Below are 55780 nucleotides of genomic sequence, written 5' to 3' on the forward strand. Positions count from 1 at the left end.
GCGAGCCAGTAGAGGCATTCCCCGTTGTCCGTGGTCGCCCACGGCACGACCCGGGTCCCTTCGACCTCCAGCTCCGCCGGCTTCTTCTCGAACTCCCACAAACCCTCAAGGGCTTCGGTCTGGTCTTCCGACCACTCGATGAGGTCATAGTTCTCGTTGGGGCAGTCGGGCTCCAGGACGTACAGGTAGTCATCCCAGTTGCTTCCACCGTAGATGTGGATGAGTTCCTTGTAGTCCGAGGGGAGTTGAACCCCGAGGCGATCCTCTGCCCCACTCCATTCTTTTCGGCGAGGCTCGCTCGGGGCTGGGGCGATTTCAAGAAGGCGCCTGAGGCCGTTGGTCATGCCGGGTCCTCTCCGGGGGATGGGTGGATCCGCGTCGGTCACACCGCGTGCGGGTGCCGCCTCGGCGGCGCCTCGCGGCCGGCGTCGGCGCAGCCCCCTCAGGACGGGCGCAGGGCCGGGTCGATGACCGTTTCGCCCATCGAGGCGCGGCGGATCGAGTCGGCCAGGTCCTCGATCGGTACGTCGCGCAGGACGAGCCCGGCCGCGCCCGCGGCCAGGGTCGCGTCCAGGAGGCCGGGGTGGGCCGAGCCCGTCACGACCAGGACCGCGCACTCCGGGTCGTCCTCGTGCACGGCGGCCACCGCCTCGGGCTCCTGCACCAGGGCCACCATCGGGCGGGCCGTCGTGGAGGGCACCACCTCGATGTCCGGCTGGAGGCCGAGCCGCAGGGCCAGGGCCGGGTCCGGCGGGAGCAGCAGGACCCGCAGGGACTTGGTGGGCCGGTGCTCCCGGGGCATTTCGTTCACGGGGTCAGGGTAGGTCGCCGGGTGCGCGCGCAGGCAGGGAACACACCCGGCCAAAGGGGAAACTGACGAGAGGTCAGGAGTCTTCCCAAGTGCTGGGACGTGCGTTATACATTCCTTCATCGGTCCTAGAACGCGTTCTAGAACGTCGTGAACGCGTCGGGGCCGACCCGCATACGACCTCGGTGCGGCCGACGGTGCGGACGGTCGCACCGAGGTCTTCCACGAACAAGGAGCAGCATCCTCAATGCCGATCGATGCCGCCAAGGCCCTCGCCGCCGACCCCCGTGTAGGGGAGATCGGCTGGGACCACAAGGACATCCAGCTCTACCACCTCGGCCTCGGCGCCGGCCTGCCGGCCACGGACCCCGACGAGCTGCGCTACACCCTGGAGTCCAAGCTCCACGTCCTGCCCAGCTTCGCCACGGTCGCGGGCGCGGGCATGGCCATGCTCGGGGGCCTCGCCGCCCCCGGGATCCAGGTCGACCTGACCGCCGTACTGCACGGTGGCCACTCCATCGAGCTGCACCGGCCGATCCCCGTGAAGGGGCTGGCCACCTCCACCTCCAAGGTCGCCGCCGTCTACGACAAGGGGAAGGCGGCCGTCATCGTGCTGCGCTCCGAGGTCGCCGACGCCGACGGTCCGCTGTGGACCAGCGACGCGCAGCTCTTCGTCCGCGGCGAGGGCGGCTTCGGCGGGGAGCGCGGCCCGTCCGTGCGCGGCGAGACGCCCGAGCGCGCGCCCGACCGCGTCGAGGAGCGGCGCATCCGCGAGGAGCAGGCGCTGCTGTACCGCCTGTCGGGCGACTGGAACCCGCTGCACGCCGACCCCGAGTTCGCCAAGCTGGCCGGCTTCGACCAGCCGATCCTGCACGGGCTGTGCTCGTACGGCATGACCCTCAAGGCCGTCGTCGACACGGTCCTGGGCGGGGACGTGAGCCGGGTGCGCGCCTACCGCACCCGCTTCGCCGGGATCGTCTTCCCCGGCGAGACGCTCCGCATCCGGATGTGGCAGGAGCCCGGCCGCGTGCAGGTGACGGTGAGCGCGGCCGAGCGGGACGACGCGCCGGTCCTCGCGGACACCGTGGTCGAGCACGCGTAACGACAGCACGCGTAACGACCGTACGAGCTACGAGCCACCAGCTACGAGCGACAGAACCAGTACCTCCAGCAGAGGAGCCGCACCGTGCGCGCAGCACTCCAGAGCCAGATAGGCCAGGACAAGCTCGAAGTCGTCGAGGACATGGAGGCCGTGGGCTTCGGCCCCGGCAAGGTGAAGATCCGGATCAAGGCCACCGGCCTGTGCCACTCCGACCTCTCCGCGATGAGCGGGGTGCTGCCGCAGCCCGCGCCCTTCATCCCCGGCCACGAGGGCTCGGGCGAGGTGGTGGACGTCGGCGACGGGGTCACCAGCCACAAGATCGGCGACCGGGTGCTGGTCTGCTGGCTGCCGCCCTGCGGCCACTGTCCGTCATGCAAGCGCGGCCAGGGCCACCTGTGCCTGGAGGCCTTCGGCAACGTCGCCACCCCCAACTTCCGCCGCGGGGACAGCGACATCTTCGGCTTCGCCGGCACGGGCACCTTCGCCGAGGAGATGGTGGTCCCGGCGGGCTGCGCCGTACCGATCCCCGACGACGTCCCCTTCGACATCGCCGCCCTGATCGGCTGCGGGGTGACCACGGGCCTCGGCGCGGCCATCAACACGGCCAAGGTGGAGGCCGGTTCCACGGTCGCGGTGATCGGCTGCGGCGGCGTCGGCATCTCCGTCATCCAGGGCGCCAAGGTGCAGGGCGCGGCGCAGATCATCGCCGTGGACCCGGTCGCGTCGCGGCGCGAGGCGGCCCTGCGGTTCGGGGCGACCGAGGCGGTCTCGCCGGAGGCGTTCGCCGACGCCAAGAACCGGATCACCGCCGGCGAGGGCTTCGACTACGTCTTCGAGGTGGTCGGCAAGTCCCAGACCACGCAGACGGCCTACGAGATGACCCGGCGCGGCGGTTCGGTCGTCGTGGTCGGCGCGGGCGCCCTCGACGACAACTACTCGATCAACATGTTCTCGCTGTTCTTCGACGAGAAGAAGATCCTGCCGTCGATGTACGGCGGCGGGGACGTCCTGCGGTCCTACGAGCGGACCATCAACCTCTGGCGGGCCGGCCGGGTGGACCTGGCGGGCCTGATCACGCACCGGGTGCGGCTGGCCGAGATCAACGACGCGCTCGACCAGATGCGCACGGGCGTGGCCCTGCGCACCTGCATCGAACTCTGACCCGATCCGAGCTGAGCGGATCCGACCCGATCCGAGCGGATCCGACCCGATCCGACCCGAGAGGAAAGAGCACCATGTCGCTCCCCCTAGAGGGACTTTCCGCGATCGTCACCGGCGCCGGGCGCGGGCTCGGGCGCGCCGAAGCGCTCGAACTCGCCCGCCTCGGCGCGAGCGTGGTCGTCAACGACTTCGGCCAGCCGGGCCGCGACGGCTCCGGCGAGGCCTCGGCCGCCCCGGCCGAGGAGGTCGCGGCCGAGATCCGCGCGGCGGGCGGGCAGGCGGTGGCGCACCTCGGTGACGTGGCCGACTTCGAGCAGGCCCGCGAGCTGGTCGAGCTGGCGGTGAGCAGCTTCGGCAAGCTCGACGTGCTGGTCAACAACGCGGGCATCCTGCGCGACCGGATGGTCTTCTCGATGTCGGAGGCCGAGTGGGACTCGGTGATCCGGGTCCACCTCAAGGGCCACTTCAACACCACGCACTTCGCGTCCGTGCACTGGCGGGAGCGTTCGAAGGCGGCGGGCGGACCGGTCTACGGCCGGATCGTCAACACCTCCTCGGAGGCGTTCCTCGGCGGCAGCGCCGGCCAGCCGAACTACGCGGCGGCCAAGGGCGGCATCGTCGGGCTGACCACCTCGACCGCGCTGGCGCTGGGCAAGTACGGGGTCACGGCCAATGCCATCTGCCCGCGGGCCCGTACCCGGATGACGGAGGACGTCTTCGCGGGCTTCCAGGTGCCGGAGGAGGGCAAGCTCGACGCGCTGGCGCCGGAGCACGTCTCACCGCTGGTGGGCTACCTGGCCTCGCCGGCCTCGGCGAAGGCGAACGGGCAGCTCTTCGTCGTGCACGGCGGGATCGTGGTGGTGATGGAGCGGCCGAAGGTGGCCGCGAAGTTCGACACGACGAAGGAGTCCTTCTCCTACGAGGAGCTGGACGAGCTCCTCACCCCGCACTACGAGGCCCGCCCCGCGAACGAGACCTTCGCCGCGACCGAGGTCCTCAGCCTCAAGCACGACTAGCGGGACCCGTACGCCCGTACGCCCGTACGCCCGCACGCCCCGGCCGCCGTCACCTCGATGACGGCGGCCGGGGCGCGCTCGTGTGCCGTCAGCTCGACAGGGCCGCGATCACCGTGCGGGCGGCGTCGTGGGTGTTGCGCGGGAAGGACAGCTTCAGGGCCTTGTCCGAGCCCTCGACCTGCACGTGCACGGTGAGGGCGAGCAGGAACTTCTTCGTGGAGGCGATGCTGAGCCACTCCCGCTGGAGGGTCATGACCGCTTCCTTCTTGGGCCGTCCGGAGAGCTCGTCGCAGCCGAAGAACAGCACGCGGTCCGTGGTCAACGCGACGTACATGGGCCGGGGCCGGGCGATCGCCGTGAACATGCCGGCCGTGGCGATGCCGACGACGACCGCGGTTCCGATCAGTCGCTTGGCGGAGACGCTGCCGACATTGGCGAAGGTCGCCACCTCCACGCTCTCGCCCGCTGCGAGCAACGGAGCGACGACTTCGAGCACTTGCTGGACACGCTTGGCCTTCACGGCTGATCTCCCCCGATGGTGGCGTCGCCCGCGCATGTGTGCAGGGCGGGCGGCAACGATGAGCGCAGCTTAGGAGCGTGGTGCGGGAGATCCGAGAGGGTTATCGGCCGACCCCGTAGCGCCCCGGCCGGACGGCGACGCACGCGTGCCGGGGGCGGACGCCGCCCCCGGCACTTCGTGCGGTCCGGCCGAGGATCAGCCGGGGTGGGATCAGCCGATGTGGTACGAGTCCCCGTAGACCTTCCAGTCCAGCGGGGTGTTCAGGGCGAGGTTGCCCTTCTTGAGCCAGACCCGCTGCGCGGTGTCGACGCGGCTCGTGTCGCTGTGGGCCTCCTCCTGCTTCATCGCCCAGACGCGGGCGTCGAGGAAGGCGTTCAGCCAGGTGGTCTCGTTGCCGCCCTGGGCCGGGGGCTTGGCCTTGGTCAGGGCGCGCTTGCGGATGTTGCGGAAGCTGGTGGAGTCGGTGCCGTCGCCGTGCATGACGATGGCGTCGTAGTAGGCGAACTGGCCGAGCGCGCCGACCCCGTCGGACTTGCCCTGGTTCACGGCCGGGTTGAAGTACACCCGGTCCCGCTCGTGGTCCTGGGCCTGCTTGAAGGTGGAGTCGGCCGCGGCCTTGGCCCAGTCCTTGGTGAAGTTCGGGTCGAGGCCCTTGTGCGAGGGGGTGCCGTCGACCTTGCGCAGGGCGGGGAGGTACTTGGCGAGGATGTTGTCCGGCTTGACGCTCGTGTAGTACTCGATGAGGTCGAGCATGTCGCCGGTGCCGGAACAGAAGCCGATGATCCCGGCGGTGTAGCCGCGGTCGTCGTCTATGTCCTCGATGTACTTGTACTGCGACTTCCAGTCCAGCGAGGAGTTCTCCGCGCTGGACACGATCTGCATGGCGACGTCCTTCTTCGCCGGGTCGTCCAGGCCGGTGGCCTTGGCGCCGAAGGCGGCCGCCGCGAGGGGGGCGGTGGCCGCGGGGGAGGTGGCGGGCGAGGCGTGGGCCGCGACCGGGACGGCGAGGACGGCCGCGCCGAGGAGGGCCCCTACGGCCAGCCTCGTGCGACGCGCGTTAATGGTGCGGAAATGAGGGGTGAACACGACGCCTCCAGGGGGGAGTTGGTGCGCTCCGCTTATGTTAGTAAACTTACCTATCATATAAATGGGCGCGCCGAACAGCCCTCCGGCACGGTGTGACGGTGGGTCAACGGGGCTTACTGGAACGACTCCTACCGCAGGAACTCCTACCGCAGCGGCGCCTGCTGGAGCGGTACGGGCCGCTGCGCGGCGGCGGGCGCCGGCTCGGGATCGAGCCGCAGCGGCGGCGGCGGGCCCTGCGGGAGCCCCAGGCTCACGACGCCGCACGGCACGGCCCCGGTCGCGTACGGCAGCCGCAGGCGGCCCTCGCGCGACCACAGCCCCGTGCCGACCCAGCCGGTGGGCGCCCCGAGCCGGAAGACGTACCGGTCCGCCGGGCGCCACAGCGCGATCCCGGCCGCACCCGCGGCGGCCCCCGGACCCGGCTCGTCGATCCGCAGCGCCACCGCGCAGCTCTCCGGCATCAGCATCTGCCCCGGCTGCACCGCGAACGGCACCGCCGTCGCCCCCTCGGCCCGCAGGCACTCCGGGAAGCGCACCGGCCGCGAACTGCCCAGCACCCCCCAGCCCAGCCGGGCCCCCTCGCCCGGCGACGGCGCGTCCGAGCGGATCAGCAGCAGCCCGCTGTCCGGGTCGGCCAGCAGCAGGTGGTCGTCACTGGCCTCGGTGATCTGGAGCAGCGGCGAGACCTCGCCGCCCCGCCCCAGGTCCACCACGACGGCCTTGGTGCGCCCGTCCCGCTCCCGGTCCAGGGCCAGCAGCCGCCCCTCCCGGTCCAGCCAGACGCCCCCCGAGCAGTGCCCGGGCACCTCGGCGACCCACTCGGGCCCGAAGCTGCCGCCGGCCACCTGCCACACCGTCGTGGAACGCTCGCCGACGGCCAGGGCGTAGGCGCTGCGCCCGTCCGGCGCGGGCGGCAGCAGGGTCAGGCGCCCGCACTCCAGGGCGCCCAGCGGCAACTGCCCGGTGCGCGGACCGCTGTGCGGCCCCGCGTGCGGCCCGCCGTGCGTGCCGGTGGGGTAGAGCAGGGAGAAGGCGTGGTGCCCGGCGACCCGGCGGTGGATCAGCACCCGCCCGTCGGCCAGCGGGAGGACCTCGCTGTCGGCCTCCTCGGGCTGCTCCAGCGGGAGCGGGACGGCGTACGGCTCGGGGCCGTCCAGGGTCCAGCGCTCCGGGTAGCGGGCCTGCCCCTCGCCGGCCAGCCGGGCGGCGTACGAACCGTCCGCGGCCACGACGAACCCCGGGCCCGCGGCCACGGGCGGCACGGGCGGCCCGGGCGGCATGGGCGGCGCGACCGGCGCGACCCGCGCGGTGTCCGCGTCCGCGTCCTCGGCCGCCGGCCCGTCGGGCCCCGCGGCGGCCCCGGCCGCGCCCTCGTCGGCGCCTCCGGCGGCCTCCGCCGCCGCTCGTGTCACCGGCTCCTCAACAGCACAGGCAGTCATCTGTGCGTCACCTCCGGTGAGGAAGCTAGTTTTCGTACTCCTTGCCGAGCGGCACGACCCAGCCCGCTTCACACGTACGGGTGGCCGCCCGGCGATTCTGCTGTGGTGGGGGAGACGATTGTGCTGTGCGATATCGGGGCGTTTAGGGTTAGGCATGCCTAACCGGGGCCCTCGCCCCGTCTCCGCCCCCACCCCCAGGAGTTGTGACATGTCCTTCCGACGCCGCGGCGCGGCCGCCGTCGCCCTCGCCACCGCAGCCACGCTCGTCCTCACCGCCTGCGGCGGTCAGGACGACAAGGCGGGCAAGGACGCCCCGGCCGGAGGCGGCGGCGACAAGAAGGCCGTCGCACAGGGGGGCAAGGACTTCTCCGACGCCGCGAAGAAGACCGCGGCCTTCGGGACCACCGCCGCGGCCGGGCAGTTCCCGCGCACCATCAACCACGCGATGGGCGCCACCGAGCTCAAGGCCGCGCCCCAGCGGGTGGTGGTCCTGGACGTCGGCGAGCTGGACAACGTCGTCTCCCTCGGCCTCCAGCCCGTCGGCTACGCGCCCACCGAGGGCGACGAGGGCATCCCCGGCTACCTCAAGAAGGACGCGGGCACCCCCAAGTCCGTGGGCACCATCAACAGCCTCAACCTGGAGGCGATCAACGCCCTCAAGCCCGACCTGATCCTCGGCAGCCAGCTGCGCTCCGCCGACAAGTACGCGGCCCTGTCGAAGATCGCCCCGACCGTCTTCTCCATCCGCCCGGGCTTCCCGTGGAAGGAGAACTACCTCCTGAACGCGGCCGCGCTGGACAGGACCGCCGAGGCCAAGACCAAGCTCGACGCCTACCAGGCCAAGGCGAAGAAGCTCGGCGACGACCTCGGCGAGCAGAAGCCCACCGTCACCATGCTGCGCTACATGCCGGGCAAGACCCGCCTGTACGCCGGGGCCTCCTTCATCGGCACGATCCTCAAGGACACCGGCATCCCGCGCCCCAAGAACCAGCAGGCCGAGGAACTGGCCGTGGAGGTCAGCCCCGAGCGCATGGACGAGGCCGCCGCCGACTGGATCTTCACCGGTGTCTACGGCGCCAAGGACAAGACCAAGCGGGACTCCGCCGAGGACAACCCGCTCTGGAAGGACCTGGACGCGGTCAAGAAGGGCCAGGCCAAGGACGTGCCGGACGAGACCTGGTACCTCGGTCTCGGCGTGACCGCCGCCGACAAGGTCCTCGACGACCTGCGGACCTTCCTCGGCAAGTAACACCCCGGGCCCCGGAGCACCCCCCGCTGGTCGGCGGGGGGTGCGCCACGGACGGTAGCCTTGGCCCGTGCCCCGTCTCTCTGAAGTCATCGCCGCGCTGGACGCTCTGTGGCCCCCCTCGCGGGCCGAGCAGTGGGACGCCGTCGGAACCGTCTGCGGCGACCCCGACGCCGAGGTATCCCGGGTCCTGTTCGCGGTCGACCCGGTGCAGGAGATCGCCGACGAGGCGCTGAAGCTGGGCGCCGACCTGATCGTCACCCACCACCCGCTCTACCTGCGCGGCACCACCACCGTCGAGGCGGGCACCTTCAAGGGCCGCGTCGTGCACACGCTGATCAAGAACGACATCGCGCTGCACGTCGCCCACACCAACGCCGACAGCGCCGACCCCGGGGTCTCCGACGCCCTCGCGGGCGCGCTGGACCTGCGCATCACCGGGCCGCTCGTGCCCGACCCCACCGACCCCGAGGGCCGCCGGGGCCTGGGCCGGATCTGCGCGCTCGACCACCCCGAGACCCTGCGCGAGTTCGCCGCGCGGGCCGCCGCCCGGCTCCCGCACACCGCGCAGGGCATCCGCGCGGCCGGCGACCCGGACGCACTGATCCGCACCGTCGCCGTCAGCGGCGGCTCCGGCGACAGCCTCTTCGACCAGGTACGGGCGGCCGGCGTGGACGCCTTCCTCACCGCCGACCTGCGCCACCACCCGGTGTCCGAGGCGCGCGAGCAGTCCCCGCTCGCCCTCGTCGACGCCGCCCACTGGGCCACCGAGTGGCCCTGGTGCGAGCAGGCCGCAGCGCAGCTCGACGCGATCTCCGAGCGCCACGGCTGGGGTCTGCGTACCCACGTCTCGCGCACGGTCACCGACCCCTGGACGGCGCACGCGCCGTCCGTTTCCGCCCCTTCTCTCCCTGGAGCCCCCAACTGAACGCCGAGCCCGCCGACCAGATCCGACTTCTCGACGTCCAGGCCCTGGACGTGCGGCTGTCCCAGCTCGACCACAAGCGCACCTCGCTGCCCGAGCACCTGGAGCTGGAGTCCCTGACCAGCGACCTGACACAGCAGCGCGACCTCCTCGTCGCCGCGCAGACGCAGGAGAGCGACGCCGGCCGCGAGCAGGTCAAGGCCGAGCAGGACGTGGACCAGGTCCGCACCCGCACGGTGCGCGACCAGGCCCGCCTGGACTCCGGCGTGGGCGTCTCCGCCCGCGACCTGGCGAACCTCCAGAGCGAGCTGGTCTCCCTCGCCAAGCGCCAGGGCGACCTGGAGGACGTCGTCCTCGACGTCATGGAGCGCCGCGAGGCCGCCGCCGAGCGCGTCGCCGCGCTGACCGGGCGCGTCACCGAACTCCAGGGCAACGCCGACGACGCCACCGTGCGCCGTGACGCCGCCCTCGCCGCCTTCGACGCGGACACCGCGAAGCTCGCCAAGGACCGCGAGCTGATCGTCGCCTCGATCCCGGCGCCGCTCATCGCCCTGTACGAGAGGATCCGGGCCAAGCAGAACGGCGTCGGCGCGGCCAAGCTGTACCAGCGCCGCTGCGAGGGCTGCCGCCTGGAGCTCGACCTGGCCGAGGTCAACGAGATCAAGAGCGCGGCCCGCGACGAGGTCGTCCGGCACGAGAACTGCGGCCGCATCCTGGTCCGTACGGCGGACTCGGGCATCTGATGCCGCGCGTGGTCGTCGAGGCGGACGGCGGCTCCCGGGGCAACCCGGGGCCCGCCGGCTACGGCGCGGTGGTCCTCGACCCGACGACGGGGGAGACCCTCGCCGAGCGGGCCGAGTTCATCGGCGTCGCCACCAACAACGTGGCCGAGTACAAGGGCCTGGTGGCGGGCCTCACGGCGGTCCGCGAGCTGTTCCCCGACGCCACGGTGCTGGTGCGGATGGACTCCAAGCTCGTCGTCGAGCAGATGTCCGGCCGCTGGAAGATCAAGCACCCGGACATGAAGCCGCTGGCGGCCGAGGCCGGGCGGATCCTGCCGCGCGCCCAGGTCACCTACGAGTGGATCCCGCGCGAGCGGAACAAGCACGCCGACCGGCTCGCCAACGAGGCGATGGACGCGGGCAAGCGGGGCCGCCAGTGGGAGCCGTCCGCTTCCACGGCCGCCCTCGACCGCGGCGCGGCCCGGGCGCTGGCGACCCCGCCGCCCGCGGGTCCGCCCGGTGACGCCGCGGCGGGCGCCGCGGCCGCGCGCGCCGCGCTCTCGGGGGCCCGTACGACCGCCACAGCCGCCGCGGTCGGCTCCGGCGGGGCGGACACGTTGTTCACGGAGACGATCGCCGACACGGGCGCGGCCACCGCGGCTTCCGCACCCGGCTGGGGGGCGCCCGACCTCGGGACGCCCGCCACCTTCGTGCTGCTGCGGCACGGCGAGACCGCCCTCACCCCGCAGAAGCGCTTCTCCGGGAGCGGCGGCAGCGACCCCGAGCTCTCCGCGGCCGGGCGCCGCCAGGCCGAGGCCGTCGCCGCCGCACTCGCCGCCCGCGGCACCGTGCAGGCGATCGTCAGCTCCCCGCTGCGCCGCTGCCGCGAGACCGCGCAGGCCGTCGCCGACCGGCTCGGTCTGCCCGTCACGGTCGAAGAAGGGCTGCGCGAGACGGACTTCGGCGCCTGGGAGGGCCTCACCTTCGGCGAGGTGCGGGAGCGCTACCCGGACGACCTCGACGCCTGGCTGAAGTCCGCGAAGGCGGCCCCCACCGGCGGCGGCGAGAGCTTCGCCACCGTCACCCGCCGGGTCGCCGCCACCCGTGACCGGCTGCTGGCCGCGCACGCGGGCCGCACCGCCCTGCTGGTCACGCACGTGACCCCGGTCAAGACCCTGGTCCGGCTCGCCCTGGGGGCCCCGCCGGAATCCCTGTTCCGGATGGAACTGTCCGCGGCCTCGCTCTCGGCGGTCGCCTACTACGCCGACGGCAACGCCTCGCTGCGCCTGCTGAACGACACCTCGCACCTGAGGTAGCCAGGACGGACCCGGGTGAGAACAGGCTGCGAAAACGCCTCCGGCCCGCACTTCTCGGTGCGGGCCGGAGGCGTTCTTCGGCAAAACGTTCTTCGTGAAGGCGCGCAGACCGACACAGGCTGTACGCCGGGTTCTGTCGCCCGGTGATCTCGCGATCGCCGGGGAGACGGCCATCCATCTAGGACCGGCGTTGCCGCCGGCCTCGTGCGGTCTACCCGCGGACTCGGGCGAGCAGCCCTCGAACGTCCGCGCAGAGCCGTCCGGAGACGACTCCTCTTGACCTTGCTCCGGGTGGGGTTTACCTAGCCGCCTGAGTCACCTCAGGCGCTGGTGGTCTCTTACACCACCGTTTCACCCTTACCCGGGACCGGAGTCCCGGGCGGTCTGTTTTCTGTGGCACTGTCCCGCGGGTCACCCCGGGTGGCCGTTAGCCACCACCCTGCCCTGTGGAGCCCGGACGTTCCTCGGCGGGATCCGAAGACCCCGACGCGGCCGCCCGCCTGTGTCGTTCTGCGCTGCGACCATGCTACCCGGCCCCCGGGCCCGGCCTAGGCCACGGTGAACAGCACGCCCGTCGCGCCCGCCGGGTCCGCCGAGGTCAGCGTGACCCGGATCCGGGAACCGAGGGGGAGCGGGGCCGCGGCGGACTCGACCCGGCCCACCACCGCCGGTTCCTCCAGGTGGACCGTGCCCACCCTCGGCTCGTGCTCCTTGACGTCGATCACCGTGGCCTCGAAGGTCTCGCCCACGTGGTCCTTGAGGAGCGCCGCCTCCACCAGGTCCACCGAGCCCCGCTCCACCGCGTTGGCCAGCCGGGTGCCGTCCGCCATCTCCTTCGGCAGGGTCGCCAGCGCCTCCACCGCCCACGCGGGCGGAGCCGTGCCCGCCACCGCGGCCAGGCACAGCTCGCCGCTGTAGCGGTCGACGAGCCGCCGCAGCGGGGCCGTGCAGTGCGCGTACGGCGCGGCGACCGCCGCGTGCAGCGCCGGGGAGGGGACCTCGCCGCCGGTGAAGGCGGTGTACCCGGCCCCGCGCAGCAGGGCCGTGCACTCCTGGAGGAACGCCGCGTGCGCCGGGCGGTGCGGGTCCAGGGAACGGACCAGCTGCGCGTACGGCACGTGGTGCGGCCAGTCGATGCGCAGCGCCCGCGCGGTGCGGCGCAGCCGGCCCACCGCGCCGTCGGGGGCCGAGGGCAGGGTGCGCAGGATGCCGGTGCCCGCCGCGAGCATCAGGTCCGCGGCCGCCATGCCCGTCATCAGGGAGATCTGGGCGTTCCAGCCGTCCGCGGGCAGCGGGGCCCGGTAGACCAGCGCGTAGCCGCCGTCGCGCTCGACGATCTCCTGCTCGGGCACGTTCAGCGAGATCCCGCCGCGCTCGGTCTCCAGCGCCTCGCGCAGCGTCCCGATGTCCCGGAGCAGGGCCAGGGGTTCTTCCGCGGTGCCGTCGTCGATGGCGCGCTGGACGCCCTCGTAGTCCAGCTTGGCCCGGCTCCGTACGAGCGCGCGGCGGACGTCGGTGGTCACCACCCGGCCGTCCGCGTCCAGGTCGAGCCGCCACAGCAGCGCCGGGCGGGTCCGGTCCGGCAGCAGACTGGCCGCGCCCTCCGAGAGCACCGGCGGGTGCAGCGGGACCTTCCCGTCGGGGAAGTACAGGGTCATCACGCGGCGGTGCGCCTCCGCGTCCAGGGCGCCGCCCGGGGTGACGAAGGCCGCCACGTCCGCGATGGCGTAGTGCACCCGGAAGCCGCCGCCCGGGCGCCGGGCCAGGTGCATCGCCTGGTCCAGGTCGACGGAGGTCGGCGGGTCGATGGTGAACAGCGGGACGTCGGTGGCGTCCAGCTCGGGCAGCCGGGGCGCTCCGGCGGCCTCCTCGGCCTCCGCCCGTACGGCCGGGGGGAAGTCCTGCGCCGCGCCCAGCCGCGTCCGCAGGTCGCGCAGCGCGGCCGACAGAGCGGCCCCGTCCGCGCCGGTCATGTGCAGGTGACGGCGTGGCATGGACCGAGCCTATGGCCGGTGCGGCGGGGCGGCGCGGCGAGCCGTCTACTCTGGCCGGGGGGCCGCACCCCCCGCAAGGCGCCGGACCGGTCGTACCGGCCGCATAGAAGGAGAACCACCGTGCTCGTGCTGCTGCCGCCGTCCGAAGGAAAGGCCGCCGGCGGCTCCGGCGCACCCCTGAAAGCGGAGGGGCTGTCCCTGCCGGGGCTGGCCGCCGCCCGCGCGGCGGTGCTGGAGGAACTGGTCGAGCTGTGCGCGGCCGACGAGGACAAGGCGCGCGAGGTGCTCGGGCTCAGCGAGGGCCTGCGCGGCGAGGTCGCGAAGAACGCGGGCCTGCGCGGCGCCGCCGCCCGGCCGGCCGGGGAGATCTACACCGGGGTGCTCTACGACGCCCTCGGGCTGGCCGATCTGACGCCGGGGGCGCGGGAGCTGGCGGACCGCTCGCTGCTGGTCTTCTCCGGCCTGTGGGGCGCGGTCCGGATGACGGACCGGATCCCCTCCTACCGCTGCTCGATGGGCGTCAAGCTGCCGGGGCTGGGGGCGCTGGGGGCGTACTGGCGCACCCCGATGGCGTCGGTGATGCCGGAGGCTGCCGGGGACGGGCTGGTCCTGGACCTGCGGTCGGCGGCGTACGGCGCGGCGTGGAAGCCGAAGGGGGAGGTGGCGGGGCGGACGGCGACGGTGCGGGTGTTGCACTCGCAGGTGGTGGACGGGGTGGAGAAGCGGTCGGTGGTGAGCCACTTCAACAAGGCCACCAAGGGGCGGCTGGTCCGTGACCTGCTGTCGGCGGGGGCGGTCCCCGCGGGCCCCGCGGAGCTCGTCACGGCCCTGCGGGACCTCGGCTTCACGGTGGAGGCGCAGCCGCCCGCGAAGCCGGGCCGGCCCTGGTCCCTCGACGTGATCGTCACCCAGATCCACTGACCCCCGCGCCTCAATCGCCGGCGGGGCTGGATTCGGTCCGGGCCGGACCTGCGGTGCGGGTCGGCTGCCGGGGCTCCGCCCGAACCCGCGCCTCAAACGCCGGCGGGGCTGGAGTGGGCCATTTCAGCCCGTCCGGCGTTTGAGGACCGGGTTCGGGCGGAGCCCGGGACGCGGCGGGGCGGGTGCCGGGCGGCGGGTGCGGGTCGTCGTCCTGGGCTCCGCCCAGACCCGCGCCTCAAACGCCGGCGGGGCTGGAGTGGGCGGGCCCGGGCCCCGCGCCTCAAACGCCGGCGGGGCTGAGATTGGCCCGGGCCGTTTGCAGCCCGTCCGGCGATTGAGGACCGGTTGGGCCGAGCCGATATCAGCCCGTCCGGCGATTGAGGACCGGCGGCGCGTCCCGGCGAGGGTCAGCGGCCGAGGGGCCAGGCTACGGCTTGGGGGGTGTGGGGGGTGGTGCCCGCGTACTGGGCGCAGGCGTCGGTCAGGGTCTCCAGGAGGGTGAGCGGGTCCGGGAGCCCGTACTCCATGCCCCGGATCCAGCTGACCGCCAGGTCACCCGGCAGGACGGCCGGCGGCACCAGCACGTAGCTGCCGCGGCAGTGCCACCGCAGCCCGGGGTGCTCGTCCATGGTCTCGGGGTGGCAGTCCAGCTCGCACGGCCACCACTCGTCCTCGTCCTCCGGCGTACCCCGCGTCGCGGTGAAGAAGAGCATCCGGGCGTGGTCGCCCGTACCGCCGGACTCGGCGACCGGCCCCACCTCGACACCGGCGGCCAGCAGCCGCTCCAGCGCGTTGTGCCCGGCTTCCAGCGGGACGTCCAGGACGTCGTGGACCATGCCGGTCGCGGTGATGAAGTTCGCCTCGGGCTGGTCGCGGGCCCAACGCTCGACCTGCGCGCGGTCGGTGGTCGACTGCGTCTGCCAGGCGAAGGAGATCGGGTGCCGCGCGGGGGTGGGACAGCCGATGCGGTCGCACGAACATCGGTAACCGGCGGGATGTGCGGCGGGGGACAGCGGCAGGCCCGCGGCGGCGACGGCCAGGAGCAGCGCTTCACGCTCGCGTCCCGAGTCCTCGGCAGCCGGTTTGGACCGGCGGCGCAGCCATTGGGAAATCCTGCTCTGCGGACCGCGCGTGACGCGGTCGGACCCTGACCCCATCTATCCCCTCACCTCACCGTTACCCCGGCAGATCCCACCATGGTCCCACCATCCTGCGCCCCGGGTGACCGCTCTCCCCAACCGGGGGTCTCCGGACGAGGGGCGCGGATCCGTCAAGTACCCCTACAGAACCGCATATTTCAGCCAAGGTTTCTCGGCCGTTCGGGCACAGGTCCCCGTCGGTGACTTTCGCCACCACGCCGTCCCGGCCGGAAACCACCCCATCGGTCCACTGCGCCGTCGCGCCGGAGGAGAGACGATTCTCTTCACACCCGGCCCACGTCCGTCGTGAGGAGCTTTCTTTGCGCAGAGACGCCACACCCCGGCGTTACCTGATGTGCCCACCCGCGCACTTCAAGGTCACGTATTCGATCAACCCGTGGATGGATCCCACGAAACCGGTCGACCTCCCCCTCGCCCTCGCCCAATGGGAAGACCTGAGGGACCGTTACCGCTCCCTCGGCCACACCGTCGAGACGCTCGCGCCGCAACCCGGCCTGCCCGACATGGTCTTCGCGGCGAACGGCGCGACCGTCATCGACGGTCGCGTCCTCGGGGCCCGCTTCGCCTACCCGGAGCGCGCCGCCGAGGCCGAGGCCCACTTGGACTGGTTCCGGGGGAACGGTTTCACGGAGGTGCACGAGCCCTCCCACATCAACGAGGGCGAGGGGGACTTCGCGGTCACCCGGTCCTACGTCCTGGCGGGCCGGGGCTTCCGCTCCAGTCCGCTCTCGCACGACGAGGCCCAGGAGTTCTTCGGTCGCCCGGTGATCGGCCTCGACCTGGTCGACCCGCGCTACTACCACCTGGACACCGCGCTCAGCGTCCTGGACGGCGACGAGGTCATGTACTACCCGGAGGCCTTCTCACCGGGCAGCCGCTCGGTCCTGCGCCGCCTCTTCCCGGACGCCCTGCTCGCGTCCGGGCAGGACGCCGCGGCCCTCGGGCTCAACGCGGTCTCCGACGGCCGCCACGTCCTGCTCCCGCAGGCGGCGGCGGGCCTCGTGGCCCCGCTGCGCGCGCGGGGCTTCGAACCGGTCCCGATGGACCTGACCGAACTGCTCAAGGGCGGTGGCAGCGTGAAGTGCTGCACCCAGGAGCTGCGCCCGGCGGCCGAGGAGGTGGCGGGCTAGCGCGGCGCTGGCCCGAGGTCAGTCCGTGGGGACCGGCGGCCATTCCTGGCCCCAGTCGGCGTCCCGCGCCGCCTTGTACAGGTCACCGTGGCGCTTGGTCACGGTGGCCCGGGACAGGCCCGGCGCGTCACCGGCCGCCGGTCCGCACAGGTCCAGCAGGACGAGCCCCTTGCGGATCTGCGGCCTGCGGGTGATCCGCGAGGTGGCGGGGGTGGCCGCCGCGCGCGTCGCGGCGACGTAACTGAACTTCTCGTCCTCGTAGGCGAGCGAGCCGCCCTTGACCTGTCGGTGCAGGGAGGAGCGGCTGACCCGGGCCGAGAAGTGGCACCAGTCCTCGCCGACCGCGATCGGGCAGGTGCCGTCGTGCGGGCAGGGCGCGGCGATCCGCAGCCCGGCCGCGATCAGCAGGTCGCGGGCCTCCCGCACGCGCAGGTAACCGTCGGGCGTGCCCGGCTCGATGATCACCACGGTCTGCGCCGCCCGGGCCGCCTCGGTGACGACGGCGCCGCGCGCCTCGGGGGTCAGCTCGCCCAGTACGTACGACACGGTCACCAGGTCCGCCGCGGGCAGCTCCAGCCCCGCGCCGATCACCGCGCGCCGCCACTCGGCGGTGCGCAGCACCTCGGAGGAGGAGGAGACGGCCAGCTCCCGGCCCAGGACCAGGGCGGGCTCGGCCCAGTCGAGGACGGTGGTCGGGCGCGGTCCGCCCCAGGTGGCGTCCACCGCCCAGGTCGCCGCCCCGGTGCCGCCGCCGACGTCCACGTGCGAGGCGGGCGCCCAGTCCGGGGCCGCGATCGCGAGGGCGTCCAGGGCGGCCCGTACCGCCTCGAAGGTCGCGGGCATCCGGTACGCCGCGTACGCCGCGACGTCGGATCGGTCGCGCAGGACCGGGGCGTTCGTCGGAGTCTCGCCGCGGTAATTGGCGATCAGCCGCTCGACCGCGGCCGCGGCCTGCTTCGGCGGGAGTCCGTCGAGCAGCCCGCCGAGCGCGGCGCGGAGGGTGTCGGCGGAGGTGGGTACAGAGGGGTTCACCCGCTGAGTTTACGGCGCTGCCGGAGCCAGCGGTTCCCGCTGCCGCCAGGGGCGGCACATGCCCAGGAAGCAGGCGACCGACAGCAGCGAGCACACCAGCTGGACGACGGCCATCGGCACCGCCGTGTGCTCGCCGGCGATCCCGACCAGCGGCGAGGCGATCCCGCCGACGAGGAAGGAGGAGGTGCCCAACAGGGCGGAGGCGGAGCCCGCGGCGTGCGGGGTGCGCATGAGGGCCTGTGCGTTGGTGTTGGGCAGCAGCAGGCCCATCGCGGACATGAGGACGAAGAGGGCGGCGGCGACCGGGAGGAGCCCTACCTTGCCGAAGACCCCGCTCGACATCACCAGCAGCGCCACCGAGGCGGCCGTGATGACGGCCAGGCCCACGGAGAGGGCCTTGTCCAGGCTGACCCGGCCCACGAGCAGCTTGCCGTTGATCTGGCCGACGATGATCAGGCCGACGGAGTTGAGGCCGAAGAGCAGGCTGAACTCCTGCGCGGAGGCGCCGTAGATCTCCTGGATCACGAAGGGCGAGGCGGAGATGTAGGAGAAGAGGACGGCGAAGGCGAAGCCGCCCGCCAGGGTGTAGCCCGCGAAGACCCGGTCGGCGAGCAGCCCGCGCATGGTCTGCAGGGCCGCGCCGACGCCGCCGGTCTGGCGGCGCTCCGGCGGCAGGGTCTCGCCGAGGCCGCGCCAGACCAGGGCGGTGAGCACGACGCCGACACCGGTCAGGACGAGGAAGACCCCGCGCCAGTCGGCGAAGCGCAGCACCTGGCCGCCGACGAGCGGAGCGACGATGGGGGCGGCGCCGGATATGAGCATCAGGGTGGAGAAGAACCTGGCCATCTCGACGCCGTCGTACAGGTCGCGCACGGCGGCCCGCGCGATCACGATCGCGGCCGCTCCGGCGAGGCCCTGGACGAGGCGGAAGCCGATGAGCAGCTCGACGGTGGGGGCGAAGGCGCAGACGGCGGTGGCCAGGACGTAGACGACCATGCCGGTCAGCAGCGGGGTGCGGCGCCCCCACTTGTCGCTCATCGGCCCGATGACCAGCTGGCCGAGGGCCATGCCGATGAGGCAGGCGGTCAGGGTGAGCTGGACGGTGGCGGCGGGGCTGTCGAGGGAGTTCGTGACGGCGGGCAGCGCCGGCAGGTACATGTCCATGGACAGCGGCGGGAGGGCGGTGAGCCCGCCGAGTATGAAGGTGACGAGCAGCCCGGTCCGGCGGGCGGCCGCGACGGTCGCGGTCGCGGGTTCCGCGGCGCCGCTGGTGGGCGTGGGGGCCGTCGCGGGACCTCTCTCCGTCATGCGAAACTCCGTCTTCTCGTCACTCTGCTCATCACTTCTTCATACGTTTGTCCGACCCATGCTCTCAGCTATCGGAACGGCCGGGGACCGGAGCGCGCGCTGACGTACATTGCGGCCTCATGAACGCAAGCACGAAGAAGATCGCCCTGGTGACCGGCGCCGGATCGGGCATCGGGCGTACGGTCGCCCTCGCCCTGGCGGGTGCGGGCTGGAGCCTGGCCCTGGCGGGCCGCCGGCCCGGTCCGCTGGCCGAGACGGCCGAGGCGGCGGGTTCCGGTGCGGGTGCGGGGGCGGAGGTCCTGTGCCTGCCCACCGACGTGAGCGATCCGGTCGCCGTGGACGCGCTGTACGCGGCCGTGGCCGAGCGGTACGGGCGCCTGGACCTGCTCTTCAACAACGCGGGCACCTTCGGGCCGGGCGGGGTCGCGCTGGAGGACATCAGCTACGAGGCGTGGAAGCAGGCCGTCGACGTCAACCTGACCGGGGCCTTCCTCTGCGCGCAGGGCGCCTTCCGGCTGATGAAGGCGCAGGACCCGCAGGGCGGCCGGATCATCAACAACGGCTCCATCTCCGCGCACGTCCCGCGCCCGAACTCCATCGCCTACACGGCGACCAAGCACGCGATGACGGGCCTGACGAAGTCGCTGTCGCTGGACGGGCGGCCGTACCGGATCGCCTGCGGGCAGATCGACATCGGCAACGCGGCGACGGAGATGACGGAGCGGATGCAGACCGGGATCCTGCAGGCCGACGGGCGGCTCGCGGTCGAGCCGGTGATGGATGCGGGGGATGTGGCGGCGACCGTGTTGCACATGGCTGAGCTGCCGCTCGGGGCCAACGTTCAGTTCGCGACGGTCATGGCGACGGCGATGCCGTACATCGGGCGGGGCTGACCTTTCGCCTCAATCGCCGGCGGGGCTCCCTCTCCGACCTGGGCAGGCCCCATTCAGCCTGCGCTGTCCCACCTGGGCCGGCCCACATCAGCCTGCCCGGCGTTTGAGGGCCCGCCGGAGGCATGCGGAGCCGCGTCCGGCCCGCACCTCTGTGCCTCCGGCGGGCCCTCAAACGCCGGGCGGCTGGATTTGGCGGGCGTCGGCCGCGAGGGTGCGGGCCGGACGTGGGGCCCTCAATCGCCGGGCGGGCTGGATTGGCGGGCGTCGGCCGTGCGGTGCGGATGCGCGGGCAGGGGGCCGGTGTGCGGGAATGAGGGCCGGGGTGCGGGGGTTGAGATGATCATGACGACTGAGATCCTCCGGTACACCGCCTTCTCCGCTGATCCCGACGGGGGGAATCCCGCCGGGGTCGTGCTCGACGCGAGCGGGCTCGACGACGCCCGGATGCTGGAGATCGCCGCGGAGTTGGGGTACAGCGAGACGGCCTTCCTCACCGCCCCGCCCGAGGACCTCGCCGCCCCGGCCGGCCGCGGCTTCACCGTGCGGTACTTCAGCCCCAAGGCCGAGGTGCCCTTCTGCGGCCACGCCACCGTCGCCACCGCCGTGGCCCTGGCCGAGCGCACCGGCCCCGGCGAGCTGGTCTTCGCGACCCGCGCCGGCACCGTCCCCGTGTCGGTGACCGAGGACGCCGACGGCGTCCTGCGCGCCACCCTGACCAGCGTCGAGCCGCACCTGGAGGAGATCGGCGCGGCCGACCTCGCCGAGGCGCTGGCCGCCCTGGACTGGCCCGCCGCCGACCTCGACCCGGCCTTCCCGCCGAAGATCGCCTACGCCGGGGCCCGGCACCTGGTGCTCGGCGCCGCCACCCGCGAGCGGCTCGCGGACCTCTCCTACGACTTCGCCCGCCTGGAGGCGCTGATGCGGCGCCTGGACCTCACCACGGTCCAGCTGGTGCACCGCGCCGCGCCCGACGTCTTCGACGTCCGCAACCCCTTCCCGGTCGGCGGGGTGGTCGAGGACCCGGCCACCGGGGCCGCCGCGGCCGCCTTCGGGGCGTACCTGCGCGAGCTGGGCCTGGTCCCCGCCGACGCCTCCCTGACCCTGCACCAGGGCACGGACATGGGCCGCCCCGGCGTGCTGAGCGTCGAGCTGCGCGCGGGCGACCCCCGGGTGCGGGTCGGCGGCGCGGGAGCGCGGATCAAGTGAGCGGGGCGCGGGCGCGGGTGCTCTCGTACGACGCGGCAGCCGTGCCCGCGGAACTGGCCGCGCAGGTCGAAGCCCTGGAGGCGCGGGCCTGGCCCGGCGCCGCGCCCGGCCACGACCCGGCCCTCGCACCCCGCGCGATGCTGCTCCTGGACGCGGCGGGCTCGGTGGCCGCGTCCCTGACCCTGCTGCACAAGGAGATCCGGCACGCGGGGCGCACGTACCGGGCCGCCGGCCTGAGCGCGGTGGTCACCCGGGCGGACGCGCGCGGGCGCGGCCACGGCGGCCGCCTGGTCGCGGCGGCGCGGGCCGCACTGGCGCGGCGACCGGGGCCGGACCTGGCCCTCTTCAGCTGCGACCGCGAGCTGGCCCCCTTCTACGGGGCGGCCGGCTTCCGGGCGCTGCCCGGCGCCGTGCTGGTCGGCGGCACCCCCGAGGAGCCGCTGGCCACGGACGCGCCGGGCTTCGACAAGGTGGTGATGGCCGCCTTCTTCACGGCTCAGGCCGACCCGGCCGCTTTCGCGGGGACCCGGATCGGCCTGTACTCGGGGACGATCGACCGGCTCTGGTAGTCGCCTACTTCTGGTTCTCGGCGCCGACCGCGGCCTTCTGCGGGGCGGCCGGTGCCTTCCCCGCGTAGAGGAACAGCGCCAGCACGGGGACCAGGTACAGCGCCCACACGGTGAGCTGGAGCACGGTCGGGTCCGGCTGGAAGTTGAAGGTGCCCTTGAGCAGGGTCCCGTACCAGCTGTCCGGCGGGATCGTCCCGGAGATGTCGAAGGCCCTGTTGTTCAGACCGGGCAGGAAGTCGGCCTCCTGGAGGTCGTGGACGCCGTACGCGAGCACGCCCGCGGCGACGACGACGAGCATGCCGCCGGTCCACTTGAAGAACTTCGCCAGGTTGATCGACAGCGCGCCCCGGTAGAACAGCCAGCCCAGCACGATCGCGGTGGCGATGCCGAGCAGCACGCCGATCAGCGGACCCGCGCCGTCACCGGCCGCGTGCACCGAACGCCACACGAAGAGCGAGGTCTCCAGGCCCTCCCGGCCGACGGCCAGGAACGCGGTCGTCACCAGCGCGCCGGTGCCCATCGCGAGGGCGGCGTCGAGCTTGCCCTGGAGCTCGCTCTTCAGGTGCCGCGCGGTGCGCTTCATCCAGAAGACCATCCAGGTCACCAGGCCGACCGAGATGATCGACAGGCTGCCGCCGATCGCCTCCTGGGCCTGGAAGGTCAGCTCCGAGGTGCCGAACTCCAGGCCCGCGCCGAAGGCCAGGGACAGCGCGGCGGCCAGGCCCACGCCGAGCCACAGCGGTCCCAGCTTGTCCTTGTTCCCGGTCTTCACCAGGTAGGCGATGAGGATGCAGACGACCAGGCTGGCTTCCAGCCCCTCGCGCAGCCCGATCAGGTAGTTGCTGAACACGTCGGTTCCTCCCCGCGCCTATGCGAACAGCGTCCGGCCCCACCAGTCGTCCTTGTCGCGGACGCCCGGCGGGACGGCGAAGACGGCCGAACCCACGTGCTGGATGTATTCGTTGAGCGCGTCGCTCTTGGACAGGCTGCGCTGCACCGGCACGAACCCCTTGCGGACGTCGCGCTGGTAGGCGAGGAAGAAGAGGCCCGCGTCGAGGCGGCCCAGTCCGTCCGTGCCGTCGGTGAAGGAGTAGCCGCGGCGCAGGAGGGTCGCGCCGCTGTTGCTGTCCGGGTGCGCGAGGCGCACGTGCGCCTCCGGCTTCATCGCCTTCAGGAACGGCTCGTCGCGCTCCTTGGACTTGCCGACCGGCGCGCCCTCGCCCTTGTCGCGGCCGAAGACGTCCTCCTGCTCCTGCAGGGAGGTGCGGTCCCAGGTCTCGATGTGCATCCGGATGCGGCGGGCCACCAGGTACGAGCCCCCGGCCATCCAGGCGCTGCCGTCGCCCGCGGTCGCCCACACGTGCTGGGCGAGGGCCTTCTCGTCGGTGCCCGAGACGTTCCGGGTGCCGTCCTTGAAGCCCATCATGTTGCGCGGGGTCTGCGCGTCGGGCGTCGTGGAGGAGGTCTTGCCGAAGCCGAGCTGCGACCAGCGCACCGCGATCTTGCCGAAGCCGATGCGGGCGAGGTTGCGGATGGCGTGCACCGCGACCTGCGGGTCGTCCGCGCAGGCCTGGACGCACAGGTCGCCGCCGGAGCGGGCCGGGTCCAGGTTGTCGCCGGGGAAGAGCTCCAGGTCCACCAGGGCGTCCGGACGCTTGCCCTCCAGTCCGAAGCGGTCCTTGGCGAAGAGGCCGGGGCCGAAACCGATGGTCAGGGTCAGCCGGGACGGCTTGAGGCCGACGGCCTCGCCCGTGTCGTCCGGCGGCGCCTGCGCGAGGCCGCCGAAGGCACCCTCGCCGACGGCCTGACCGGCGGTCATCAGGCGGGCCGCCTCGGTCCAGTCCTTGAGCAGCTTGATCAGCTCGGCGCGGTCCTTCGTCGTCACGTCGAAGGCGGCGAAGTGCAGCCGGTCCTGGACTGCGGTGGCGATGCCGGCCTGGTGCTCGCCGTGGAAGGGCACGGCCGCGCCCGCGGAGGCCGCGGGGACGGCGTCGGAGCCGCCGGTGAGGGCGGCGACCGTACCGCCCGCCGCGGCGGCGCCGAGCGCGAGCCCGGCCCCGCCCCAGCCGAGGACGGAGCGGCGGGAGGGCGTGGGGCCCCGGCCCACGACGGGTGCGGCGTCGGTGGCGTCGGCGGCAGCGTCGGAGCCGGGTGCCGGGTCGGGTGTCGTGTCGGACATCGGAGCCTCCCGCTTACTTCGTGACGGCGGCGGCGAGCTTGGAGAGCGGCTCGGCCAGGGCGTTGACGCCGTCCGAGAGCTCCTTGCGCTCGGGGGCGCCGACCTTGTCGTACGAGGTGAACTCGTAGCCGTTCTTGTCCGCGCGGTACTTGTCCAGCAGCGCGTTCAGCGCCACGAACTGGGTGTCCAGCTGCTTGGTGAGCGCCGGGTCGTTCTTGGCGGCCGACGGCTTCAGCAGCTCGTAGGCCTTCTGCGCGCCCTCGACGTTGGCCTTGAAGTCGACCAGGTCGGTGTGGCTGTAGGCCTCTTCCTCGCCCGTCACCTTGCCGGTGGCGACCTCGTCGAGGAGCTCCTTGGCGCCGTTGGCCATCGAGGTCGGGGTGATCTCCGCGGTGCCGACGCGCTTCTGCCAGTCGGTGAGGTCGGTGATCAGCTGGTCGGCGAGCTTCTTCTCCTCGTCACCGATCTTGTTGTCGGCCCACAGGGCCTTCTCCAGACGGTGCCAACCGGTCCACGCCTGCCCGGCCTCCAGGCCGTCCTGGCGGGTGTCGGTCTTCGGGTCGATGTCACCGAAGGACTCCGCGACCGGCTCGGTGCGCTCCCAGCCGATGCGCGAGGGCGCGTACGCCTTCTTCGCGGCCTCGACGTCGCCCGCCTTGACCGCGTCCACGAAGACCTGGGTCTTGGGCAGGGTCTCGTCGGCCTGCGCCTGCACGTACTTGCGGTACTCGGCGACGGCCGCGTCCAGCTCGGGGCTGCGCTTCTCGCCGCCCTCGCCGGTGACCTTGAGCTTCTGGCGGATGCCGTCGCCCTTCATGCCGGGCTTGCAGGCGACCTCGTACTCGCCCGGCTTGATCTCGGCGGTGATGGACGCCTTGGTGCCCGGGCCGATGTTCTCCTTCTCGGTCACGATGCGACCGTCCGGGAAGTAGACGTACAGCTCGGTGACCTTGGAGCCCTTGTTCTCCACCTCGAACTGCACCTTGCCCGCGGGGGTCTCCTTCTTGGAGACGTCGCAGGCGGTGTCCGAGGCCGCGACCTTGATCGCCCCGTCGCCCGCGTCGCTCTTCTGGGCGCAGCCCGTGACGGCGGTGAGCGCGGCCACGGCGGCGGCCGCGGTGAAGACGGTGAAGCGGGCTGCGGATCGCATGGGGGCTCCTGGCGAGGGCGAAGGCTGGGTGAGGCCGACCTAACTTAACCGAGGCTTACCTCACCGATACCCACTCGTCCAGTGATTCAGCTCTCACCTCCGCGCGCCGGACACGGAGCCGTCACGGCCCCGTCATGGCACTGCCAAAGCCGGGTCAAGCGCAGGTCAAGTCCGTCCGGAACGCACCGGCACCACCAGCGGCGCCCCGGTGCGCGGATGCGCCAGGACCTCCACCGGCTGCCGGTAGACGCGGCTCAGCAGGCCGTCCTCGAACACCTCGGCCGGCGGTCCGTCGACCGCGATGCGCCCTTCGTGGAGCACCGCCACCCGATCGGCGTACGCGGCCGCCAGCCCCAGGTCGTGCAGGACGACGACCACCGCGTCCCCCGCCGCCGCCCGCTCCCGGCAGATCCGCAGCACCAGCTCCTGGTGGCGCAGGTCCAGGGCGGCGGTCGGCTCGTCGAGCAGGAGCAAGGGCGCCGCCTGGGCCAGCACGCGGGCGAGGGCGACCCGGGCCCGCTCGCCGCCGGACAGGGCGGCGAAGGGCCGCGCGGCGAAGTCGGTGACCTCGGTGGCGGCCATGGCGTCGGCCACCAGCCGGTCGTCGGAGTCGGCGAAGGGGGTGCCGGCCCAGGGCGCGCGGCCCATCCGCACGACGTCCTCCACCGGGAAGGGGAAGGCCAGCGCGGCGGCCTGGGGCAGTACGGAGCGGCGCAGCGCCAGGTCGGGCGCGGGCCAGTCACCGACCGGGCGGCCGTCGATCCGTACCGACCCGGAGGCGGCGGGCAGATCGGCGGCGAGCGCGGCCAGCAGCGTGGACTTCCCGGCGCCATTGGGGCCGACCAGGGCCAGCACCTCGCCGGCCCGGACGGTCAGGTCGATGCCCCGCAGCACCTCGCGCGCGCCGTGGCGCACGCGGAGCCCCGTGGCCTCGGCGAAGGCGCTGCCGGCGGCGGGCCGCTGCGGCACGCCGCGCCTCCGACGCCCGAAGAGGCTGCCGAACCGGCCGGCGCGGGCGCCGGCCGCGGCCTCCTCGGGTGCGCCGGCGGTGGCGGGTGCGGTGCTGGTCACGCCCAGCCTCCTTGCTTGCGGCGGGTGCGACGCAGCAGCCAGAAGAAGAACGGGCTGCCGATCAGGGCGGTGAGCACGCCGAGCGGCAGCTCGGCGGGCTGGGCGACGGTCCGGGCGGCCAGGTCGCCCGCGACCAGGACCACGGCGCCGGCGAGCGCGCTGCCGGGGACGAGGAAGCGGTGGCCGGGGCCGTTGGCCATGCGCAGCAGGTGCGGGACGAGCAGGCCCACGAAGGTGATCACTCCGGCGACGGCGACGGCCGCGGCGGTGAGCAGCGCGACCACCAGCACCAGCGCGAGGCGCAGCCGTTCGACGTCGACGCCGAGGTGGCGGGCGGGGCGCTCGCCGAGCGAGAGGAGGTCGAGCTTGCGGGCGTAGAAGGGGGCGAGCAGCAGACCGGCCAGGGCGCACGGCAGGACGGCGAGCACCTTGGGCCAGGTGGCCTGGGCGAGCGAGCCGAGCTGCCAGAAGGTGATCTGGTTGACCTGGCCGCTGTCCGCGAAGAAGACGAACAGGCCGATCAGGGCGCCCGCGAAGGCGTTGACCGCGATGCCGGTCAGGATGAGGGTGACGACCTCCGTCTTGCCGCCGTTGCGGGAGAGCAGGTAGACGGCGGAGACGGTGACCAGGCCGGCGACGAAGGCGCAGACAGTGATCGTCCAGTTGCCGAGGAAGGTCAGCCCGAGGCCGATCGCGGCCACCGCGCCGACGGCGGCGCCCGCCGAGATGCCGATGACCCCCGGCTCGGCGAGGGGGTTGCCGAAGACGCCCTGCATCAGCGCGCCCGCGCAGCCCAGGCTGGCCCCGACGAGCAGGGCGAGCACGACGCGCGGCAGGCGTACGTTCCACAGCACGCTCTCGCCGACGCGGTCGAGGCGGGCGCCGCCGAGCCCGAGGTGGTGCTGGAGGGAGCCGAGCACGTCGCCGACCGGGATCCGGTAGGCCCCGGTCCCGGCGGAGACGAGCGCGAGCACGACCAGGGTGACGACCAGGGCGGTGGTCAGCAGCGCGGCGCGCCCGCGGCGCTTGGCCGGGGGCGGGGGCGGGGGCGGGGGCGGGGTCGAGGCCGCTGGTGCCGGATCCGCAGGCGCGGCCGCGGGGGCCGCGGCCGGGGCGCGGTCGGCGGGTTCGGCGGGTTCGGCGGGTTCGGCGGGTTCGACGGGTTCGTTGTGGGTCAGGGTCACGTCAGGCGGCCTTGCCGTAGAGCTGGGCGACGAGGGAGGTCAGGACCTGGTCCGTGCGCGGGCCGTAGTTCAGCAGGACGCCGTCGTCGACCGTGACCACGCGGCGGTCCATGCCCGCCGGGGTCTGGGCCACGCCCGGGATCTTGACCAGCCCGTCGACGCCGCCGACCGAGTCCAGGCCCTTGGTCATGACGAGGATCGCGTCGGGTGCGGCGGCGGCCAGCGCCTCGCTGGTGATCGGGGTGAAGTCCTTGGTCAGGCCGGACTCCTTGCCCGCGTCCACCGCTCCCGCGGCCTCCAGCAGCGAGCCCGCGCCGGAGTCGGCGCCGCCCAGCAGGTACACGGAGGCGGTGCCGCGCAGGTAGAGGAAGGCGACCCGCGGCTTCTTGCCCGAGCCGGTCGCGGCGGCCGGGATCGCCTTGCGGGCGGCGTCGATCCGCTCGCCGGTGCGCTGGTTCAGCCGCGCGCCCGCGTCCTTGACGCCCAGCGCGGCGGCCACCGCCTCGATCCGCTTCGGTACGTCCGTCAGTGCTTTGGCCGGTGCGACGACCAGCAGCGGGATGCCCGCGTCGCGGATCTGCTGGATCGCCTCGGCCGGGCCGGTCGTGGTCTCCGCGATCACCAGCGTCGGCCGCAGCGAGAGCACGCTCTCCGCGGACACGTCGTGGGCCCGCGTCACCACCGGCAGCTTCGCGGCCTGTTCGAAGGTGGCGGTGATGTCCCGGGCGACGACCCGGTCGCCCAGGCCCAGGGTCTGGACGATCTCGTTGAGGCTGCCGGTGAGCGGGATGATCCGGTCCGCCGAAGCCACGGTGACGCTCGCGCCGTCGGCCGAGGGCACGGTCACCGGCAGGGCCGGGGACGGCGCGGGGGAGAGCGGCTCCACCCGGTCCGGCGCGGCGGGCGCATGGGCGGGCGCGCCCGCGGTCGTTGCCGTACCGCCGCAGCCCGTCGCGGTCAGTCCGAGGGCCAGTACGGCGGCCAGGGCGACGGCGAGGCGGGGGAAGCGGGGTGACGCGGCGGGCGTAGGCACGAAGGCACCGTCCTGTCGTCCGACTGGAGTTCGAGTGGTTCTGGCTGACCGAGGGGTTCCGCACCCGGCCGGATGTAGCTTAGGTTAGCCTAACCTGACTCGCCAGACCCTGGAGGGGACATTCATGTCCGCACGACCCGTCCGTACGCCCGCCGTCGCCCTGTTGGCGACGCTGCTGGCGGCCCTGGTGGGGGCGCTGCTCCCGACCACCGCGCAGGCCGCGAGCCGCACGGTTCAGGGAGGGCGGCTCGACTGGGGCATCAAATCGTCCTTCCAGAGTTATGTCACCGGCCCGGTCGCGAAAGGCAGTTTCCGGCTGAAGAACGGCGCGGCCACCGTCGGCGGCAGCCTCTTCCGCTTCCACTCCGCGACCGGCTCCTACGACCCGGACAGCGGCGAGTTCCGCGCGGCCTTCGCCGGCGGGGTCACCTTCCAGGGCCACCAGAAGCCCGACGGCAGCTACGAACTCGACCTGAGCGTCAGCAACCCCACCGTGAAGATCGCGGGCGGCGCCGGCACCCTCTACGTCGACGTGACCAGCAAGGCCAAGGACACCGGCGCGGTCAGCACCCGGTCGCAGGTCCCCTTCGCCACCCTCGGCCTCGGCGGGATCAACATGAAGGGCGGCGGCAGCCCGCTCGCCCTGACCAACGTCCCCGCCACCTTGACCAGCCAGGGCGCGGAGTCCTTCGCCGGCTACTACGCGGCCGGCGCCGCGCTCGACCCGGTCTCGCTCTCGGCCGACGTGCTCGCCGCCGCGGGCGGCGCCCAGAGCCCGGCCCCGCAGCCCAGCGCTCCGGCCGCCACGACCGCCGCCCCGCAGGGCGCCTTCGCCGACGCCGCCGTGGACTGGGGCGTCCGGCGCACCTTCCGCGAGTACGTCACCGGCTCGATCGGCCAGGGCAAGTGGACCCTCGCCGACGGTGCGCAGGACGGCGGCGCGCTGTTCCGCTTCCCGCAGGGCAAGGGCGCGTACGACGGCGCGAAGGGCACCCTGGAGGCGGCCTTCGCGGGCAGCGTCCGGTTCACCGGAGCCCACCTCGACCTCACGCTCGGCAAGGTGGGCGTCAGGATCGAGAACGGCAAGGGCGTCCTGAGCGCCGACGTCACCACGGCGGGCAAGACGGAGAACGCCGTCGCCCTCGCCGACTTCGACGCCAAGGGACTCAAGGTCGACGAGAAGAACGCCAAGCTCGCCGTCCTCACCGAGGCCCCCGCGACCTTGACCGAGGGCGGGTCCAAGGCCTTCGGCTCGATGTACAAGGCCGGCACCGAGATGGACCCCGTCTCGCTCGCCATCGCGCTCGACGCCACGGCGCAGCTGCCGGCCCTGCCCGACCTGGGCTCGACGGCCTCGCCCACCCCGGCCGCCGGCGCCCCGCAGAGCGCCACCCCCGCCCCGGCGGTAGCCGCCGACCAGGCCGCGTCCGCCTCCTCGATCGGCACGGGGACGTACGTCGCCCTCGGCGCGGCCGTCCTGGTGCTCGCCGGCGGCGCCGCCTTCCTGGTCGTCCGCAAGCGCCGTACGGCCGCGGCCGGCCCGGGGGACACCCCCGCCGCTTCCCCGGCGGACGCCCCCGCCACCGACTGACGCGCACACCCCTTCCCGCGCTCCCTTCCCCCTTCCTTTCCTTCCCTGGAGTCCTCAGCCATGTCCTCCCTCCGTCGCCCGATCGCCGTCGCGGCCGCCGTCGTCACCGCAGCCGCACTCGGCACCACCGCCTTCGTCCTGCCCGCGACCGCGGTGGGCTCCGCCCCGGCCGCCGGGCCCGCCGCGGAGAAGGCCGCCCCCATCCCGATCCTGGGCGGCACGCTGACCTGGGGGGTGCTGGAGCGCTACCGCACCTACGTCCTCGGCATGGCCAAGGGCGAGATCACCGTGGCGGACGGGGCCGTGAAGAACGCCGACAACACCTTCACCTTCGGCTCGGCCACCGGGCAGTACGACAAGGACGGGGGCCACATCATCACCGCGGCCTTCAAGGGCAGCGTCACCTTCAAGTCCACGCTGCACGGCTTCGAGGTGACCGTGAGCAACCTGCGCTTCGACACCGGTACGGGCGTGCTGACCGGCGACGTCAAGAAGAACGGCGTGGCGAGCGCCGGAGTCCCGCTGGCCGCGGTGGGCTTCACCGGGCCGGTGATGGACAAGCTGACCACCAAGCTCACCAAGGAGTTCGCGGACCAGCTCGGTTCCGCGGACTACGCGGGCATCGCGGGTGACCCGCTGTCCTCCAAGCTGGAGCTCCCGAAGCCGTCCCCGTCCCCGTCGTCCTCCCCCTCGTCCTCTCCCTCGACCTCCGCGTCGGCCTCGACCTCCGCGTCCCCGTCGACCTCCGCTTCCGCCTCGGCTTCCACCTCGGCCTCTTCCTCGGCCTCCTCCTCGCCCTCCCCGTCGGCCGACGGCCCGCAGCAGATCCTGGGCGGCAAGCTGACCTGGGGCCTGAAGGAGTCCTTCCGCAGCTACGTCCTCAAGGGCAAGGGCACGGTCACCCCGGCGGACGGCGCGGTCAAGAACGGCGACACCTTCGACTTCACTGCGGGCAAGGGCACGCTGGACACCAAGACGCGCAAGCTCGACGCCTCTTTCGCGGGCAACCTGCGCTTCCAGTTCGCCGACCACCACATCGACATGACCTTCGCCAACCCGCGGATCACCGCCGAGGGCGAGACGGGCGTGCTGATCCTGGACGTGAAGACGCCCACGCTCGACAAGAAGGCCGTTCCCTTCGCGACCCTCAGCCTCCCGAAGGCCGACTACAAGACGGCGAACGGGGTGCTCGCCCTGAACGGCGTCCGCGCCGCCCTCACCCAGGAGGGCTCGGCCGCCTTCCTCAACGGCTCCGCGTCCATGTACCCGAAGGGCGAGCGCTTCGACGACATCAACCTCGCCGTCACCGTCGACAAGGACGCCACCCTGCCCGGCGGTACGGGCGGCACCACCGGCGGCTCCGCCACCACGGGCGGCTCCGGCACCACGGGCGGTACGGGCGGCACGGCGGGCGGCGGCGGCAGCGTCGGCGGCTCGGCGGGCGGCAACCTCGCCTCCACCGGCGCCGAAGTCCCCGCGGGCGCCCTGCTCGCCGCCTCCGGCGCGGTGATCGCGGCCGGCGCGGGCGCGGTGTTCGTGGCCCGCCGGCGCCGGACCCTGCGCGGCTGAGCACCCCCCGTGTTTGAATGCCCGCGTGAACGATCTCGACGTGCTCAAGGTGTTCTGCGCGGGCGACGGGCGGTTCGGCAACCTGCTGGGCGTCGTGCGTGACGGCAGCCGGTGTCCCGACGACGCGTCCCGACAGGCGCTGGCGGCCGAACTCGGCTACAGCGAGACGGTGTTCGTCGACGACCCCGAACGCGGGGTCGTCGACATCCGTACCCCCGGCACCCGGATGGCCTTCGCCGGACACCCCCTGGTGGGGGTGGCGTGGCTGCTGGACGTCGAGGAGCTGCAGCCGCCCGCGGGCGCCGTATGGGCCCGCGACGACGGGGAGTTCACCTGGATCACCGCCCGCGCCGAATGGGTCGAGGGCAAGCGGACCGAGCAGTACGCGAGCGCGGCCGAGGTCGAGGCGCTGCCCGCCCCGCCGCCGGGCGAGGGCTGGTTGTACGCGTGGGCCTGGGAGGACGAGCGGGCGGGCCGGATCCGGGCCCGCGGCTTCCCGCGCCGCCCCGACCGGGCGATCGTCGAGGACGAGGCGACGGGCTCGGCGGCGCTCCTGCTGACGGCGCAGCTGAACCGGGCCCTGAACATCACCCAGGGCGCGGGCTCCCAGATCCTCACCGCCCCGGGCCCGGACGGCACGATCGACATCGGCGGCCGCGTCCGCTTCGCGGACTGACCCCGGGCCCGGCCCCCTGGCGCACGCGACGCACCCCCCGGCCACGGGCCGAGGGGTGCGGGGGAGGGGCGGGGCTCAGGCGCTGAGCGGGAACTGGTCGCCCAGCTCGCGGAAGACCGCTCCGTTGAAGTCGAAGGCGCGCTTGCACTCGTCGATGATGCGCTGCTTCTCCAGGTCGTCCGCGGCGATCGAGTCCAGCAGCTCCCGGTAACCGCGCTTGAAGGCCGCCGGGTTGGCTATGGCCTCGAAGACGTAGAACCGCACGCCGTCGCCCTTGCGCTCGAAGCCCCAGGTGCGCTCGGCCTTGTCGCGGATGATCTGGCCGCCGGAGAGGTCGCCGAGGTAGCGGGTGTAGTGGTGGGCGACGTACCCGCCGGGCCACTCGGCGGCGCAGGCGGCGACCCGGTCGGCGTACGCGCGGGTCGCCGGCAGGGCCACCACGCTCTCGCGCCAGTCGGGGCCGAGCAGGTGGGCGAGGTCGCGCTCGATCTCGGCGACGCGCATCAGCTCGGGCTGGATGAAGGGGCCCGCGATCGGGTCGTCCTTGAGGGACTCGGCCGCGTCCTCCAGCGCCCGGTACACGAACCAGAGCTGCTCGGTGTAGCGGGTGTAGGCGTCGACGCCGAGCCTGCCGCCGAGCAGGTCGCTCATGAACGACGACGTCTCGGCCTCCGTGTGCTGCTCGTGCGACGCGACGCGGATGACCGTAGAGAAGGCGTCCAAGACGGACCTCCAGAGACCGGGGGCGGGGAAGGGGTACGACCGATCTTCCTACTTAGGCTTACCTAAGTCAATCGGATACCGACGTCCTGTCGGTAAAAAATGTACGCCTTGCCCGCCGCCCTGTCAGCGGTTCGTTCGACGTGGGTCGTGAGCCGTGGGTCTTGGGCCGTGGGTCTTGGGCCGTGGGTCTTGGGCCGACTACGGCAGGGTGAGGATGTCCGCCCCGGTGTCCGTCACCACCAGCGTGTGCTCGAACTGGGCCGTGCGCTTGCGGTCCTTCGTGACGACCGTCCAGCCGTCCTTCCACATGTCGTACTCGTGGGTGCCCAGCGTCAGCATCGGTTCGATGGTGAAGGTCATGCCGGGCTCGATGACGGTGGTGGCGTGCGGGCTGTCGTAGTGCGGGACGATCAGGCCGGAGTGGAAGGACGAATTGATGCCGTGCCCGGTGAAGTCGCGGACCACGCCGTAGCCGAAGCGCTTGGCGTACGACTCGATGACCCGGCCGATGATGTTGATCTGGCGGCCCGGCTTGACCGCCTTGATCGCGCGGTTCAGCGACTCGCGGGTGCGCTCGACCAGCAGGCGCGACTCCTCGTCGACGTCGCCGCACAGGTAGGTGGCGTTGTTGTCCCCGTGCACGCCACCGATGTAGGCCGTGACGTCGAGGTTCACGATGTCGCCGTCACGCAGCACCGTGGAGTCCGGGATGCCGTGACAGATGACCTCGTTGACGGAGGCGCAGAGGGACTTGGGGAAACCCCGGTAGCCCAGGGTCGACGGGTAGGCGCCGTGGTCGCACATGTATGCGTGCGCGACCCGGTCCAACGCGTCGGTGGTCACCCCGGGGGCGATCAGCTTGGCGGCCTCCTCCATCGCCTGCGCGGCGATGCGGCCGGCGATGCGCATCGCCTCGATGGTCTCGGCCGTCTGCACCTCCGGTCCGGTGTACGGAGTGGGCGCGGGCTTGCCCACGTACTCGGGCCGGCGGATGTTTCCGGGAACGGAAAGGGCGGGGGAGAGCTCGCCTGGAACGAGCAGCGACTGGCCAGACATGCGAACGAGTGTATCCAGCGGTGATCGGGCAAGCTGGCGACAGAGGAAGGAGCGTCGAATGGCTCTGTTCAAGAAGCGCCAGGTGGGCAAACCGGGCGAGTGGTACTACTGCCTCGTCCACAAGAAGGTCGAGGAGGGGCCGGAATGCCCGGCGAAGGACCGCTTCGGTCCCTACGCCACGCCCGAGGAGGCGAACCACGCGATGGAGACCGCCCAGGAGCGGAATCTGGAGTGGCAGAACGACCCCAAGTGGAACGACAAGACCCGGGAAGAGGGGGAGGGCGACAGCACGCCCTAGGGACCCTCCCGGACCGGGGACTACCAGCGGTTGGGCGGCGGGGCGGCCAGCTGGTCGGCCAGCCGCGCCAGCCGGTCCCGGAAGCGGTGCGGGGTGCGCTGGGTCGGGACGCCGTTCTCCCCGGCCGCCGCGCTGACCAGGTGCGACGCCGTGTCCAGGTCCAGCTCGGCGCCCTCCGGCACCGACAGGCCGTCGTGCGCCAGCGCGGCCAGCTCCCGGTCGCCGCCGTCGAGGGACAGGACGGTCGCCCCCGAGCGGCGCGCGTCGTGCACCCGCTCCAGCAGCCCCTCGCCGGGCCGCTCCGGCGCCACCACCAGCAGCGTGTGCCCGCGCCGGGCCGCGGCGAGGCGCCCCAGGCCCACCGACAGGTGCGGCGGCTCCCCGGGCAGCACCCGGTGGCGCACCAGCGTCGGCGCCAGCTCCGGCCGCCCCGACCAGGCCGCCTCGTCCACCAGGTGCGCGGCCAGGTGCCAGGGTTCGTAGCTCTCGGTGCCCACCAGCAGCAGGTTCCCGCCGGCCGGTACGACCGCCCGGCGCAGCGATCCCGCGAAGCGGCGGGCGGCCCCGGGCCACTGCGTACCGGCCAGCACCTCGCGCAACAGGGCGACCCTGACGGCATCCATGGGCGGCATCCTGCACCACGGACGGCGCAAACAGGAGCGTTTGGCACCCGCTCACCCATTCGGCCTTGCGCTACCCGGCAGTACCCTCGCCCCCATGACTTCCACAGACAACACCCAGAAGCCCCCGGCGAAGGACCCCCACGACCTCCCCGACGTCTCGGGCCTGATCGTCGGTGTCCTCGGCGGTACCGGGGACCAGGGCCGCGGCCTCGCCTACCGGCTCGCCCGCGCCGGCCAGAAGGTGATCATCGGCTCGCGCGCCGCCGACCGCGCCGAGGCCGCGGCGGCGGAGCTGGGCCTCGGCGTGGAGGGCGCGGACAACGCCGAGTGCGCCCGGCGCAGCGACGTCGTGATCATCGCCGTGCCGTGGGACGGCCACGCCAAGACCCTGGAGGCGCTGCGCGAGGAGCTGACGGGCAAGCTCGTCGTCGACTGCGTCAACCCGCTCGGCTTCGACAAGCAGGGCGCCTACGCCCTCAAGCCCGAGGAGGGCAGCGCCGCCCAGCAGGCCGCGCTGCTGCTGCCCGGCTCGCGCGTCACCGCCGCCTTCCACCACCTGTCGGCCGTCCTGCTCCAGGACGAGTCGGTGGAGGAGATCGACACGGACGTGATGGTCCTCGGCGAGGTCCGCGCCGACACCGACATCGTCCAGGCCCTCGCCGCCCGCATCCCGGGGATGCGCGGGATCTTCGCGGGCCGGCTGCGCAATGCCCACCAGGTCGAGTCGCTGGTCGCCAACCTGATCTCGGTCAACCGCCGTTACAAGGCCCACGCGGGCCTGCGCGTCACGGACGTCTGAGCCGTCCGGGCCACCCGTACGGGGCCGCCCCGCCCACCACCGGCGGGCGCGCCCCCGTACCCCGCGCCCGCCTCAGCCGCGGCGGCCCGTACGTCCTTCCGTCGCGCCCAGGTGCGCCACGACGGCCTGGTGGAAGCGGGCCACGGCGTCGTCGACGCTGCGGATGAAGCCCGACTCCGTATTGCCCCGGGTGCTGCCCATCCCCTTGATCAGCGACAGCCGGAAGCCGGTGACGGCCGCGCCGTCCCGGGGCAGCAGGTCCCCGGGCTCGGGGCGCAGCCGCTCCAGGGTGCCGCGCGGCCCCGGACCCTCACCGTCGGTCAGGGTCTCCACGTGCAGGTCCGCCGGGGCCTCGGCGAGCAGCTTCAGCAGCCGCTTCGCACCCACCAGCGGGTAGGCGGCCTCCGGCGCCGGCACCTCGACGGACGTGCGCACCTTGGCCGTGCGCAGGTCGGCGCTGACCGCGATGACCACGCTGGTCCCGTCGATCCGCAGCTCCGCCGACAGCCGGCCCTCCGCCGCGAGCCGCGCGGCCGCGGCGGCCCGCCGGGCCCCCGGATCGCTGCCCTTGCGGGCCCGCTGCACCGGCAGCGCCTTCTGACCCAGCTCCCCGCCGAGGCGCAGGCAGACCTGCCGGATCAGCCGCTCCCAGCTGCCGACCACCTCGACGGCCCGCGGGTCGTCCGCGCCGAGGGTCTCGTCCTCGATGCCCTTGCGCACGGGCACCCAGGCGGCCCCCATGTTCTGGAAGCCGTGGCAGCCGGAGTTGTCGTGCTGGAGGTACTCCAGCAGTTCCTGGAGCAGCCAGGCGTGCGCGGCGTTGCCCACGCCCTCGTGCCGGATCAGCATCTGCGCCTGGTGGGCGACCTCGGCCCAGGAGAGGTGCCAGAGGCCGACCTTGTGCTTGCGCCGCCCGTCGATCTTGACGTCCACCATGGCGGCGCCTTCGAGGGCCACGTCGTTGGAGAGCGTGATCACGGCCTCGTAGCCGCGCCGCGCGGCGATGTCCATGTACTGCTGCACCTGCTCGGCCTTGAGCGGGTTGCCGTTGGTCTTCGTCTCCAGGAGCGCCGTCCACAGCTTGCCCGCGCGCTCCACCCGGATCACCCCGTCCGGCCGCCGCGGGGTGTCCCCGTGCGGCAGCGACACCTCGGTGAAGGTCTCCATCCGCCCGGCGGGCGCGCCGAAGCCGGCCGTCAGCCTGCGGCCCAGCTCCGGTACCTGCGCCATGACGGACAGCAGCACCGAGGTGGCCCGCACCTCGCGCTCGCCGTCGCTCTTCAAGGAGGGGACGGGGAACAGCCGGGCCGGGCGCCAGGAGTCGTTCTCGGCGAGCGAGGTCCTGGGCACCCGCGGCAGCGTGATCTTCTTCTTGGTGGTGCGCGGAGCCCGGCCCCGGGTCTGCGCGGGCACGGTGTCGGTCGCCGCCGGGGCGAGGGCGTCGACCGCCGGGAGGGCCGCGGCGGGTGCGGCCGTGGTGTCCGGTGCCCGCACGGCCGCCGCGGGCGCGGCGGCCGGCGCCGCGGCGCCCGCCTCCGGGCCGCCCGCCTCCACGGCCTCCTCCGCGCTCGCCGGCTCGTCCGGATCCTCGGGGAGCGCGTGCCCGAAGTCGTTGGTCAGCCCGGTCAGCCCGGTCTCGTAGCCCTGACCCACCGCGCGGAACTTCCACTCCTCGCCCCGCCGGTAGAGCTCGCCGAAGATGAAGGCCGTCTCCACGCCCGCGTCCTCGATGGCGAACCGGACCAGCTGCTCGCCCGAGCGGTCCGCGACCGTCATCCGCAGGTCGTCCAGGTCCCCGAAGCACGTGCCGCCGTACTGGCTGGCCGCGATCACGATCCGTGCGACGTCCGCCCGCACCGCCGTCAGGTCGACGCTGATGCGGTCCTCGTCGCCGTTGTCGGTCGGCGTCTTGCCCAGCAGCTGCACGCTGCCGTCGGCTGCGGCGGTGTGGTTGTAGAAGTAGAAGTCGTTCTCGTCGCGGACCTTGCCGTTCTCGTCCACGAGCAGCACCGACACGTCGGCGTCCCCCGCCCCCGAGGCACTGCTCCAGCCGAGGCTCACCACGACCGCCCCGACGTCCTCGCTCAGGGCCGTCAGACTGACGTTGGCGCCCTTGGAAATCTCCTGCATGTCCGTCCCCCCACTGGCCCGGTGTCGTCCGTCACGGGCCGAGCGGCCGGGCTGTCGTTCTGTTCGCGCGCTCCGAGAGGCGCGCTGGCCGCACCGTAAACCCCCCGTCGCGCGAAACGCTCGGGTTCGGACGAAAAAGGGCCGGATATGACTGCCCGGCACGATGGGGGACACTGGAGGGGTTCGCCGCCGTTCAGTGTTCCCGAGGAGTCCGGCCCATGCCCCGCCTTGCCGTGTTCGCCATCGTCGTCTGCGTCCTGTCGGTGGCCGCGGCCGTCGTCGCCTTCGTCGAGGGCAGCTTCCTCGGCATCGTCTGGGTGCTGCTGGCGGGCGTGACCTCGAACATGGCGTGGTTCTACCTGCGCAAGGACCGGCTCAGCCGCCGAGCGGGCTGATCCCCTCGGCCGAGCAGACCGGATTGCCGCCCTGCCAGAAGGTGTACAGGTCGCGGCCGCAGTAGGTCTCCAGGTCGGACACGCCCAGCTTGCCGAGGACCGCGTTCACGAAGTCGAAGAAGAACGCGTTGACACCGGGGATCCACAGCAGGGCGAAGACCGCCAGCAACCCGAAGGGCGCCAGCGGTTCGACCTCGCGGCGCACCTTGTAGGAGAGCCACGGCTCGATCACCCCGTAGCCGTCCAGGCCCGGCACGGGCAGGAAGTTCAAGATCGCGGCCGAGACCTGGAGCAGCGCCAGGAAGCCGAGGGCGTAGCGGAAGGCCAGCGGCACCCCGTCCAAGGCGTCCAGCCAGAACGGCGCCGTGCACACGACGGCGAAGAGCACGTTGGTCAGCGGCCCGGCCGCCGAGATCAGGCTGTGCTTCCACCGCCCCTGGATCCGCCCGCGCTCGATGTACACGGCCCCGCCGGGCAGGCCGAGCCCGCCCAGGATCACGAAGATCACCGGCAGCACGATGCTCAGCATCGCGTGCGTGTACTTCAGCGGGTTCAGCGTCAGGTACCCCTTGGCCCCGACCGACAGGTCCCCGCTGTGCAGGGCGGTACGGGCGTGCGCGTACTCGTGCAGGCACAGCGAGACGATCCACGCGGACGTGACGAAGAGGAACACGGCGAGCCCGGTACTGGTCGCGTAGTCGGTCCACACGGCCCACCCGGTGACGCCCATCACCGCGGCGACCCCGAGGAAGACTGCACTGACCCGCCGCTCACCGTGACCGCTCTGATGCCCCATGGCCCGAAACCTATCCCAGGGGCCACGGGAGTTGCCCCGGCCACCGGCCGCGGGAGCGGCCCGCCGCGTAATCCCGGTGGGTTCGCCGCCCGGGCCCGTCACAATGGGCCGGTGCGTTACGCGATTCTCGGCAGTGCCCAGGCAATCCGCGGCGACGGAACCCCCGTCGCCCTCGGCGGAGCCCGCTTGCGCGCGCTCCTGACCGCGCTCGCGCTGCGCCCCGGCCGGGCGGTCCCGGTCGAGGTGCTGGTGGACGAGGTCTGGGGCGACGAACCGCCCCAGGACGCCTCCGGCGCGCTGCAAGCCCTGGTCGGGCGGCTGCGCCGGGCCGCCGGGCACGGGGCCGTCGCCTCCGCCGAGGGCGGCTACCGGCTCACCGCCGAGCGCGACGACATCGACCTCTACCGCTTCGAGCGGCTCGCCCGCACCGCCGCGCAGCGCCTGGAAGCGGGCGATCCGGGCCGGGCCGCCGAGCTGTACGAGGAGGCCCTGGGCCTGTGGCGCGGGCCCGCCCTCGCGGACCTGCCGGACCCGACCGCCGAGGCCGCGCGCTGGGAGACCGTACGACTGGACGCGCGCCGGGGCCGCCTCGGCGCGGCCCTCGCCCTGGGCGAGGCGGAGCGGGTCCTGCCCGAGCTGACCGCCCTGTGCGCCGACCTGCCCCTGGACGAACCCCTCCAGGTCCTGCGGATCCGGGCGCTGCGCGACGCGGGCCGGCCGGCCGAGGCCCTGGTCGCCTACGACGGCGTGCGCCGCGAGCTGGCCGACCGGCTCGGCGCGGACCCGGGACCCGCCCTGCGCGCCCTGCACACGGAACTGCTGGCCCCGCGGCCGACCGCCGACCGGCTCCCCGCGGCGGCCCCCGCCCCGGTGGCGCCGGCCGTTTTCGCCCCGGCGCCCGCGACCGGCCCCGACGGGAACCTGCGCGCCCGGCTCACCACCTTCGTCGGGCGCGAGGACGACATCCGCGTCATCGGCGAGGACCTCGCCCGCGCCCGGCTGGTCACCCTCCTCGGCCCCGGCGGAGCGGGCAAGACCCGGCTCTCCCAGGAGGCCGCCGAGGCGCACCCCGCCACCGAGTGGCCCGACGGGGTCTGGCTGGTCGAGCTGGCCCCGGTCGACGACCCCGAGGACGTGGCCGAAGCCGCCCTCGCGGCCCTCGGCGCCCGCGAGACCAAGCTGCGCGGCGCCGCCGCCGAGGAGATGCGCGTCCTCACCGGACAGACCGGCGAACACCCCTTGGCCCAGCTGATCGAACACTGCTCCCGGCGGAGCCTGCTCCTCCTCCTCGACAATTGCGAGCACGTCATCGGGGCCGCCGCCGAGTTGGCGGAGCGGCTGCTCACGCACTGCCCGGGCGTGCGGATCCTGGCCACCAGCCGCGAACCCCTCGGCGTGCCGGGGGAGTTGCTGCGCCCGGTGGAACCGCTGCCGGACCCGATGGCGGTGCGCCTCTTCGCGGAGCGCGGCGCCGCCGCCCGGCCGGGCTTCGCCGTGGCCGACGACCCGGCCGCCGCCGTCGAGATCTGCCGCCGGTTGGACGGGTTGCCGTTGGCGATCGAGTTGGCGGCGGCGCGGTTGCGGTTGCTCACCCCGCGGCAGATCGCGGACCGCTTGGACAACCGGTTCCGGTTGTTGACCAGCGGGAGCCGTACGGTGCTGCCGCGCCAGCAGACGCTGCGGGCGGTGGTCGACTGGTCCTGGGAGCTGCTGGACACCGACGAACGCACGGTCCTGCGCCGCCTGTCCGTCTTCGCGGGCGGCTGCGACCTGACCGCGGCCGAAGCCGTCTGCGCCCTGCGCGACCCCGACGCCCGGTACGGGACCGACATCGCGGACGTGGCCGACGTACTCGGCTCGCTCGTCGACAAGTCCCTGGTCGTCGCCGCCCCGGGACCCGAGGGCGACATGCGCTACCGACTGCTGGAGACCGTCGGCGAGTACGCCACCGAGCGGCTCGCCGAGGACCCCGCGGACCAGGACGCCACCTGCCGCCGCCACCTCGTCCACTACCGCGAACTCGCCCGCACCACCGACGCGCTGCTGCGCGGCCGCGGCCAGCGGGAGGCCGTACAGCGCTTCGCCACCGAGTACGAGAACCTGCGCACCGCCCTGCGCCGCGCCGTCGCCGCCCGCGACGCGGGCGAGGTGCTGTGCCTGATCCACTCCCTCGTCTGGTACTGGCAGATGCGCGACCTGCGCACCGAGATGCGCCACTGGGCGAACGCCGCGGCGCCCCTCGGCCCGAACCCCTTCCAGCAGCCGGTCACCCCCGCGCAGCCCGTGTACGAACAGATCGTGGACACGCCCCCGCCCTACACCGGGGAACTGCTCGTCGAGGCGTGGCGCGGCATCGGGCTGCTCCAGCTGGTCTCCCGCGACCAGTCCACGGGGAGCTGGACCTCGGAGGAAGTCCGCGAGGAGGTCGCCGGGATCGCCGCCGCCTACCGGCCCGGCCTGCCGCAGACCTGCCGGATGCCCGGAGCGATGTACGTCTTCGCCGCCATGATCAGCGGAAATCCCGGGCTGATCCGCCTGATCGCCGACGAGACGGTGGAGGCGTGCCGCGCACTCGGCTACCGCGGGGACCTGGGCTCCGCCCTCCAACTGCGCGCCAACGTCCTGGCCAACCGTGCGGACTGGGCCGACATCGCGGTCCGTGACGCCGAGGAGAGCCTCGCCATCTTCCAGGAGCTGGGCGACGACTGGGGCTGCGCGGAGGCCCTCTCGGCCCGCGCCGAGTCCCACGAGAAGCGCGGCGACTACGCCCTGGCCGGGGAGGACTACCAGGCGGCGATCGCACACGCGGAACGCCTCGACGCCAAGGGCCAGGTGGCGGTGCTGCGGATCCGGGTCGCGGGCGTCCTCATGGAGAGCGGCGGCGGCGAGCGGGCCGAGGAGATCCTCACCGAGGCCCTCGGCGTCCCGCGGCCCTTCAACCACGAGGCCCTGCCCGTCGCCCGGATGTTCCTCGCGACCCGCTACGGCGCGACCGGCCGGATCCCCGAGGCCCGCGCCCAGCTGGACGTGCTGCGCGGGGAGTTCGCCAACGGGGCCTTCGCCATCTTCGAGGGGTTCCTGCTCGGCATCGCGGCCTGGCTCGACAACCAGGAGGGGAAGTACGAGGAGGGCCTGGCGGGGCTGAGGGCCGCGCTGACCACGGCCCGCGAACCGCTCGCCGAAATGGTCGCGCCGCAGATGCCCGCCGTGTACCTGATCAGCGCGGCGGAGGCGCACGCCGGGCTCGGCGGCGCGGAGCACGCCCGCACCGCGGTCCGGCTGATGGGCGCCTACCGGGCGCTGGTCCCGGCGGAGCACGTGCCCGTCACCACCGAACGCGAGAGCGCCGCGCGGGTCACCGAACGGGCCGGGGCGGAGCTGGGCCGGGCCGCCTTCGACGCGGCGTACGCCGAAGGCGGCGGCCTCTCCCTGGAGGAGGCCACCGCCCTCGTCTGACCCGTGGCGGGCCCGGGACGCGATCCGGTCCCGCCCGGATCGGTCCGTCAGGTCTTGTTGCGGAACTTGCGCACCGCGATCGGCATGGTGATCACGGTGATGCCGACCGACCAGGCCAGCGTGATCCACACCGAGTTGCCGATCGGCGTGCCGTTGATCAGGGCGCGGGCCGCGTCGGCCAGGTTGGACAGCGGGTTGTAGTCGGTGAAGGACTGCAGCCAGCCGGGCATCGTGGTCGGCGGGGCGAAGATCGAGCTGCCGAACTGGAGCGGCATCAGGACCAGCATCGCCATGCCCTGGACGGCCTGGGCGGTCTTCATCGTGAGACCGAGCAGGATGAAGATCCACATGAGCGAGGCGCCGAAGACGGCCGCCAGGCCGATGGACGCCAGCAGGTCCAGGACCGAGGTCTTGATGGACAGGCCCAGCATGAAGCCGACGGCCAGCAGGATCGCGATGGCGACCATCATGCGGCCGACCTCGACCACGATCTTGGCGATGAGCACCGAGGACCGGGCGATGGGCATGGACCGGAAGCGGTCCATCACGCCCTTCTTGAAGTCGTCGTTGACGCCGGTGCCGACGCCCATCGCGATGTTCATGCCCATCATGGCCATCAGGCCCGGGACGACGTAGTTGACGTACTCCTGCTGGTTCCCCTTGCCGGAGATCGCACCGCCGAAGACGAAGACGAACAGCAGGGTGAAGATGATCGGCATCAGCAGGACGTCGAACATCGACTCGGGGTCCTGCTTGATCTGCAGGACGTTGCGGCGGGCCAGCGCGCCGATGTGGCGCAGGTGGGCGCGCGGGCCCAGGCGGCCCTCGTCGCTCACGGACGGCGGCCCGGAGACCGGGGCGGGGCGGGTGGGGGCGGGCTTCGTGGCGACGGTGCTCATGCCGCTACCTCCTCGGTCTGGTGGGCGTCTGCGGGGGCGGCCTTGTGGCCGGTGATGGAGAGGAAGACCTCGTCCAGGCTGGGCAGGTAGGTGCCCAGGTCGGCGATGGCGTAGCCGCGGGCGGCCAGCAGGCCCACCACCGCGGTCAGCTGCTCGTCGCTCAGGATCGGGACCAGCAGGACGCCCTCGTCCGGCACGGCCTGGCTGCCGGCGACGCCGTCCAGGCCGGTCTCGGCCAGCGAGCGGGCCATCCCGGGCAGGTCGGCCGGGTCCGCGGGGCGGATCTTCAGGGTGCGACCGCCGACCCGGGCCTTCAGCTCGTCGACCTTGCCGTTGGCGATGACCTTGCCGTGGTCGATGACCGTCAGCTCGCTGGCGAGCTGCTCGGCCTCCTCCATGTACTGGGTGGTGAGCAGGACCGTCGCGCCCTCGGCGACCATCCGCTGCACCTCGTCCCACACCTCGTTGCGGGTACGGGGGTCCAGACCGGTGGTCGGCTCGTCCAGGTAGAGCACCGCCGGGCTGCCGATCATGGAGGCGGCGAGGTCCAGGCGCCGCCGCATGCCGCCGGAGTAGTTCATGACGGCCTTCTTGGCCGCCTCGGTCAGCGAGAACCGCTCCAGCAGCTCGTCCGCGCGGCGGCGGGAGTCCTTGCGGGACAGGTCCAGCAGCCGCCCGATCATGTAGAGGTTCTCCCAGCCGGAGAGCTTCTCGTCGACCGAGGCGTACTGACCGGTGAGGCCGATGGTGCGGCGCAGCTGCCGCGGCTGGCGGACCACGTCGAAGCCCGCGACGACGGCGGTGCCGGCGTCCGGGGCGATCAGGGTGGAGAGGATGCGGACCAGGGTGGTCTTCCCGGCGCCGTTCGGGCCGAGGACCCCGAGGACCGTGCCCTCGCGGACGTCCAGGTCCACGCCGTCCAGTGCTTTGGTCTCGCCGTAGTGCTTGACCAGTCCCCGTACCTCTACCGCGTGGGTGCCGTGTGCCCCACGGCCGGGGGTGATGTCGTTTCGCGTCATGTCCTCATGGGACCAGAGGGCACTGACAAAGCGCCGACAGCCGGCCGACAGCACCTGTCGGCCGGCTGTCGGTGGGTCACCGACGAGCGTCGGTCAGTGGACGCTGTGCTCTTCCAGCGGGAACGTTCCGCCGACCACGTCCTCGGCGAAGGCCTTCGCCGCGTCCGTCATCGTCGCCCGCAGGTTCGCGTACTGCTTCACGAACTTCGGCATCTTTCCGCCGGTCAGGCCCATCATGTCGGTCCACACCAGGACCTGCGCGTCGCACTCCGAGCCCGCGCCGATGCCGACGGTCGGGATGTGCAGGGACCGGGTCACCTCGGCCGCCAGCTCGGCCGGCACCAGCTCCAGCACCACCGCGAAGGCACCCGCGTCCTGCGCCGCCTTCGCGTCCCGCAGCAGCTGGTGCGCGGCCTCGTCGCCGCGCCCCTGCACCCGGTACCCCATGGCGTTGACGGACTGCGGGGTCAGCCCCAGGTGGGACATGACCGGGATGCCGGACTGCACGATCAGCTCGGTCTGGGCCAGCGAGCGCTGGCCGCCCTCCAGCTTGACCGCGCCGACACCGGCCTCCTTGACCAGGCGCGTGGCGCTGCGCAGCGCCTGGACCGCGCCTTCCTGGTACGAGCCGAAGGGCAGGTCGCCGACGATCAGGGCCCGGCTGGTGCCCCGTACGACGGCCGCCGACAGCAGGGTCATCTCGTCCATGGTCACCGGGACGGTGGTCTCGTAGCCGAGGTGACAGTTGCCCATGGAGTCACCGACGAGCATGACCGGGATCCCGGCCTCGTCGAAGACGGACGCGGTCATCGCGTCGTAGGCGGTGAGCATGGGCCACTTCTCGCCGCGCTCCTTGGCGATGCCGAGGTCACGGACGGTGATGCGACGGCTCCCCTTGCCCCCGTACAGGGTGGGGCCGGCGGCTTCGCGGGCAGGCGAAACGGCATGCGTCATTGCAACTGCTCCTAGTGTCATCTCGAGGCACCCTCACGGCGTCCCCGGACTCACCCACCATGGTGGCACCACCGCGCCCCGGGGCGGTAGTGCTCCGCCGCCCGGTATGTCACACCCTCCCCGCGTCCCGGCGGCGTCCGAGCCGCCCGCGAGGCGCGCCCGAGCCAATGTGCGCGTTTCGTGACAAGCGGAACCTAGACCGCACGGTCGTTCGTCCTCCGGGTCGTACGGGCCGGTGAGGACGGCACGGATGGCTCCGGACATCGCCTAGGGTCAAGGGGCGGGGACGGAGCGCGAGCACGGCAGTGAGGGCATGGCATGGCACAGGCGTACGTGACGGATACGGGGAACGGCGGTCCGGAGCCCGAGCCCTCCGGATCCGGCCTCCGTGGCCGACTGGCCGCCCTGCGGAAGGATCCGGGGATCTGGCGGCGCGGCATCGTCACCGCCGCGGTCGCCGTGTTGATCGCGCTCGTGATGGTCTTCCACGCCACGCTGCCCAATGACGTGGGCAACCTCGGCAGTCTCATCGAGACCTTCCTGCCGTGGCTGGCGGTGCCCATCGCCGTGCTGCTGGTCATCGGCCTCGTCCGCAAGTCCGCGACGGCCCTGATCGCGCTGCTGCTCCCGTCCGTGATCTGGGTGCACCTCTTCGGCGGCCTGGTCACCGACAAGTCCGGCGCGGGCGGCAACCTGATGGTCGCCACCCACAACGTCGACGCCGACAACCTCGACCCGCGCGGCACCGCCGCCGCGATGGCGAAGTCGGGGGCCGACGTGCTGGCGCTGACCGAGCTGAAGGCGAGCGCCGTGCCGCTGTACGAGGCGGGGCTGGCGGGCACGTACAAGTACCACGCGGTCGAGGGCACCGTCGGCGTGTGGAGCAAGTACCCGCTCTCCTCCAGCAAGCCCGTCGACATCAAGCTCGGCTGGACCCGCGCCATGCGCACCACCGTGGACACCCCCTACGGCCAGGTCGCCACCTACATCGCGCACCTGCCCTCGGTCCGGGTGAAGCTGAACGCGGGCTTCACCGCCAACCAGCGCGACAACAGCGCCGGGGCCCTGGGCGCCGCGCTCGCCGGCGAACCGCTGAAGAAGGTCCTGCTGCTCGGAGACCTCAACGGCACGATGAACGACCGCGCCCTGTCCGAGGTCACCTCGCAGATGCGCTCCACGCAGGGCGCGGCGGGCGACGGCTTCGGCTTCAGCTGGCCGGCCCAGTTCCCGATGGCCCGGATCGACCAGATCATGGTCCGCGGCATCACGCCCGAGGCTTCCTGGACGCTGGGGCGCACCGGCAGCGACCACCTGCCGATCGCCGCGCGGCTCACCGTCCGGCCGTGACACCGGGCTCCCGGTGCGGGCGCCGTGCGCACCCGCACCGGGGGAGCCGGCTCAGCCCCGCTCGCGCCAGCCGTTGGTGATCGGCAGCCGGCGGTCCTTGCCGAAGCCCTTCGCGGAGATCTTGGTGCCCGGCGGGTACTGGCGGCGCTTGTACTCGGCCGTGTCCACCATCCGCAGGGTCTTGGCGACCAGCGCCCGGTCGTAGCCGGCCGCGACGATCTCCTCCAGGCCCTGGTCCCGGTCCACGTACAGCGCCAGGATCCCGTCGAGCACCGGGTAGTCCGGCAGCGAGTCCGTGTCCACCTGGCCCGGGCGCAGCTCGGCGCTCGGCGGCTTCTCGATCGAGGAGACCGGGATCGGCGGGACCTCGCCGCGCTCGACGGCCGCCCGGTTGCGGTGGCGGGCGAGCCGGAAGACGTCGCTCTTGTAGACGTCCTTGATCGGGCCGTAGGCGCCGACGGAGTCGCCGTAGAGGGTCGAGTAGCCGACGGCCAGCTCCGACTTGTTGCCCGGGGCCAGCACGATGTGGCCCTCCTGGTTGGACACCGCCATCAGCATCGTGCCGCGCAGCCGGGACTGGAGGTTCTCCTCGGCCAGGCCGGTCAGGCCCAGCGCACCCATGTAGGCGTCGAACATCGGCTCGATCGAAACGGTCCGCAGGTGCAGGCCGGTGCGCTCGGCCAGGTCGGTCGCGTCGCCCTTGGAGTGCTCCGAGGAGTACTTCGACGGCATCGAGATGCCGTGGACGTTCTGGGCGCCGATCGCGTCGCAGGCGATCGCGGCGACGAGCGCGGAGTCGATGCCGCCGGAGAGCCCGATCAGGACCGAGCGGAAGCCGTTCTTGAGGACGTAGGCGCGCAGGCCCACGACCAGGGCGTCGTAGACCTCCTCGTCGTCGTCGAGCCGCTCGGCGTACCCGCCGGTCACCACAGCGTCGTACGGCTCCACCGGCTCCTCGGACAGGACGACCCGGTCGATCCGCAGCCCGTCCTCCACCACGCCCTCGACGGGGGTCGGGGAGGCGGCCGGCAGGTCCAGGTCGACCAGCACGCAGCCCTCGGAGAACTGCGGGGCCCGCGCGATCACCTCGCCGTCCGCGTCGACGACGATGGAGTCGCCGTCGAAGACCAGCTCGTCCTGGCCGCCGATCATCGCCAGGTACGCGAGGGTGCAGCCGGCCTCCCGGGCGCGCTTCTGCACCAGTTCGAGGCGCAGGTCGTCCTTGTTGCGCTCGTAGGGCGAGGCGTTGACGGAGACGAGCAGCCCCGCCCCGGCGGCGCGGGTGGCCGGGACCCGGCCGCCCTCCTGCCAGAGGTCCTCGCAGATGGCCAGGGCCACGTCCACGCCGCGCACCCGGATCACCGGCTGGGTGTCGCCCGGCACGAAGTAGCGGAACTCGTCGAAGACCCCGTAGTTGGGCAGGTGGTGCTTGGCGAAGCGGAGGGCGACCTTCCCGCCGTGCAGGACGGCGGCCGCGTTCTCCGGGGAACCGGCGGGCCGGCCGAGCCGCGGCACGGCCCGCTCGGTCCGGTCGAGGTAGCCGACGATCACCGGCAGGTCGCCGAAGCCCTCGGCCGCGAGCCGCTCCGCGAGGGCGACGAGCGCGGTGCGCGAGGCCTCGACGAAGGAACCGCGCAGCGCGAGGTCCTCGACGGGGTAGCCGGTCAGCGCCATCTCGGGGAACGCCACCAGGTGGGCGCCCTGCTCGGCGGCGTGCCGGGTCCAATGGACGACGGAGTCGGCGTTGGCGACGATGTTGCCGACGTGCGCGTCGATCTGATTCAGAGCGAGACGAAGTTGGGGCACGGCCCCACTCTAATCTCTAATCGTCGTTCTGACGCGATGTCCCGGGCGTCGCGCCGGGTCCGGACCGGCGTACCGGTCCGGACCCGGCGTACCGGTCCGGACCGGGGGCGGCTCAGCCGAGGGTGCCGCTCCAGATGGCGCCGTCGTACTTGCCCATGCCGGGCGCGATCTCGAACTGGATGCCCTTGGTGCCCTCGGGCAGACCGAAGGCGAAGATGCCGGTGGCCGACTGGCCGGGCAGCAGCGAACCGGAGAACGGCCGCTCCACCTTGAAGTCGTACATCCGCTTCGACTCCAGCCCCTTGTCGTCGCGCGCGGAGGGCAGCGCGGCGCGCAGCTCGACCTTCTCCTTCGAGTTGTTGGTGATGGTGACGGTCACCTTCGCCGCGAACTTCGGGCGGTCCGGGTCGTACTTGTTGGGCTCCGGGGTGTAGCCGGCGGCCTCCTTGACCGCGACCTCGACCCCGTCGGGGTAGGTGAAGGCCTTGCCGAAGGGCAGCGCGGAGGTCTTGCCCGGGACGTCGACCTTGGGACTCGGGCTCGGGCTCTCGTCCGCGAACTCGTCCTCGTCGTCCCAGGGGTCGCTGTGCGTGGGCGGCAGCCCCTCGTTGACCTGCTTGTCGATGCTCTTGACGATCTGGCTGGTGAAGTACGTCCCGGCACCCGCCGCGGCCAGGCCGAGCACGCCGAGCACCGTGCCGGCTATCGCCATGGTCTTGCGCGGGGCGCCCTTGGACGCCTGGACCATGCCCGCGATGCCGAGGCCGATGGCGACCAGCGCCAGCAGCGCGCCGCCCCAGAAGAAGAAGGGGATGAAGCCGATCGGCACGCTCAGCACGCCGCAGACCAGGGCCGCCACGGCCATGCCGTTGTTCTGCGGGGGGCCGGAGACGCCCGGGTAGGGCATGTTGGCGTACGCGCCGCCGTGCGGGCCCCACGGGTTCGCGGGCGGCTGCGGCTGACCGTACGGCTGGCCGCCGCCGGGCGCGCCCGGCGCGCCGCCGGACGGCGGGCCGAAGGGCGAGGGCGACGGCGGTGCGAAGGCCGAGGGCGCGGGCGCGGGCGCGGTCGCGGTCGGCGGGGTGGCCGGCGCGGTGGCCGGTGCCGCGGGCGCGGCGGCCTGCGCGGGCACGGCCGGGGTCCCGATCATGGTCGCCGCGTGGTGCACCGACGGGGTCGCGGGGGCGGGCGTCGGGGTGCCCTCGGCCACCGTCGGCGGGCCGGACGGCGCGGCAGCGGGCGGCGTGTCGGCGGACGGCGCGCCGACGGGCGGCGTATCGGCGGACGGCTTCGAGGGCTTGCTCAGGTCCAACGAGAATCCTCATGTCGGGGTGCGGCGCGGTGATCTTCCACCCTGCCACGCCCCGCACCCCCGACCAACCGGATTGCCGGCTCCCGGATCAGCGCCCGGGAGCCGGCCCCCGGGCCGTCAGCGCTGGTACCCCAGCACCGTCATCATCCCGGCCTCCGCGTGGTAGACGTTGTGGCAATGCAGCATCCACAGCCCCGGGTTGTCGGCGTCGAAGTCGGCCGTCAAGGTGGCCCCCGGCAGGATGACCGCGGTGTCCTTGCGGGCCCCGCCCGGCTGCCCGCCGAGGGCGAAGGTGTGCCCGTGCAGGTGCAGCGGGTGCCACATCGTTGTGGAGTTGTTGAACTCCAGCCGGACCCGTTCGCCCGCCTTCACCGGGTGCCGCTGGTCCGCCGCGTACGGCTTCCCGTCGAAGGCCCAGTCGTACGCCGCCATCCCGCCCGTCAGCTTGATGCGCAGCGTCCGGTCGGGCCCCCGCGCGGCGAGGGCCGCGGCCCCGGCGGCCCGCAACCGGTCCGCGGTCAGGGGCGGAGCGGCCAGCTCGGCGGGCCGGGTCGCCGCGGTGGGCGCCGCCCCGCTCCCGGTGCGCAGCAGCGCGAGCGCCGAGGCGCCGTCCCCCTTGCCCTCGGCCAGCGCGGTCAGCGGGAAGACGCCGTCCCCGGCCGTGACGAGGACGTCGTACCGCTCGCCCATGCCGAGCAGCAGCGAGCCGGTCTTCGCGTGCTCCACGGGGAAGCCGTCGGTGTGCGTGACCGTCAGTTCGTGGCCGCCGAGGGCGAGCCGGAAGGCGGTGTCCCCGCCCGCGTTGATGATCCGCAGCCGGATCCGCTCGCCGGGGCGGGCCGTGAAGACGGAAGGGTCCCGCGCCGTGCGCCCGTTGACCAGGTAGTGCGGGTAGGCGACGTCGCCGGTGTCCTTGCCGAGCACGGCGCTGCCCCCGCCGCCCATCAGCATGCGCGAGGGCCCGGAGGGGGCGGAGCCGGAGGGGGCGGGGGAGCCGGGCGTCATGGCCCCCATGTCGTGGCCGCCGGCGCCGCCGTGGGCCGCTCCCGGGCCCATGCCCCCGCGGAGTTCGGCGAGGACCGCGTCCGGGGTGGAGCCGTCGATCCCGTCCAGCCAGTCGTCCAGGACCACGACCCACTCCTTGTCGTAGGAGAGGGGCTCCCGGGGGTCCTCGACGATCAGCGGGGCGTACAGCCCGCGGTCCTGCTGGACCCCGGAGTGCGGGTGGAACCAGTACGTCCCCGGGTGCGGCACGGCGAAGCGGTACGTGAACGACGCGCCCGGGGCGATGTCCCGCTGGGTGAGCCCCGGCACCCCGTCCATGTCGTTGCGCAGGGCCAGGCCGTGCCAGTGCAGGGAGGTCGCCTGGGGCAGGTGGTTGGCCAGGGTCAGGGCGAGGGTGCCGCCCGCGGTGACCCGCACCTCCTGGCCCGGCAGCCGGTCGCCGTAGGCCCAGGAGCGCGCGGTCAGCCCCGCCCCGAGGTCCAGCGGGCCCGCGGTGGCGGTCAGTTTCACCTCGCTGACCGGGCCGGTGGCCTTGCGGGCCGCCTCCGCGGCCCGGACCTCGGGGCCGGCGGGGTCGACGTAACCGCCGGGTGCGGGAGGGGTGGAGCCGCCGCTCATGGATCCGTGGTCCATGGACCCGTGGTCCATGCCGGAGCCCCCGGAGCCGCCCGAACAGGCGGCGAGGAGGGCGGATCCGGCCACGGCGGCGGAGGCGCCGAGCACGGCCCGCCGGGTGGGGAGGGTGGGGCGGGGTGTGCTGCTGGTGCTGCTGGTGGTCGCGGGAGAGCGCATGGAGGTGCACCTCGTGGGTGTGGTGACGCGTGGGTGGATGGGCGACGGCTGCCGTCGCTCCCGCGGGCGTGCGGGGGCCACGGCGCGGCCCGTCCTATACGCGCAGCACCACCAGTCGGGCGAGGAGTTCCCGGCCCGTGGGCGGATCGGGCCCGCCGTGCGCCCGCACCCCGCGGGCCTCCCGCCGAGCGGTGGCCGCGGCCCCGGTCCGCGCCAGCGCGAGCGCGCTCACCAGGCTGATCCCGGCGAGCAGCACGGCCAGGCACACCGACATGGGGTCCATCGCCATCCCGCCGTCCGGCCCGCGCAGCCGCGTCCCCGCCGCATCGGCGGGTGCGGGCACGGCCGGTGCGGGCATGGCGTGGGCGGCGGGTGCGGGCGCCCCGTGGGCAACGGCGTGGGCGGTCGCTGCGTCCTGTCCGACAGGGGAGTCGTCCGGGTGGCCCAGCGTGTGCATGGTGACGATGCCCAGCAGTAGCGCGGCGAGCAGCAGCACCCGGGACCACCGGGCGGCTCGCGGCGTGCGGCGGGCAGCGGACGTCATGCGCGGCAGCTTACCCCGGGTGGGTATCCGATGATCCGATTGGCCCCGACCCTGCTTAGGATTGGTCCCACTATGTCCACAAACGGTACGCGGCGCGTCGCCGCCCTCATCGGCCTGGGCGCCGCCGCCTACACCGCCTGGGTGCTCGAAGTCGTGTTGTCCACCGGCCTGAACCCCATCGATACCTACGTCAGCGAACTCGCCGCCCAGGACCAGCCGCTCGGCGGCCTCTTCCGGGCCACCGACTTCACCGCGGGCCTGCTGGCCTTCGCGGGCGGCCTGTTCGCCCTCCTGCGGCTGCGCACCCACGCCGGATCCCGGCGGCCCTGGGCGGTCATCGGCTGGGCGGGCGTCACCCTCTTCGGCGCCTCCACCGCCGCCGACGCCTGGCTGCCGCTCAGCTGCACCCCGACCGTCGATCCCGAATGCGCCGCCCGCGAGACCGCCGGCCTGGTCCCCGCGACCCACCAGGCCCACGCGATCAGCAGCAGCCTGGCCATGACCGGGGCCCTCGTCGGCATCGTCGCGCTGACCGTCGCCGCGCGCCGGTACGGCTGGTGGGCCCCGCTCGCCCGCTACGGCCCGGTGCTCGTGACGCTGGAACTCCTCGCCACCGCGTGGACCCTGAGCGCGATCGCCCTCTTCACCGCCGGGCGCGGGACCTGGGCGCTCGGCGCCGGCCAGCGGCTCCAGGTGCTGTTCGTCGCGCTCTGGCTCGGCCTGCTCGCGTACTCCGTCCACAAGGAGCGCCGCACGTGACGGGCGCCCGGGGGGAGGGTCGCGGGGCGTACGGGGTCCAGCCGCTCGGCGGGACCCGCGCGGCGTACGAGGGCTTCGTGCGGTCCGGCGACGGGGTGCCGCTGCACGTGGTGGTCGAGGGCAGCGGCCCGGTCTGCGTGCTCGCCGCCGGGCTCGGGCTCGGCTGGTTCGACTGGGACCCGGTGGCGGCGCTGCTGGCCCCGCACCGCACCGTCGTCCGCTTCGACCGCCCCGGCCACGGGCTCAGCGCCCCCGCCGCCGAGCCGCCGACCGCCGTGGGCGAGGCCCGCCGGATCGCGGCGCTGCTCGACGCGCTCGGCCCGGCCGGGCGGGCCCCCGCCACCGTCGTCGGCCACTCCATCGCCGGCTTCCACGCCGAAGCCTTCGCCCGCCTGTACCCGGCCCGCGCCGCCGCGGTGGTGCTGCTCGACAGCAGCGTCGAGGAGGGGGCCCCGCGGCCGCTGCTCCCGGCCGCCGTGCGCAGCGGCGCCGCGCGGGCGCTCGGGCGGGCCGTCACCGCCGCCGGACTGCCCGCCGCCGTCGGGCCGCTGCTGCGCCGGGCCGGCGTACGGGCCTCCCGGACCGGCGGCGCCGACCCGGCCGCGCGGGAGCTCGTACGCCGCTGCTACCGCACCGGCCGGGTCTGGCGCGGGACCCTGCTGGAGAACTCCCGCTACCCGGACGTGGCCGCCGAGGTGCTGGCCCTGCGCGCGGAGCACCCGCTGCACGCGTCGGTCACGGTGCTCGCCGGTTACGACGGCTCCGCCAGCCCGGGCGCGCTGCACTGGCTCGGCCGCCAGGCGGACCTCGCCGACCGGCTGGGCGCCCGCTTCGAGGTGGCCGACCCCTCGGGGCACATGGTCATGCTGGACCGTCCGGACCAGGTGGCCCGGACGATCCTGGACGCCGCGGCCTAGGTCGACGGCCTAACCCCGGGCGTATACCTTCTCGGCCCAGCCCGCTATCTGCTCGTCCGAGAGGTGGCGGGCCAGGTCGGCCTCGCTGATCATGCCGACCAGCCGCTTGTCCCGGATGACCGGCAGCCGCCGGATGCGGTGGTTCTGCATCTCGTCCAGCACGTCCGACACGTCCGCCTCCGCGTCGATCCATCGGGGGGTGCCCTGCGCCATGTCCCCGGCCGTGGTCTTCGCCGGGTCGTGCCCCTTGGCCACGCAGCCCACCACGATGTCCCGGTCGGTCAGGATCCCGCAGAGCCGTTCGTTCATGTCGCTGATCGGGAGCGCGCCCACGCCGAGGCGCGCCATCAGCTGGGCCGCCCGGTCCAGGGTCTCGGTGGCGGGGATCCATTGGGCCCCGGGGTGCATGATCTCTCCGGCGGTGGTCATCGCGAACCTCCTGAGCACGCCGTTTCGCCGGGCGCGGGGTGCGTCCGCGGCGGCCCCACCATCCTGGGTCACCCGTTCGGCCCACGCGAGCGCTGGCGGCCGTACGGGTGAAACGGGCAGGTGCGACGGCAGGGCGAGACGGGTGGGGTCCGGGCCCCGGCCCCGGGCTCACGGGCGCGGTGCGGCTCCCCGCTTGCCCAGCATGTCCGCCATCAGGGTCAGCTCCGACTGCTGCGCCTCGGCCATGCCCTGGGCCAGCTTCTGCTCGACCGGGGTCCGGCAGAGCTTCGCGCAGCCCAGCGCCATCGCCACCCCGCCCTTGTGGTGGTCGGTCATCAGCTGGAGGTAGAGGACCTCGGCGTCCCGCCCCTGGGCGGTGCTCAGCCGGGCCAGCTCCTCCTTCGTGGCCATCCCGGGCATCAGCGCGCCCGGCTTGGTCGTGGCGCCGGCGCCGGAGTGCCCCGCCATGCCCTCCATGCCCTGCGCGCCGCCCGTGTCCCCCATGCTGCCCATGTCGTGGCCGGCGGCCCCGTCGCCGGCGTTCATCCAGGACATCGGCGGGTCGCCGGGCGTCACCTTCGGCAGCCCCCACAGGTCCAGCCAGCCCAGCAGCATCCCGCGCTGGTTCGCCTGGGTGTTGGCGATGTCGTAGGCGAGGTTGCGGATCGCCTCGTCCTGGGTGCGGTCGCGCACGATGAACGACATCTCCACCGCCTGCTGGTGGTGCACCGCCATGTCCCGGGCGAACCCCGCGTCCGGGGAGGACACCGCGGGCACCCGCCCGGGGCCGTCCGCCGCGTCCGCGGTGCCTCCGCTCACCGCCGCGATCATCGTCGCGGCCGCCGCGAAGAGCAGCGCCAGTACGACCGCGCTGCCCGCCGCCCAGTAGGTACGGCTCACTTCTGGTCCAGGCCGCTCGTGCAGGCCGCACCGGGCTCCGGGGTCTGCGTGCCCTGGACGTAGGTGCTGAAGAACGTGTCCACGCGCGGGTCCGTCGCCTTGTCCACGGTGAGCTGCTTGCCCCAGGCGCTCAGCATGATCGCGCCGGACTGGGTCTTGTCCGGGCTCATCAGCGTGTAGGGCGTCTTGCCCACCTTCGCCGCGAGCGCGTCGACGTCCGCCTTGGCGGCCTTGTCGTTGTAGGTGACCCAGACCGCGCCGTGCTCCAGCGAGTGGACCGCGTTCACCTCGGGGATCGGGTTCTTGTAGACGTCACCGTTGCAGTTCATCCAGCGCGGGTTGTGGTCACCGCCGACCGGGGGGTTCATCGGGTACTTCACCGGGGTCTCGACGTGCGTGCGCCCGAGCTTCTTGGCGTCCCAGCTCGCCACGCCGGTCACCGAGTCGGTGGTGAAGCCGGGAGGGGCGTCCTTCTTGTCGATCTGGTTCTTCAGCACGTACCCGCCGAAACCGACGAGACCGGCGACCAGGACCGTGGACCCGGCGACGACGAGGATCTTGTTGCGCCGGTCACGGGACTTCTCCGCCCGGCGCATATCGGCTATGCGCGCCTTGCGGGACGGGTCCGGGGTGCTGCTGGACTTGCTCGCCATGTCAGTCCTTCTGCGGGGAGGGGTGGGCTGGGGGGACCCCTATGGGCGCAGATGGTAATGCTCATGACCGGTCCAAGGTCAGTGCGGGGGTGCCACGGGCTTGCGGGGGTGCGTAATCTGGCGGAAACCACCGCTCGCGATACTGGGTACGCCAAGGCGTG

At 73.3% G+C, this 55780-nt stretch carries 52 protein-coding genes and 1 other RNA gene (1 of these 53 cut by a window edge); 22 read left to right on the forward strand and 31 right to left on the reverse strand.

Features of this window, described 5'->3' with window-relative positions; genetic code table 11:
* Positions 1–344, reverse strand: the 5' portion of a protein-coding gene (locus ACIQWR_RS07310) for an SMI1/KNR4 family protein (protein WP_404005690.1). The gene continues 190 nt to the left of window position 1, outside the view; the window shows 344 of its 534 coding nt (coding positions 1–344); its start codon is at positions 342–344; its stop codon lies off the left edge, out of view.
* 98 nt (positions 345–442) lie between these two features.
* Positions 443–802 carry a DNA-binding response regulator gene (locus ACIQWR_RS07315; RefSeq protein ID WP_404005793.1) on the reverse strand — a complete coding sequence of 120 codons (360 nt, stop codon included), beginning with the start codon at positions 800–802 and terminating at the stop codon, positions 443–445.
* A gap of 253 nt (positions 803–1055) precedes the next feature.
* On the opposite strand from ACIQWR_RS07315, the gene ACIQWR_RS07320 reads away from it, so the two are divergent.
* The 3 genes from ACIQWR_RS07320 (at position 1056) to ACIQWR_RS07330 (ending at position 4087) form a co-directional block, all read left to right on the forward strand.
* Entirely contained in the window at positions 1056–1910 is an 855-nt protein-coding gene (locus ACIQWR_RS07320; RefSeq protein WP_404005691.1) for a MaoC/PaaZ C-terminal domain-containing protein, read from the forward strand.
* Positions 1911–1994: 84 nt separating this feature from the next.
* A complete protein-coding gene (locus tag ACIQWR_RS07325) occupies positions 1995–3071 on the forward strand; it encodes a Zn-dependent alcohol dehydrogenase (RefSeq protein WP_404005692.1) in 1077 nt (358 codons plus the stop codon).
* Positions 3072–3145: 74 nt separating this feature from the next.
* A complete protein-coding gene (locus tag ACIQWR_RS07330) occupies positions 3146–4087 on the forward strand; it encodes a 3-oxoacyl-ACP reductase (RefSeq protein WP_404005693.1) in 942 nt (313 codons plus the stop codon).
* Between the two features lie 88 nt (positions 4088–4175).
* Here the strand turns inward: ACIQWR_RS07330 and ACIQWR_RS07335 are convergent, their stop codons facing one another.
* The 3 genes from ACIQWR_RS07335 to ACIQWR_RS07345 all read right to left on the reverse strand — a co-directional run bounded on the left by ACIQWR_RS07335 (position 4176) and on the right by ACIQWR_RS07345 (position 7132).
* Positions 4176–4607 carry a hypothetical protein gene (locus ACIQWR_RS07335; protein ID WP_404005694.1) on the reverse strand — a complete coding sequence of 144 codons (432 nt, stop codon included), beginning with the start codon at positions 4605–4607 and terminating at the stop codon, positions 4176–4178.
* Positions 4608–4817: 210 nt separating this feature from the next.
* Positions 4818–5693, reverse strand: a complete 876-nt coding sequence (locus tag ACIQWR_RS07340; RefSeq protein ID WP_404005696.1) for a chitosanase — start codon at positions 5691–5693, stop codon at positions 4818–4820.
* Between the two features lie 143 nt (positions 5694–5836).
* Positions 5837–7132, reverse strand: coding sequence for a hypothetical protein (locus ACIQWR_RS07345; protein ID WP_404005697.1), 1296 nt, complete (start codon positions 7130–7132; stop codon positions 5837–5839).
* Positions 7133–7340: 208 nt separating this feature from the next.
* Here ACIQWR_RS07345 and ACIQWR_RS07350 point away from each other — a divergent pair, with 208 nt between their 5' ends.
* The 4 genes from ACIQWR_RS07350 (at position 7341) to ACIQWR_RS07365 (ending at position 11341) form a co-directional block, all read left to right on the forward strand.
* Entirely contained in the window at positions 7341–8381 is a 1041-nt protein-coding gene (locus ACIQWR_RS07350) for an ABC transporter substrate-binding protein (protein WP_404005698.1), read from the forward strand.
* Between the two features lie 67 nt (positions 8382–8448).
* On the forward strand, positions 8449–9306 hold the full coding sequence (locus ACIQWR_RS07355) for a Nif3-like dinuclear metal center hexameric protein (protein WP_404005700.1): 858 nt from the start codon (positions 8449–8451) through the stop codon (positions 9304–9306).
* The gene (locus ACIQWR_RS07360) at positions 9303–10046 is read left to right on the forward strand and encodes a zinc ribbon domain-containing protein (RefSeq protein WP_404005795.1); all 744 of its coding nucleotides are present in this window, start codon (positions 9303–9305) and stop codon (positions 10044–10046) included. Before ACIQWR_RS07355 ends, ACIQWR_RS07360 begins: the two co-directional genes overlap by 4 nt.
* Positions 10046–11341, forward strand: coding sequence for a bifunctional RNase H/acid phosphatase (locus ACIQWR_RS07365; protein ID WP_404005702.1), 1296 nt, complete (start codon positions 10046–10048; stop codon positions 11339–11341). Before ACIQWR_RS07360 ends, ACIQWR_RS07365 begins: the two co-directional genes overlap by 1 nt.
* 106 nt (positions 11342–11447) lie before the next feature.
* Here the strand turns inward: ACIQWR_RS07365 and rnpB are convergent.
* Positions 11448–11849, reverse strand: an RNA gene (rnpB, locus tag ACIQWR_RS07370) — RNase P RNA component class A.
* Positions 11850–11889: 40 nt separating this feature from the next.
* Positions 11890–13335, reverse strand: a complete 1446-nt coding sequence (locus tag ACIQWR_RS07375) for an RNB domain-containing ribonuclease (protein WP_404005703.1) — start codon at positions 13333–13335, stop codon at positions 11890–11892.
* A gap of 120 nt (positions 13336–13455) precedes the next feature.
* Between ACIQWR_RS07375 and yaaA the strand changes: the two genes are divergently transcribed.
* Complete coding sequence (gene yaaA, locus ACIQWR_RS07380; protein WP_404005704.1) at positions 13456–14256, forward strand: peroxide stress protein YaaA; 801 nt, start codon at positions 13456–13458, stop codon at positions 14254–14256.
* Positions 14257–14663: 407 nt separating this feature from the next.
* On the opposite strand, the gene ACIQWR_RS07385 is transcribed toward yaaA, so the two are convergent.
* On the reverse strand, positions 14664–15413 hold the full coding sequence (locus ACIQWR_RS07385) for a bifunctional DNA primase/polymerase (RefSeq protein WP_404005705.1): 750 nt from the start codon (positions 15411–15413) through the stop codon (positions 14664–14666).
* A 182-nt stretch (positions 15414–15595) separates the two neighbouring features.
* Here ACIQWR_RS07385 and ddaH point away from each other — a divergent pair, with 182 nt between their 5' ends.
* Complete coding sequence (ddaH, locus tag ACIQWR_RS07390; protein ID WP_404005706.1) at positions 15596–16546, forward strand: dimethylargininase; 951 nt, start codon at positions 15596–15598, stop codon at positions 16544–16546.
* Positions 16547–16564: 18 nt separating this feature from the next.
* Here the strand turns inward: ddaH and ACIQWR_RS07395 are convergent, their stop codons facing one another.
* On the reverse strand, positions 16565–17578 hold the full coding sequence (locus ACIQWR_RS07395; protein WP_404005707.1) for a small ribosomal subunit Rsm22 family protein: 1014 nt from the start codon (positions 17576–17578) through the stop codon (positions 16565–16567).
* A 9-nt stretch (positions 17579–17587) separates the two neighbouring features.
* The gene (locus ACIQWR_RS07400; protein ID WP_404005708.1) at positions 17588–18886 is read right to left on the reverse strand and encodes a Bcr/CflA family multidrug efflux MFS transporter; all 1299 of its coding nucleotides are present in this window, start codon (positions 18884–18886) and stop codon (positions 17588–17590) included.
* Between the two features lie 119 nt (positions 18887–19005).
* Here ACIQWR_RS07400 and ACIQWR_RS07405 point away from each other — a divergent pair, with 119 nt between their 5' ends.
* The 3 genes from ACIQWR_RS07405 to ACIQWR_RS07415 all read left to right on the forward strand — a co-directional run bounded on the left by ACIQWR_RS07405 (position 19006) and on the right by ACIQWR_RS07415 (position 21554).
* Positions 19006–19779, forward strand: a complete 774-nt coding sequence (locus ACIQWR_RS07405; RefSeq protein WP_404005709.1) for an SDR family oxidoreductase — start codon at positions 19006–19008, stop codon at positions 19777–19779.
* Positions 19780–20121: 342 nt separating this feature from the next.
* Positions 20122–20985, forward strand: a complete 864-nt coding sequence (locus ACIQWR_RS07410; protein ID WP_404005711.1) for a PhzF family phenazine biosynthesis protein — start codon at positions 20122–20124, stop codon at positions 20983–20985.
* Positions 20982–21554: a GNAT family N-acetyltransferase gene (locus ACIQWR_RS07415; RefSeq protein WP_404005712.1), complete on the forward strand. Its 573-nt coding sequence runs from the start codon at positions 20982–20984 to the stop codon at positions 21552–21554. Before ACIQWR_RS07410 ends, ACIQWR_RS07415 begins: the two co-directional genes overlap by 4 nt.
* A gap of 4 nt (positions 21555–21558) precedes the next feature.
* Here the strand turns inward: ACIQWR_RS07415 and efeU are convergent, their stop codons facing one another.
* The 6 genes from efeU to ACIQWR_RS07445 form a co-directional block, all read right to left on the reverse strand.
* Entirely contained in the window at positions 21559–22404 is an 846-nt protein-coding gene (gene efeU / locus ACIQWR_RS07420) for an iron uptake transporter permease EfeU (protein ID WP_404005713.1), read from the reverse strand.
* Positions 22405–22422: 18 nt separating this feature from the next.
* Entirely contained in the window at positions 22423–23733 is a 1311-nt protein-coding gene (gene efeB, locus ACIQWR_RS07425; RefSeq protein WP_404005714.1) for an iron uptake transporter deferrochelatase/peroxidase subunit, read from the reverse strand.
* 13 nt (positions 23734–23746) lie between these two features.
* The gene (gene efeO / locus ACIQWR_RS07430) at positions 23747–24883 is read right to left on the reverse strand and encodes an iron uptake system protein EfeO (RefSeq protein WP_404005715.1); all 1137 of its coding nucleotides are present in this window, start codon (positions 24881–24883) and stop codon (positions 23747–23749) included.
* Positions 24884–25048: 165 nt separating this feature from the next.
* Complete coding sequence (locus tag ACIQWR_RS07435; RefSeq protein ID WP_404005796.1) at positions 25049–25852, reverse strand: heme ABC transporter ATP-binding protein; 804 nt, start codon at positions 25850–25852, stop codon at positions 25049–25051.
* A 98-nt stretch (positions 25853–25950) separates the two neighbouring features.
* Positions 25951–27138 carry a FecCD family ABC transporter permease gene (locus ACIQWR_RS07440; protein WP_404005716.1) on the reverse strand — a complete coding sequence of 396 codons (1188 nt, stop codon included), beginning with the start codon at positions 27136–27138 and terminating at the stop codon, positions 25951–25953.
* A 1-nt stretch (position 27139) separates the two neighbouring features.
* Positions 27140–28171 carry a hemin ABC transporter substrate-binding protein gene (locus tag ACIQWR_RS07445; protein ID WP_404005717.1) on the reverse strand — a complete coding sequence of 344 codons (1032 nt, stop codon included), beginning with the start codon at positions 28169–28171 and terminating at the stop codon, positions 27140–27142.
* 124 nt (positions 28172–28295) lie between these two features.
* Here ACIQWR_RS07445 and ACIQWR_RS07450 point away from each other — a divergent pair, with 124 nt between their 5' ends.
* Genes ACIQWR_RS07450 through ACIQWR_RS07460 form a run of 3 tightly spaced genes read left to right on the forward strand, consistent with a single transcriptional unit; the run spans position 28296 to position 32007 of the window.
* Positions 28296–29762, forward strand: a complete 1467-nt coding sequence (locus ACIQWR_RS07450; protein ID WP_404005718.1) for an HtaA domain-containing protein — start codon at positions 28296–28298, stop codon at positions 29760–29762.
* A gap of 60 nt (positions 29763–29822) precedes the next feature.
* A complete protein-coding gene (locus ACIQWR_RS07455; protein WP_404005719.1) occupies positions 29823–31331 on the forward strand; it encodes an HtaA domain-containing protein in 1509 nt (502 codons plus the stop codon).
* Positions 31332–31356: 25 nt separating this feature from the next.
* A complete protein-coding gene (locus ACIQWR_RS07460; RefSeq protein ID WP_404005720.1) occupies positions 31357–32007 on the forward strand; it encodes a PhzF family phenazine biosynthesis protein in 651 nt (216 codons plus the stop codon).
* 75 nt (positions 32008–32082) lie between these two features.
* On the opposite strand, the gene ACIQWR_RS07465 is transcribed toward ACIQWR_RS07460, so the two are convergent.
* Both ACIQWR_RS07465 and map read right to left on the reverse strand, forming a co-directional pair.
* The gene (locus ACIQWR_RS07465) at positions 32083–32730 is read right to left on the reverse strand and encodes a heme oxygenase (biliverdin-producing) (protein WP_404005721.1); all 648 of its coding nucleotides are present in this window, start codon (positions 32728–32730) and stop codon (positions 32083–32085) included.
* 198 nt (positions 32731–32928) lie between these two features.
* Entirely contained in the window at positions 32929–33786 is an 858-nt protein-coding gene (gene map / locus ACIQWR_RS07470; RefSeq protein WP_404005723.1) for a type I methionyl aminopeptidase, read from the reverse strand.
* A 58-nt stretch (positions 33787–33844) separates the two neighbouring features.
* On the opposite strand from map, the gene ACIQWR_RS07475 reads away from it, so the two are divergent.
* Positions 33845–34084 carry a hypothetical protein gene (locus tag ACIQWR_RS07475; RefSeq protein WP_404005724.1) on the forward strand — a complete coding sequence of 80 codons (240 nt, stop codon included), beginning with the start codon at positions 33845–33847 and terminating at the stop codon, positions 34082–34084.
* Between the two features lie 20 nt (positions 34085–34104).
* Here the strand turns inward: ACIQWR_RS07475 and ACIQWR_RS07480 are convergent, their stop codons facing one another.
* Complete coding sequence (locus ACIQWR_RS07480; RefSeq protein ID WP_404005726.1) at positions 34105–34707, reverse strand: hypothetical protein; 603 nt, start codon at positions 34705–34707, stop codon at positions 34105–34107.
* A gap of 94 nt (positions 34708–34801) precedes the next feature.
* On the opposite strand from ACIQWR_RS07480, the gene npdG reads away from it, so the two are divergent.
* Positions 34802–35506, forward strand: coding sequence for an NADPH-dependent F420 reductase (npdG, locus tag ACIQWR_RS07485; protein ID WP_385780605.1), 705 nt, complete (start codon positions 34802–34804; stop codon positions 35504–35506).
* A 72-nt stretch (positions 35507–35578) separates the two neighbouring features.
* On the opposite strand, the gene ACIQWR_RS07490 is transcribed toward npdG, so the two are convergent.
* Positions 35579–37636: a TerD family protein gene (locus tag ACIQWR_RS07490; protein WP_404005727.1), complete on the reverse strand. Its 2058-nt coding sequence runs from the start codon at positions 37634–37636 to the stop codon at positions 35579–35581.
* 218 nt (positions 37637–37854) lie between these two features.
* Between ACIQWR_RS07490 and ACIQWR_RS07495 the strand changes: the two genes are divergently transcribed.
* A complete protein-coding gene (locus ACIQWR_RS07495) occupies positions 37855–38031 on the forward strand; it encodes a hypothetical protein (RefSeq protein WP_399267312.1) in 177 nt (58 codons plus the stop codon).
* Here ACIQWR_RS07495 and ACIQWR_RS07500 read toward each other — a convergent pair.
* Positions 38012–38827 (reverse strand): site-2 protease family protein, encoded by an 816-nt coding sequence (locus ACIQWR_RS07500; protein WP_404005728.1) that lies wholly within the window; start codon positions 38825–38827, stop codon positions 38012–38014. The genes ACIQWR_RS07495 and ACIQWR_RS07500 overlap by 20 nt on opposite strands.
* 111 nt (positions 38828–38938) lie before the next feature.
* Between ACIQWR_RS07500 and ACIQWR_RS07505 the strand changes: the two genes are divergently transcribed.
* On the forward strand, positions 38939–42283 hold the full coding sequence (locus ACIQWR_RS07505) for an AfsR/SARP family transcriptional regulator (protein WP_404005729.1): 3345 nt from the start codon (positions 38939–38941) through the stop codon (positions 42281–42283).
* Positions 42284–42330: 47 nt separating this feature from the next.
* Here the strand turns inward: ACIQWR_RS07505 and ACIQWR_RS07510 are convergent, their stop codons facing one another.
* From ACIQWR_RS07510 to panB, 3 genes are all read right to left on the reverse strand, one after another.
* Positions 42331–43182, reverse strand: a complete 852-nt coding sequence (locus ACIQWR_RS07510; protein ID WP_404005730.1) for an ABC transporter permease — start codon at positions 43180–43182, stop codon at positions 42331–42333.
* On the reverse strand, positions 43179–44201 hold the full coding sequence (locus ACIQWR_RS07515) for an ATP-binding cassette domain-containing protein (RefSeq protein WP_404005732.1): 1023 nt from the start codon (positions 44199–44201) through the stop codon (positions 43179–43181). The genes ACIQWR_RS07510 and ACIQWR_RS07515 overlap by 4 nt, the downstream gene beginning before the upstream one ends.
* A gap of 93 nt (positions 44202–44294) precedes the next feature.
* On the reverse strand, positions 44295–45155 hold the full coding sequence (gene panB / locus ACIQWR_RS07520) for a 3-methyl-2-oxobutanoate hydroxymethyltransferase (RefSeq protein ID WP_399267318.1): 861 nt from the start codon (positions 45153–45155) through the stop codon (positions 44295–44297).
* A 318-nt stretch (positions 45156–45473) separates the two neighbouring features.
* Between panB and ACIQWR_RS07525 the strand changes: the two genes are divergently transcribed.
* Positions 45474–46502 carry an endonuclease/exonuclease/phosphatase family protein gene (locus ACIQWR_RS07525; RefSeq protein WP_404005733.1) on the forward strand — a complete coding sequence of 343 codons (1029 nt, stop codon included), beginning with the start codon at positions 45474–45476 and terminating at the stop codon, positions 46500–46502.
* Positions 46503–46553: 51 nt separating this feature from the next.
* Here ACIQWR_RS07525 and ACIQWR_RS07530 read toward each other — a convergent pair whose 3' ends face one another.
* The 4 genes from ACIQWR_RS07530 to ACIQWR_RS07545 all read right to left on the reverse strand — a co-directional run bounded on the left by ACIQWR_RS07530 (position 46554) and on the right by ACIQWR_RS07545 (position 51961).
* Entirely contained in the window at positions 46554–48308 is a 1755-nt protein-coding gene (locus ACIQWR_RS07530; protein WP_404005735.1) for an NAD+ synthase, read from the reverse strand.
* Positions 48309–48420: 112 nt separating this feature from the next.
* Complete coding sequence (locus tag ACIQWR_RS07535) at positions 48421–49620, reverse strand: DUF4190 domain-containing protein (RefSeq protein WP_404005737.1); 1200 nt, start codon at positions 49618–49620, stop codon at positions 48421–48423.
* A gap of 117 nt (positions 49621–49737) precedes the next feature.
* A complete protein-coding gene (locus tag ACIQWR_RS07540; RefSeq protein ID WP_404005738.1) occupies positions 49738–51417 on the reverse strand; it encodes a multicopper oxidase family protein in 1680 nt (559 codons plus the stop codon).
* 94 nt (positions 51418–51511) lie between these two features.
* Positions 51512–51961 (reverse strand): DUF6153 family protein, encoded by a 450-nt coding sequence (locus ACIQWR_RS07545; RefSeq protein WP_404005739.1) that lies wholly within the window; start codon positions 51959–51961, stop codon positions 51512–51514.
* Between the two features lie 72 nt (positions 51962–52033).
* On the opposite strand from ACIQWR_RS07545, the gene ACIQWR_RS07550 reads away from it, so the two are divergent.
* Entirely contained in the window at positions 52034–52720 is a 687-nt protein-coding gene (locus ACIQWR_RS07550; protein WP_404005740.1) for a DUF998 domain-containing protein, read from the forward strand.
* Between the two features lie 77 nt (positions 52721–52797).
* Complete coding sequence (locus ACIQWR_RS07555; RefSeq protein ID WP_404005798.1) at positions 52798–53637, forward strand: alpha/beta fold hydrolase; 840 nt, start codon at positions 52798–52800, stop codon at positions 53635–53637.
* 9 nt (positions 53638–53646) lie between these two features.
* Here ACIQWR_RS07555 and ACIQWR_RS07560 read toward each other — a convergent pair whose 3' ends face one another.
* From ACIQWR_RS07560 to ACIQWR_RS07570, 3 genes are all read right to left on the reverse strand, one after another.
* The gene (locus ACIQWR_RS07560; RefSeq protein WP_404005741.1) at positions 53647–54066 is read right to left on the reverse strand and encodes a CBS domain-containing protein; all 420 of its coding nucleotides are present in this window, start codon (positions 54064–54066) and stop codon (positions 53647–53649) included.
* A gap of 168 nt (positions 54067–54234) precedes the next feature.
* The gene (locus ACIQWR_RS07565; RefSeq protein WP_404005742.1) at positions 54235–54966 is read right to left on the reverse strand and encodes a DUF305 domain-containing protein; all 732 of its coding nucleotides are present in this window, start codon (positions 54964–54966) and stop codon (positions 54235–54237) included.
* Positions 54963–55619 (reverse strand): DUF3105 domain-containing protein, encoded by a 657-nt coding sequence (locus ACIQWR_RS07570; protein WP_404005743.1) that lies wholly within the window; start codon positions 55617–55619, stop codon positions 54963–54965. Before ACIQWR_RS07570 ends, ACIQWR_RS07565 begins: the two co-directional genes overlap by 4 nt.
* Between the last annotated feature and the right edge of the window lie 161 nt (positions 55620–55780).

Source organism: Streptomyces sp. NPDC098789 (genome assembly GCF_044759975.1).
In the GTDB taxonomy this organism is placed as follows: Bacteria; Actinomycetota; Actinomycetes; order Streptomycetales; family Streptomycetaceae; genus Streptomyces.

What these genes read in the sequence shown, in the direction of transcription:
- ACIQWR_RS07365 (WP_404005702.1), top strand. Translation starts at nt 10,046, where the DNA reads ATGCCGCGCGTGGTCGTCGAGGCGGACGGCGGCTCCCGGGGCAACCCG.
- ACIQWR_RS07550 (WP_404005740.1), top strand. Translation starts at nt 52,034, where the DNA reads ATGTCCACAAACGGTACGCGGCGCGTCGCCGCCCTCATCGGCCTGGGC.
- efeB (WP_404005714.1), bottom strand. Translation starts at nt 23,733, where the DNA reads ATGTCCGACACGACACCCGACCCGGCACCCGGCTCCGACGCTGCCGCC.
- ACIQWR_RS07515 (WP_404005732.1), bottom strand. Translation starts at nt 44,201, where the DNA reads ATGACGCGAAACGACATCACCCCCGGCCGTGGGGCACACGGCACCCAC.
- ACIQWR_RS07375 (WP_404005703.1), bottom strand. Translation starts at nt 13,335, where the DNA reads ATGCCACGCCGTCACCTGCACATGACCGGCGCGGACGGGGCCGCTCTG.
- map (WP_404005723.1), bottom strand. Translation starts at nt 33,786, where the DNA reads ATGTCTGGCCAGTCGCTGCTCGTTCCAGGCGAGCTCTCCCCCGCCCTT.
- ACIQWR_RS07525 (WP_404005733.1), top strand. Translation starts at nt 45,474, where the DNA reads ATGGCACAGGCGTACGTGACGGATACGGGGAACGGCGGTCCGGAGCCC.
- ACIQWR_RS07410 (WP_404005711.1), top strand. Translation starts at nt 20,122, where the DNA reads ATGACGACTGAGATCCTCCGGTACACCGCCTTCTCCGCTGATCCCGAC.
- ACIQWR_RS07400 (WP_404005708.1), bottom strand. Translation starts at nt 18,886, where the DNA reads ATGACGGAGAGAGGTCCCGCGACGGCCCCCACGCCCACCAGCGGCGCC.
- ACIQWR_RS07480 (WP_404005726.1), bottom strand. Translation starts at nt 34,707, where the DNA reads ATGGATGCCGTCAGGGTCGCCCTGTTGCGCGAGGTGCTGGCCGGTACG.
- ACIQWR_RS07330 (WP_404005693.1), top strand. Translation starts at nt 3,146, where the DNA reads ATGTCGCTCCCCCTAGAGGGACTTTCCGCGATCGTCACCGGCGCCGGG.
- ACIQWR_RS07450 (WP_404005718.1), top strand. Translation starts at nt 28,296, where the DNA reads ATGTCCGCACGACCCGTCCGTACGCCCGCCGTCGCCCTGTTGGCGACG.
- ACIQWR_RS07490 (WP_404005727.1), bottom strand. Translation starts at nt 37,636, where the DNA reads ATGCAGGAGATTTCCAAGGGCGCCAACGTCAGTCTGACGGCCCTGAGC.
- ACIQWR_RS07560 (WP_404005741.1), bottom strand. Translation starts at nt 54,066, where the DNA reads ATGACCACCGCCGGAGAGATCATGCACCCCGGGGCCCAATGGATCCCC.
- ACIQWR_RS07405 (WP_404005709.1), top strand. Translation starts at nt 19,006, where the DNA reads ATGAACGCAAGCACGAAGAAGATCGCCCTGGTGACCGGCGCCGGATCG.
- ACIQWR_RS07510 (WP_404005730.1), bottom strand. Translation starts at nt 43,182, where the DNA reads ATGAGCACCGTCGCCACGAAGCCCGCCCCCACCCGCCCCGCCCCGGTC.
- ACIQWR_RS07455 (WP_404005719.1), top strand. Translation starts at nt 29,823, where the DNA reads ATGTCCTCCCTCCGTCGCCCGATCGCCGTCGCGGCCGCCGTCGTCACC.
- ACIQWR_RS07540 (WP_404005738.1), bottom strand. Translation starts at nt 51,417, where the DNA reads ATGCGCTCTCCCGCGACCACCAGCAGCACCAGCAGCACACCCCGCCCC.
- ACIQWR_RS07545 (WP_404005739.1), bottom strand. Translation starts at nt 51,961, where the DNA reads ATGACGTCCGCTGCCCGCCGCACGCCGCGAGCCGCCCGGTGGTCCCGG.
- ACIQWR_RS07500 (WP_404005728.1), bottom strand. Translation starts at nt 38,827, where the DNA reads ATGGGGCATCAGAGCGGTCACGGTGAGCGGCGGGTCAGTGCAGTCTTC.
- ACIQWR_RS07475 (WP_404005724.1), top strand. Translation starts at nt 33,845, where the DNA reads ATGGCTCTGTTCAAGAAGCGCCAGGTGGGCAAACCGGGCGAGTGGTAC.
- ACIQWR_RS07495 (WP_399267312.1), top strand. Translation starts at nt 37,855, where the DNA reads ATGCCCCGCCTTGCCGTGTTCGCCATCGTCGTCTGCGTCCTGTCGGTG.
- ACIQWR_RS07345 (WP_404005697.1), bottom strand. Translation starts at nt 7,132, where the DNA reads ATGACTGCCTGTGCTGTTGAGGAGCCGGTGACACGAGCGGCGGCGGAG.
- ACIQWR_RS07320 (WP_404005691.1), top strand. Translation starts at nt 1,056, where the DNA reads ATGCCGATCGATGCCGCCAAGGCCCTCGCCGCCGACCCCCGTGTAGGG.
- ACIQWR_RS07350 (WP_404005698.1), top strand. Translation starts at nt 7,341, where the DNA reads ATGTCCTTCCGACGCCGCGGCGCGGCCGCCGTCGCCCTCGCCACCGCA.
- ACIQWR_RS07570 (WP_404005743.1), bottom strand. Translation starts at nt 55,619, where the DNA reads ATGGCGAGCAAGTCCAGCAGCACCCCGGACCCGTCCCGCAAGGCGCGC.
- efeO (WP_404005715.1), bottom strand. Translation starts at nt 24,883, where the DNA reads ATGCGATCCGCAGCCCGCTTCACCGTCTTCACCGCGGCCGCCGCCGTG.
- npdG (WP_385780605.1), top strand. Translation starts at nt 34,802, where the DNA reads ATGACTTCCACAGACAACACCCAGAAGCCCCCGGCGAAGGACCCCCAC.
- panB (WP_399267318.1), bottom strand. Translation starts at nt 45,155, where the DNA reads ATGACGCATGCCGTTTCGCCTGCCCGCGAAGCCGCCGGCCCCACCCTG.
- ACIQWR_RS07315 (WP_404005793.1), bottom strand. Translation starts at nt 802, where the DNA reads ATGCCCCGGGAGCACCGGCCCACCAAGTCCCTGCGGGTCCTGCTGCTC.
- ACIQWR_RS07385 (WP_404005705.1), bottom strand. Translation starts at nt 15,413, where the DNA reads ATGGGGTCAGGGTCCGACCGCGTCACGCGCGGTCCGCAGAGCAGGATT.